Annotated in this window: 41 protein-coding genes (1 of these 41 cut by a window edge); 20 read left to right on the top strand and 21 right to left on the bottom strand. The window is 40.8% G+C overall.

Annotation, left to right across the window (positions count from 1 at the left end; genetic code table 11):
* The 3 genes from ACED29_RS09165 to ACED29_RS09155 form a co-directional block, all read right to left on the bottom strand.
* Positions 1 to 472, bottom strand: a 472-nt coding sequence (locus tag ACED29_RS09165; protein ID WP_371697511.1) for a lipase family protein, incomplete at its 3' end; no start/stop codon positions are given.
* 165 nt (positions 473 to 637) lie between these two features.
* The gene (locus ACED29_RS09160) at positions 638 to 1,075 is read right to left on the bottom strand and encodes a DUF6795 domain-containing protein (RefSeq protein ID WP_182755126.1); all 438 of its coding nucleotides are present in this window, start codon (positions 1,073 to 1,075) and stop codon (positions 638 to 640) included.
* 336 nt (positions 1,076 to 1,411) lie between these two features.
* On the bottom strand, positions 1,412 to 2,605 hold the full coding sequence (locus ACED29_RS09155) for a serine hydrolase domain-containing protein (protein WP_371697510.1): 1,194 nt from the start codon (positions 2,603 to 2,605) through the stop codon (positions 1,412 to 1,414).
* 629 nt (positions 2,606 to 3,234) lie between these two features.
* Between ACED29_RS09155 and ACED29_RS09150 the strand changes: the two genes are divergently transcribed.
* Positions 3,235 to 3,984: a putative porin gene (locus ACED29_RS09150; protein WP_182697555.1), complete on the top strand. Its 750-nt coding sequence runs from the start codon at positions 3,235 to 3,237 to the stop codon at positions 3,982 to 3,984.
* Between the two features lie 496 nt (positions 3,985 to 4,480).
* On the opposite strand, the gene ACED29_RS09145 is transcribed toward ACED29_RS09150, so the two are convergent.
* Complete coding sequence (locus ACED29_RS09145; RefSeq protein WP_371697509.1) at positions 4,481 to 4,669, bottom strand: hypothetical protein; 189 nt, start codon at positions 4,667 to 4,669, stop codon at positions 4,481 to 4,483.
* A 415-nt stretch (positions 4,670 to 5,084) separates the two neighbouring features.
* Between ACED29_RS09145 and ACED29_RS09140 the strand changes: the two genes are divergently transcribed.
* Together ACED29_RS09140 and ACED29_RS09135 are read left to right on the top strand one after the other, a co-directional pair.
* Complete coding sequence (locus ACED29_RS09140) at positions 5,085 to 5,483, top strand: hypothetical protein (protein ID WP_371697508.1); 399 nt, start codon at positions 5,085 to 5,087, stop codon at positions 5,481 to 5,483.
* 488 nt (positions 5,484 to 5,971) lie between these two features.
* Positions 5,972 to 6,583, top strand: a complete 612-nt coding sequence (locus ACED29_RS09135; RefSeq protein WP_371697507.1) for a hypothetical protein — start codon at positions 5,972 to 5,974, stop codon at positions 6,581 to 6,583.
* A gap of 87 nt (positions 6,584 to 6,670) precedes the next feature.
* On the opposite strand, the gene ACED29_RS09130 is transcribed toward ACED29_RS09135, so the two are convergent.
* From ACED29_RS09130 to ACED29_RS09120, 3 genes are read right to left on the bottom strand one after another with little or no spacing between them, the layout of a single operon-like run.
* Positions 6,671 to 7,198, bottom strand: coding sequence for a GDYXXLXY domain-containing protein (locus ACED29_RS09130; protein WP_371697506.1), 528 nt, complete (start codon positions 7,196 to 7,198; stop codon positions 6,671 to 6,673).
* Positions 7,198 to 8,391, bottom strand: a complete 1,194-nt coding sequence (locus ACED29_RS09125; RefSeq protein WP_371697505.1) for a DUF4401 domain-containing protein — start codon at positions 8,389 to 8,391, stop codon at positions 7,198 to 7,200. The genes ACED29_RS09130 and ACED29_RS09125 overlap by 1 nt, the downstream gene beginning before the upstream one ends.
* A complete protein-coding gene (locus tag ACED29_RS09120; RefSeq protein WP_371697504.1) occupies positions 8,384 to 9,511 on the bottom strand; it encodes a DUF2157 domain-containing protein in 1,128 nt (375 codons plus the stop codon). The genes ACED29_RS09125 and ACED29_RS09120 overlap by 8 nt, the downstream gene beginning before the upstream one ends.
* A gap of 557 nt (positions 9,512 to 10,068) precedes the next feature.
* Here ACED29_RS09120 and ACED29_RS09115 point away from each other — a divergent pair.
* The gene (locus ACED29_RS09115; protein ID WP_124015478.1) at positions 10,069 to 10,317 is read left to right on the top strand and encodes a DUF3297 family protein; all 249 of its coding nucleotides are present in this window, start codon (positions 10,069 to 10,071) and stop codon (positions 10,315 to 10,317) included.
* A 208-nt stretch (positions 10,318 to 10,525) separates the two neighbouring features.
* Here ACED29_RS09115 and ACED29_RS09110 read toward each other — a convergent pair whose 3' ends face one another.
* Positions 10,526 to 12,517 carry a methyl-accepting chemotaxis protein gene (locus ACED29_RS09110; RefSeq protein WP_124015479.1) on the bottom strand — a complete coding sequence of 664 codons (1,992 nt, stop codon included), beginning with the start codon at positions 12,515 to 12,517 and terminating at the stop codon, positions 10,526 to 10,528.
* Positions 12,518 to 13,236: 719 nt separating this feature from the next.
* Here ACED29_RS09110 and ACED29_RS09105 point away from each other — a divergent pair.
* Positions 13,237 to 13,881, top strand: a complete 645-nt coding sequence (locus tag ACED29_RS09105; protein WP_124015480.1) for a LysE family translocator — start codon at positions 13,237 to 13,239, stop codon at positions 13,879 to 13,881.
* A 114-nt stretch (positions 13,882 to 13,995) separates the two neighbouring features.
* Here ACED29_RS09105 and ACED29_RS09100 read toward each other — a convergent pair whose 3' ends face one another.
* Together ACED29_RS09100 and trmH are read right to left on the bottom strand one after the other, a co-directional pair.
* A complete protein-coding gene (locus ACED29_RS09100) occupies positions 13,996 to 14,622 on the bottom strand; it encodes a protein-disulfide isomerase (RefSeq protein WP_124015481.1) in 627 nt (208 codons plus the stop codon).
* A gap of 191 nt (positions 14,623 to 14,813) precedes the next feature.
* On the bottom strand, positions 14,814 to 15,515 hold the full coding sequence (trmH, locus tag ACED29_RS09095) for a tRNA (guanosine(18)-2'-O)-methyltransferase TrmH (protein ID WP_124015482.1): 702 nt from the start codon (positions 15,513 to 15,515) through the stop codon (positions 14,814 to 14,816).
* Between the two features lie 311 nt (positions 15,516 to 15,826).
* On the opposite strand from trmH, the gene ACED29_RS09090 reads away from it, so the two are divergent.
* Positions 15,827 to 16,213 (top strand): ribosome recycling factor family protein, encoded by a 387-nt coding sequence (locus tag ACED29_RS09090; protein WP_371697503.1) that lies wholly within the window; start codon positions 15,827 to 15,829, stop codon positions 16,211 to 16,213.
* A gap of 338 nt (positions 16,214 to 16,551) precedes the next feature.
* On the opposite strand, the gene ACED29_RS09085 is transcribed toward ACED29_RS09090, so the two are convergent.
* Positions 16,552 to 17,127 (bottom strand): porin family protein, encoded by a 576-nt coding sequence (locus ACED29_RS09085; protein WP_182697547.1) that lies wholly within the window; start codon positions 17,125 to 17,127, stop codon positions 16,552 to 16,554.
* A gap of 946 nt (positions 17,128 to 18,073) precedes the next feature.
* Here ACED29_RS09085 and ACED29_RS09080 point away from each other — a divergent pair.
* From ACED29_RS09080 to ACED29_RS09060, 5 genes are all read left to right on the top strand, one after another.
* The gene (locus ACED29_RS09080; protein ID WP_011636218.1) at positions 18,074 to 18,286 is read left to right on the top strand and encodes a cold-shock protein; all 213 of its coding nucleotides are present in this window, start codon (positions 18,074 to 18,076) and stop codon (positions 18,284 to 18,286) included.
* Positions 18,287 to 18,744: 458 nt separating this feature from the next.
* Positions 18,745 to 19,542 (top strand): retropepsin-like aspartic protease, encoded by a 798-nt coding sequence (locus tag ACED29_RS09075; RefSeq protein ID WP_371697502.1) that lies wholly within the window; start codon positions 18,745 to 18,747, stop codon positions 19,540 to 19,542.
* A gap of 269 nt (positions 19,543 to 19,811) precedes the next feature.
* The gene (locus tag ACED29_RS09070; protein ID WP_124015486.1) at positions 19,812 to 21,998 is read left to right on the top strand and encodes an OsmC domain/YcaO domain-containing protein; all 2,187 of its coding nucleotides are present in this window, start codon (positions 19,812 to 19,814) and stop codon (positions 21,996 to 21,998) included.
* A 122-nt stretch (positions 21,999 to 22,120) separates the two neighbouring features.
* Positions 22,121 to 22,591, top strand: a complete 471-nt coding sequence (locus ACED29_RS09065; protein WP_371697501.1) for a hypothetical protein — start codon at positions 22,121 to 22,123, stop codon at positions 22,589 to 22,591.
* A gap of 117 nt (positions 22,592 to 22,708) precedes the next feature.
* Positions 22,709 to 22,957, top strand: coding sequence for a hypothetical protein (locus ACED29_RS09060; protein ID WP_124015488.1), 249 nt, complete (start codon positions 22,709 to 22,711; stop codon positions 22,955 to 22,957).
* Between the two features lie 78 nt (positions 22,958 to 23,035).
* Here the strand turns inward: ACED29_RS09060 and ACED29_RS09055 are convergent, their stop codons facing one another.
* A complete protein-coding gene (locus tag ACED29_RS09055; RefSeq protein WP_371697500.1) occupies positions 23,036 to 24,238 on the bottom strand; it encodes an ammonium transporter in 1,203 nt (400 codons plus the stop codon).
* A 476-nt stretch (positions 24,239 to 24,714) separates the two neighbouring features.
* On the opposite strand from ACED29_RS09055, the gene ACED29_RS09050 reads away from it, so the two are divergent.
* Positions 24,715 to 25,884, top strand: coding sequence for a lipid-transfer protein (locus tag ACED29_RS09050; RefSeq protein WP_182697541.1), 1,170 nt, complete (start codon positions 24,715 to 24,717; stop codon positions 25,882 to 25,884).
* A 78-nt stretch (positions 25,885 to 25,962) separates the two neighbouring features.
* Here ACED29_RS09050 and ACED29_RS09045 read toward each other — a convergent pair whose 3' ends face one another.
* The 3 genes from ACED29_RS09045 to fdhD all read right to left on the bottom strand — a co-directional run bounded on the left by ACED29_RS09045 (position 25,963) and on the right by fdhD (position 30,614).
* The gene (locus ACED29_RS09045; RefSeq protein WP_371697499.1) at positions 25,963 to 27,045 is read right to left on the bottom strand and encodes a PepSY-associated TM helix domain-containing protein; all 1,083 of its coding nucleotides are present in this window, start codon (positions 27,043 to 27,045) and stop codon (positions 25,963 to 25,965) included.
* A gap of 418 nt (positions 27,046 to 27,463) precedes the next feature.
* A complete protein-coding gene (locus ACED29_RS09040) occupies positions 27,464 to 29,806 on the bottom strand; it encodes an FdhF/YdeP family oxidoreductase (RefSeq protein WP_371697498.1) in 2,343 nt (780 codons plus the stop codon).
* Entirely contained in the window at positions 29,799 to 30,614 is an 816-nt protein-coding gene (gene fdhD / locus ACED29_RS09035) for a formate dehydrogenase accessory sulfurtransferase FdhD (RefSeq protein WP_124015494.1), read from the bottom strand. Before fdhD ends, ACED29_RS09040 begins: the two co-directional genes overlap by 8 nt.
* 135 nt (positions 30,615 to 30,749) lie before the next feature.
* Here fdhD and ACED29_RS09030 point away from each other — a divergent pair, with 135 nt between their 5' ends.
* From ACED29_RS09030 to ACED29_RS09005, 6 genes are all read left to right on the top strand, one after another.
* Positions 30,750 to 31,646 carry a LysR family transcriptional regulator gene (locus tag ACED29_RS09030; protein ID WP_371697497.1) on the top strand — a complete coding sequence of 299 codons (897 nt, stop codon included), beginning with the start codon at positions 30,750 to 30,752 and terminating at the stop codon, positions 31,644 to 31,646.
* A gap of 292 nt (positions 31,647 to 31,938) precedes the next feature.
* Positions 31,939 to 32,223, top strand: coding sequence for a J domain-containing protein (locus ACED29_RS09025; protein WP_124015496.1), 285 nt, complete (start codon positions 31,939 to 31,941; stop codon positions 32,221 to 32,223).
* A gap of 7 nt (positions 32,224 to 32,230) precedes the next feature.
* Entirely contained in the window at positions 32,231 to 32,761 is a 531-nt protein-coding gene (locus ACED29_RS09020; RefSeq protein ID WP_182722656.1) for a hypothetical protein, read from the top strand.
* Entirely contained in the window at positions 32,758 to 33,513 is a 756-nt protein-coding gene (locus ACED29_RS09015; RefSeq protein WP_124015498.1) for a hypothetical protein, read from the top strand. The genes ACED29_RS09020 and ACED29_RS09015 overlap by 4 nt, the downstream gene beginning before the upstream one ends.
* 11 nt (positions 33,514 to 33,524) lie before the next feature.
* Positions 33,525 to 34,418: a hypothetical protein gene (locus ACED29_RS09010; protein ID WP_371697496.1), complete on the top strand. Its 894-nt coding sequence runs from the start codon at positions 33,525 to 33,527 to the stop codon at positions 34,416 to 34,418.
* 245 nt (positions 34,419 to 34,663) lie between these two features.
* Entirely contained in the window at positions 34,664 to 35,911 is a 1,248-nt protein-coding gene (locus tag ACED29_RS09005) for a dicarboxylate/amino acid:cation symporter (RefSeq protein ID WP_371697495.1), read from the top strand.
* A 52-nt stretch (positions 35,912 to 35,963) separates the two neighbouring features.
* Here the strand turns inward: ACED29_RS09005 and ACED29_RS09000 are convergent, their stop codons facing one another.
* Positions 35,964 to 37,130 carry a diguanylate cyclase gene (locus tag ACED29_RS09000; RefSeq protein WP_220492651.1) on the bottom strand — a complete coding sequence of 389 codons (1,167 nt, stop codon included), beginning with the start codon at positions 37,128 to 37,130 and terminating at the stop codon, positions 35,964 to 35,966.
* 534 nt (positions 37,131 to 37,664) lie between these two features.
* Between ACED29_RS09000 and ACED29_RS08995 the strand changes: the two genes are divergently transcribed.
* Positions 37,665 to 38,195 (top strand): NUDIX hydrolase, encoded by a 531-nt coding sequence (locus tag ACED29_RS08995; protein ID WP_371697494.1) that lies wholly within the window; start codon positions 37,665 to 37,667, stop codon positions 38,193 to 38,195.
* Positions 38,196 to 38,312: 117 nt separating this feature from the next.
* On the opposite strand, the gene proC is transcribed toward ACED29_RS08995, so the two are convergent.
* The 5 genes from proC to ACED29_RS08970 form a co-directional block, all read right to left on the bottom strand.
* Entirely contained in the window at positions 38,313 to 39,152 is an 840-nt protein-coding gene (gene proC, locus ACED29_RS08990) for a pyrroline-5-carboxylate reductase (protein ID WP_182755256.1), read from the bottom strand.
* Between the two features lie 75 nt (positions 39,153 to 39,227).
* Positions 39,228 to 40,475: a glutamate-5-semialdehyde dehydrogenase gene (locus ACED29_RS08985; protein ID WP_182697533.1), complete on the bottom strand. Its 1,248-nt coding sequence runs from the start codon at positions 40,473 to 40,475 to the stop codon at positions 39,228 to 39,230.
* Entirely contained in the window at positions 40,472 to 41,578 is a 1,107-nt protein-coding gene (proB, locus tag ACED29_RS08980; protein ID WP_124015505.1) for a glutamate 5-kinase, read from the bottom strand. The genes ACED29_RS08985 and proB overlap by 4 nt, the downstream gene beginning before the upstream one ends.
* Before the next feature lie 14 nt (positions 41,579 to 41,592).
* Positions 41,593 to 43,089, bottom strand: a complete 1,497-nt coding sequence (putP, locus tag ACED29_RS08975) for a sodium/proline symporter PutP (protein WP_124015506.1) — start codon at positions 43,087 to 43,089, stop codon at positions 41,593 to 41,595.
* A 3-nt stretch (positions 43,090 to 43,092) separates the two neighbouring features.
* Positions 43,093 to 43,269 (bottom strand): hypothetical protein, encoded by a 177-nt coding sequence (locus tag ACED29_RS08970; protein WP_165870053.1) that lies wholly within the window; start codon positions 43,267 to 43,269, stop codon positions 43,093 to 43,095.
* Between the two features lie 1,061 nt (positions 43,270 to 44,330).
* On the opposite strand from ACED29_RS08970, the gene ACED29_RS08965 reads away from it, so the two are divergent.
* Positions 44,331 to 44,670, top strand: partial view of a TetR/AcrR family transcriptional regulator gene (locus ACED29_RS08965; protein ID WP_273059372.1) — the 5' portion only. The gene runs 302 nt beyond the window's last position; only the first 340 of its 642 coding nucleotides appear in the window; it begins with the start codon at positions 44,331 to 44,333; the stop codon falls past the right edge of the window.

The raw sequence follows: 44,670 nt of genomic DNA, 5'->3' as shown, positions 1-44,670 counted from the left end.
GGACAGGATCGCAACCCTTGGTACAACGAAATATATTTTCCTGCCCCAGAGAATTAGTGTGCTTAAGCGCAAAATCGGCAAAGCCAACTTTAGGCGCACCAATGCTATATAGTTTAACATTAAGAATTTTTTGCTTTGCCCAGTCAGCAATCAATGCCGCTATAGCTCCGCCTAAACTGTGACCAACACAATGAAGTGTTGCATTTGCTGGAAGCATGTTTATATATGGCAATAGCTCTTTTTTCATTGACTCAAAAACGGAATTAAAACCTGCATGTACTAAAGCACCACGTTCAGTAGAACTTGTGGAAGCGCGAGCATCGGTTGATAAATCATTTAAACTGGCAAAATTAGTCCCGCGAACCGCAATGACAATATCATCCTTATATTGTTCGCTTTGCCCTTGTCCTATTAGGGCGAACCCAGTTTGTTGATTTTTTGCTTTGGCTACAAAGCCACCAGAGGTGCCCATGACAGGCTTTGAAAACGAATTAAAATTGAAGTGATTTGCTAAATTTTTACTTACATCGAAATCGAATCTCTTTGTTTTTTTGTGTTTTTTGCACTGCATATGCGACAGTAGAAAGTTCTACTACCATATTCGGTGATAAGGTTCCCATAATTTCATCCTTAAAATTTAAAGTGAACAAATAGATCTAACAATTAGGGGGTATTCAGGTGCCTCCACATTGACTAATTCAAACACCTCTTCGTCATTGCATATATCTGGATTTAGATTACTTAAGTGTGACTTGCAAACATCAGGACAGGTAATGTTATGTTGATTTGTGGCCCAGATATAAGTTTCGCTATCATTGCCATCCAACGTAAACTCTAAAACTTGCCTAACAACAGGTTCATGTAAAATATTACCAGGTAAGCGTGATTTGATAGCTTTTGCTGTAAAACTAAATTCACCTTCAGCGTTAGTCATACAGTTATCTGAATATTCTTCATCTGCATAGGTTAGGCTACGTTCTATGAGTAGCTCTTTAATAGGGATGCCATTGTTTGTTATTTTTCCTGAAACTTCTGGGCATAATTCAACAGTATGTTTCTTAAGCATTCCTAGCATATTTCTGCTCCTTGCAAATAAAGATAATGATAATAATACCCATATTTAAGAAGTAAACTATTTGCGGGTAAAGAATAAACAATAGATTTAAAACTCCTTTATTTATATGCACTTAATGATTTTTTTGGTTTCTGAATAGTTAGTTTTGGCGTATTTAACATGTCAGGTGATTGCTGAAGCTAGTAGAGGTTGAGCAGACGTTCTCTCACTGACGGCCTAGCAAATTTAAATCACTGTAAAACAAAAAGCGACCGAATGGTCGCTTTTTTGTTGGTTGAAAAATGCAGCTTTAGCCTTAACCACTTAAATGAACCGTGGGTAAGTCAGTGACCATGTTTATTGCAATGACGCTACAATTTCACGGAAAAACGCGATGGTTTCTTGTTTTGAATTCAACTCATCAAGAAAGCCCAAATCGGCGCTGTTTTTAACGATCACTACATCGTGTTTTTGGTTTACATAAATATATTGCCCGTATACGCCGACACAGAAAAATTCACCTTGTTCGGCTTCTGGCGGTAGCCAGATTTGATAGCCATAACCTAATTTGCCGACTTGAGGTTGTAGGTAATCAGCTTGTGGTGTGGTGGCGGCTTTAATCCAGGCTGCTGACACGATTTGCTTACCATTAAATGCGCCATTGTTCAGTAATAAGCGGCCAAAGCGGGCGTAGTCGCGGGTAGTAACATTTAAGCCGCCTAAGGCAAAGGCTGTGCCCTGGGAGTCGGTAAGCCAATAGGCATCGCTTTCCATGCCAATGGTGTTCCAAATATTTTGCTGTAAAAGCTCGACTAATGATTTACCGCTCACTCGCCTGAGTATCATGCCAATAACGTGGGTATCCATGCTTACATAATGAAATGCTTTGCCTGGAGCTGACTCATTAACCAGTTCGCTGGTCATTTGATCTAACGAGCCGCCAATCGCCAGTACCCGGCCCATTTTATTAATGTCAGAGTAGAAGTCTAGGTAGTCTTCGTTCCACTTAACTCCAGATGACATTTGCAGTACGTGTTTCACTTTGACATTACCATAACCAGATGTGGCAAGCTCGGGCAGATAAAAGCCGACGGTTTTTTCGATATCAATCTTGCCAGCATCAACCTGCATACCGAACAATATCGATACAAATGATTTGGCCATTGACCACGAGATGCGTTTGTCATCACTTTTCGTGCCGAGAAAATATTGCTCAAAGGTTATGTTGTCGTCTTTAAGTACCAGTAATGCTGTTGTTGCCCTACGAGTGAGAAAATCATCAGTGTTAGTGACGTGACCTCTATAACGAAATGATTCAGGTAAGGCGGCTAAGTCGACGTCGAACACATAGGGAACGCCTTGTTTGACGATTTTTTTGTTAAAAAAGACATTCTTCATATTGGAAAAATTATCTACCACGAGTGCCTCATCAAATAAGCTGACTACGCTGTATAAGCGAGTAACGCTTTGCCAATTAAACGCGACAAGGATGATGACAATAATAAAAATGCTTAATAAGACAGCTTTGATGAACTTAAACACAGTCGACATTGACGTTTCCAGATAGATAAAATTGATGTAATGACAATAACCTATAGCGATCATCGAAATAAATCAAATACTTAACAAGCAGGCCGTTGTCGCCCTTGAACGTGATGTGAACCATGCAATAGATCGTAATGTTAATCCCCAGAATCTGTAGAAATAATATCCTCACCGAGTTGCAGCAATTTAAATTGCTGCTGTCTATTTCTATTTAGACACAGCTGTTCAATTTGCTCCGTAATTACAGCGCTTGGTTGCAGAGCTAAAATCGCGGTTGTGTCCAAGTTTTGTTTGATTATCCTAGTGGTTATTGATGATATTATTTACTGTGTGTTTTAAATTAACGTTCGGTTGACGATTTTGTTACGTTTTTCTCTATTGCTAAAGTAGGTGTTGGCAGCGCGTAATACATTATGTGTGATGTATTTTGTTGAAAAATATCAATAACTTCATTTTGTTTGTTTATTTTAGCCCTTCATTACTTTAGAGTATGCGCCGCTAGGAAAGCAGGTTAGCCCGACGGTAAGGTTAGGCTACATTTGAGTTAATGGATAACCCCCACTTTTGATGATTTATCCATGCTTTATATCTGCTTGAACCTCCTAGCGTAAAATAATCAAATAAAGGAATGATTGATGAAAAACGTTACTGCATTAGCACTAGTATTAGGTTTTGTGGCTTTACCAGCTATGGCTGCACAAGATGCACCATTTCACCACGAAGCGGGTTTAGGATATTCTGCTAATACTGAAGAATTCGGTGATGGTCTATGGGACCTTAACTACCGTTTCTATCTTGACTCTGTATCACAAGAAAAAGGTCCATATGCATTAAATGGCTTTTTAGCACAATCTACCAATGTTGGTGCTAGCTATAAAATGCAAGATGATATCGACCTTGATATTTTCTCTGTTGATGGCACTTATGTTTTCGATTCAAAGTGGTTTGTTGGCGCTAAAATCGAACGTTATGATGTTGGTAGTTTTGATACTGACACTTATCAACTTGATCTTGGTTACTACTTCAACGACAGCTCAAAAGTTGCTGCATTCTATGTTGATGGTAGTGATATTGATTCAATCTACGGTCTTGAAGTTCGAAGCTTTATCGATCTAAAAAACACTACTGGTGTTGATTTAGGTGCTAAGTGGACTCATACCGATGCTGACGATATTTTCAACGTTAATGCAGATTGGTATGTAACTAAATCATGGTCTGTTGGTTTAGGTTATGACGATAACGGTTCAGACGATAACTTTACCGCCAAAACAGCTTATTGGTTACGTATGTCAGATGCTTTTTCAGCTACATTTGAGCTAGGAAAAGTACTTGATTCTGACGTAGACGGTTTGTTTGTTGGTGTGGGTGTTGTTGGTCGTTTCTAAGCGCTAGTTAGAAATGATTGATATGTAATTGTTGATATACATTGATGATTAATATAAAAATTAAGGAGCCTTTTAGGCTCCTTTTTTATTGTTTGGTTATTTTTTTTTCATCCGTATGCAAAGCATTAAGCATTAAGCATTAAGCATTAAGCATTAAGTCATTTGGGCCACGTTTAGGATTACGCATCCCGGCAATGCTTACATCCTTGTCATTCTGCTAATACTTACATCCTTGTCATTCCGGTAATGCATTTGAGCCGGAATCCAGGTTTTGACTTTGTTTAAGGTGTCCAGTGTGCTTGTGAACACTGCGTGGTTTAGCCCTTTGTAGTTAAATCAAGTACGCGTAATCCACCAACTAAAACGGTCATTTCTGGCACCGTTATGTCAAGTTGGTCTGCTTTATTAACTAACATATCAACAGGCGACTTATAGCTTTACTCTGCGTCAAATTGGTTCCTAAAACGCTAAAGTAAACTAAAGGTATTTACATCTGTCATCGCTTATATGGCATTACCACACTGGCATTAAATGGCACAGATATAGTAAAACCAACATCTTTAGCGGCATTTTTTATTGTAGCGGTATCCTCTAGAACAGTTAAGTAGGCCTGTGATACTTTGTTTTTACGAATGAAGCTGTCTTTGTAGTCTTCTTGAATCGCTTTTAGTGTTGAATCATTCATGCTATCTAACTATCGACTTGATGTACCCGAAGATTAGAATCTGGGGCTAAATGACTAAGCGAAACTAGGGTATAGGAAAGTATCTAAATGGTTCGTCTCACAAAAAGTTCACAACGACTCGTGCCGTCGAAATTCTAATTAAAGTGTGTTTCCTTATGATTCAGCTCACTTATTCTACAAAAAATAGCTAAAGAACATACCCAATATAATATAAAATGTTCAATTTATTTAAGTTTAACTAATTACTTATAAGGTTATGTTGTTGTTTTAAAAGGATTTGATTTTTACATAGAAGTTGGTTACTCTCTATTGATGAATTTTTAGAACATGGAAAGTTAAAAGTGGACTATTTACAGATCGTAATTATAAGCTTGAAGATGCTGCACATGAACCTGTTATTTACTTAGCTAAGTTAATGGAACTTGATCAATATTCAACTTATATTCGAAGTAATAGCGAAAAAATACTTCCGATATTAATTGGAGTATTACTCTATCGTCAATTAAGTAGACCTGAAAAAAATAAAATTTTACCGATGGCAAATAGCCTAAATAATCCTCAGTTCCTCAATTCGATTCAGGCTTTACTGTCTCAAAATATAGCTAATCCGAACTGGAACAAGTGGTGTGCATCTAACTCTGAATTAAGAGATTACTTCCAACGTAATAAAACTGTAAGTGATTTTATTGGTACTTGGTTCTTCACAGTTGAACCTAAACTAGAGGTGAGTTTTTTAGCTAGTAGTATTTTTTCAGTGGCAGGCATTAGGGATAAGTGGTTTTGCTCTAGAGGCTTCTGGAGGTGCTGTCAGTGAATCGATGGTATCTTCGTTATCAAAAAAAACAGGTTTAAATATTACAAAAAGTTCTGTAAGAGCTTTAGGTAGGAGCACAATCATTGTAATGATTCTAGCAAGCACAATGAAGATACTGAGTGATAGTGATATGACGTTAGCTAAAAAAGAGCTCTTACGTAGAGGCTTATTGAATGTTGAGGATCTTTAATTGATATTTTGGATAATAGCTTATTTATTTTCTTTATTCTTAGTCTGTGTTCATTCCGTTTCTATAATAAAGAAATTAAAACTAAAACAGAAAATTAATTTTTTTGATAAATCTATTTTCTGCTTCACTTTGTGTTTGAATCTTTTCTCCATTTCAGTATTTTCAATAATATCTTTAGATTTTCTCAATGTTAGTTCTATATTCAAAGTTGCAATAGTCACTTTGAGTGGAATACCTCTATTTATGGTAGTGTTGTTTTCTATGTCGCTCTCAGAAAAGTCGTAAGGGATGGGTTCTGGTGCATAATGTTTTGAAATATAAATTTATTTTATTTATGGGCTTGTTTTTTTCGGCTAACGCTTATACTAGTGCTCTATCTACGATGACTTGTAAGATATTAGTCATTGCAGACACAGATATTGTCAGCAATCAATCAGAGTATGATCATGATATTAAGTATAATTTCCAATTTGAACATAAAAATCAGATTATAAGCGCTACGGTTGGTGTGATTAGACCCGAACATAAGTCCATATTGCTAAATAAACCTGCAAAAGAAATCTCCAGATTTGAAGTTATGGAAAATGCTTATATCGAATACGGAAGAATATTGGAAGAAGAGCTTTTCTATGATGTCAGATTAATATATACACAGAATGGTTCTTGGATCCAACATAATACCAAATTAACCTTTTGGGCGGCAGAATTCCCAAGCGTGCTCAATAGTCAGACATTATTCGGTTTTTGGTCAATGGCGACCGATGAAGAATTATTTACTATTACATTACTTATATCACCGCAGGCACCAACTTCTGATGAATATGACCTATTAGCCACTGATATAGCAATCGATATCGTCAATCAAATAATAGATCAATGTCAGATCCAATTACTTAGTGATGCAGTTTAATCTATGGCGCTCCGAGAGGGGCAGAGTTAAAGTATCAATTTTTAGCATACCTTATATTAATATATTTCATCAGCAACTCGCTATCGCTTAAATCCGCTTAAAATCCTTATCGAGCAGATTACTGACGAGCAATTGTCCTGCTTGATTGACTCTACATTCGCTATATTTTGCTTGTGCAAATTCCTCTGCTCGGCCTTCTTCAAAGAAAAATGCGTTACCGGCAAGTTTTACTCTGCCGTCACGAATGCGGTACTGAACCAGTCGCTGGGCGGGTGTTAATACCGCGCCACGATAAATGCTGTCGAATTGGGCAATGCGATTGTGGTCGAGAGTGACAATCATAAAGCCATCATGGTTATCGGAGTCTTGCTCGACTGACCAGCTGATCGCAGTCGCAATATCATAATTTAGCTCCATATAGTCGCCTTGCATTAGGGAGCGTGGATCGACGGGGGCCAGTTTGAACAGGATTATTTCGCCATTAGCTAACAGCTGTTCTTGTTGATAGATTTTGTAGTTAATCAGGGCAAGTATCACCACTGCTGCAATAATAGCCCAAAGTGACCGCTTACTCAGCTGACGTGGATTGAGCGCCCCCATGTTATTCGAGGTCATTATGCTTGCTCCTTATTAAGTGGTCTGTTCACTTGACCGCTTTCAACCATAGCGCTCATTTCAGCCCCATTTTCAGTGATATTATTAGGCTTATTTTTACGCTTACCGCTAGCATTTTTACTTATGGCAAATCTGAGGATTAGTAATACTATGCCGCTGGCCATTAACCACAGAGATTTATCAAACAAGTCGATATGGAGTGAGTAATAATACATGCCGATAAAGGCGAGTAGGGCACATACCGAAATGATGACTAATTTTCGTTCGTTGTAAAAATAGCCCAGCAGGAGCATCAATACTGCGGCGCTTAATCCGCTCATGACGATGGAAAGTAGGCCGATTAATATTGTCGCGAGGATCACCATCAACTTGTTGCGAGGACGCACAGTAACAACTCGATTGGTATAGCTATCGGTAGTGGAATGGAGCAGGTTAACAATGTGATTAATCAGCCATAGCATAGATAGCAAGCTTATTGCGATGGCCAAATAGTCACTGATGCTGGAGTTAAATGCCATTAATACGCTGGGTCTTTCTATGATATCGCCCATATCAGATAACATGAAATTGGCGAGGAGCAAATTAATAGCAATAGCATAACCTAACATTCTAAGACGCTGATAATACTGCGGCCATCGATAAACGTGCGACCAGATAAGCACTAAACTCAGCAGCAATAATGGCAATATTAATAGCGTGACCTGGTTAATCACTAAGATAGCCAAAAAGCTAGGCACCATGGCTAATGCAGCCACAAATTGGTTGGTTTTATGAGGAATGATAATCCAGTGAATCATAAATGTGACCAGGTAAATAAGTGCAATCAGGGTCTCATGACTAGATTCTAGCCATTCGTAAATCCCCAAAAGCCACATTATTTGTCCGCTTAAGCTAAATGCAAATACCATCTGCAGAATAAACTCTTGCCGATTGGCGCGCAGACGGTAATAAACTAAACAGCTTAGACTTAGTGCGGCACCAAGGCCGATAAACGATTGGTCGATATCGCCAATGATGGATCCACTGACTAGCACACAGGCCAATAAAAACAGCGCCGCAACCCAGCCGCCAATAATTTGCATGGCAATAATGTACCAAGGGCTGGCGAGTGTGGTTTCTGGTGTTGTATTAGTGTTTACCAGTTGGTGATTAACCAGCGTTTGCCATAATGCCCTAGCGTTGAGGTTACTCATCGGCGGCTACCTCACTTTTAACATCACTATTGCTCGCGTCTTTATGCTCAAGACTTGCCATTTCGCTGAACTGTTTCTGCCATTTTTTTAGCCAATATAAGCTGCCGCTGGTTACACCTACGACTACCATAGCAATCAGAAAAAAACTCGCTATTGAGTCGTTAGATTCTAATAGTGCTCTTGAAAGTAGTGACACAATAGCAGCGCTGATGCTGGTTAATACCAGGGCAAGTGGATATAAGGCGGGGGCGCGATAACGGTACCATATAAATAAGCTAGTCAGGGTGAGTAGGTAAAGTAGCGCATAATAAACAGCATGTTCACTGGCTTCATACTGATAGTTTAAGTCAAAAATGACCCAAATGATTAGCCAGGTAAATGCACTTACGCTAGCAAGTAAACTGCTTTTTTCAACCATTGGGCAGTTAAAGCGTAATTGGCCAGGCCATTTACAGCGTTTAGCTATGGTAAATGCTAGGTGGATGACTAAGTTCGTTACGCCAAAAATAGCGATTTGTTGGATGTCTTCCTGTAAAAAACTAAACACAGAAGCAAAGGATTGAAAATATAGTCCTTGGCTTATATTGATTAAGACCACCAGCAGTAACCACAACAGATCAAAGCCTGCGATGTAGGCAAAGGGTAAAATTAACACTGCCCAAATAGCAAATAGTTGCCAAGGATCTGCGCCAGTTTGGTATGTTTGTCCCACTAGGGCTAGTAATGCCCCAAGCATGATGCTGGCACCGAGTAACATGGCATTGGGCAAGCTCCAGCCATAAACATTTTGGCTCTGTTGTTTAAGAGGGTTTTGCGGTGAATGCTGCTTTTTTTGCATGCGGTTAATCAGATAAAACCCACTAATAAACAGAGCAAATAACCCTTCGACTATGGCAAATTTACTCAGGTGAGCTAGTGCGTCCCAATTGAACGCCATGAAAAATATCATCCCAGCGCTAAGTAGCAATACCCCAAGATAGAGTAATATATTGGCAATTAATTGCTGCCAATTTTCTGTGTTTGGGTGTGGATAAGCTACTAACATTGCAGCTTTAAGGTTTGTGGGCTCGATTTTGTTGTCTAAAAACCATTGCCATATGTGTGAACGTTTTTCAATCATCCTTGTTCGTTATCCTTTTTCTGAATCAATAGCCGTCCAAGTTTGCTCGTACTAACTCTAATTCAAGCTCACGTTATTGATATGCAATTTAAAGCTATGGAAAAATCAAACAGCGTTTTAAACATAGCTCATCTGCTGAGTACTTTTCATTAATATTAGCCCTTATCATGAGAGCTTAAACTGGGACTCTTGCCTGACAGATGGCATCGCGAGTGTTGTGTAGACAGTAACCGATATTGATTGCGGCTATCAACGACTATTTTCCGATACGATACTGATTTTGCTATTAATATCATCACAGCTGCCAGCGCTTGGTCTCTGGAGTAGGCAACAAAATGGCAGTAATAGCTTTTATACCTGATATGCGTTACCTGCCGTGATGTAACACTGCGCTGATGTGCATGAGGTTACTGATTAAATCCGTTTTTAAGCCATTGATGAGACATCATTTATATTAGTATCTTTTAGTGGCGACTCACATTTATAGCAGTCGCTATTGAGCATCAGGCTGGTATTGCCTACAATAGCGCACGTTTTATTAACTACAGCACAAGACAATGAACGACACTACAGCTAAACCTGCTTTACCTGATCGCCTTAGCGTTAATCCACGTAGCCCACATCATGTGGAAGCCGTTTTCGAACACGAGATTGGTATTTTACTTAATGGCAAAGAGCGTAATGATGTTGAAGAATATTGCATCAGCGAAGGTTGGGTAAAAGTTGCCTCGCACAAAGCATTAGATCGTCGCGGCCAACCGCTTACGATGACAGTAAAAGGCAAGGTTGAAGCGTTCTATAAGTAGAACTGAGCATTATCTCTGAGCCTATTTATTCACTGTGTAAAAAAGCGAACCTGACAAGGTTCGCTTTTTTGTTAGGCGCCGTAGCTATGTTTTACCGCGGCGATGGCTTCTATTCCATAGCTTGGTGCTGTGTTAAAGCCCATTACCTGAGTATATGTTGACTCGTTTACTCATGCTCAAAAACACAGTTGCTTAACACTCTTTATGGCTAAGCATAACCTTTACTCAAGTCATATAAACGATTTGATAACTCTGAAGACGAACTACTGACATTCGCTAATTCAAGCGCATCTTTAGCATTTAAGTCATTACTGACTCTAATGTTTTCGGCTAGTTGGTTAATTTCGCCCGATACGCTTGATTGTTCACTGGCGGCCATCGCGATATGCGAGGTACTGCTACTGATGTCACTAAATACTTCAATAATTTCGTTAAACCCTGCAATTACTTTTTCTGATCGAGCTAAAGATTCTACGGATAAGGACTGTGAACTGACGATGATGTTCACGCCCTGACTAGCCGATGTTTGCAGCTGCGCGATCATCGCTTCAATCTTACTGGCTGACTCTTGAGAGCGGCCTGCGAGGGTTCTTACTTCATCGGCAACCACCGCAAATCCGCGCCCTTGTTCACCCGCTCTAGCGGCTTCAATAGCTGCATTCAATGCTAACAAATTGGTTTGCTCTGAAATACTCTTAATCACATCTAACATGGTTCCCATTTGCTGGGAGTCAGAAGCAAGGCGATTAATAATATCGGCTGTTTTTTGGAGTACTTGTGACAGCTCTTGGTTAGCTTTGCTGTTTTCTTCGACATCAACCATGCGCCGTTGAATAAGCCCTTGGGATTCGTCGACGGTTTCTGATGTTGATTTTGTGTTTCGTGCCACTTCGGCAGCGCTGGCAGACATTTCAGTGATGGCCGCTGCAAGCATGTGGTTTTCTGTGAGTTGTGATTCAGCCCGTTGTTTTAGCATAGAAGACATTTCATTGAGCTGTTTGGCTCTATCTTTGGCTTCTACCGCTTCGTTTGCTATTTGTCCAAGCAAGCCTTTGAGATGTTCACTATATTGATTAACCGCTTGTTTTAATTTACCTATTTCATCATAGCGATCTATCTTGAGAGTTGCAGCAGAACCGCCACTGATTAACATGCGAATTTGCGCAGTGGTCTCATTGACCCATTGCATCACTTTGTTAGCATTAAAAATTAGAATACCAACAAAGAACAGCAGCATGGGAATGAGCGTCGCATATAAACTAAAGCTTAAGTCGCTGATAGGTTTTTGGATAATGGGATCAGGCAAAACAATACCAATTTTCATGCCTTCTTCGGCCATGTCCATTATTGCCAACATAGAACCACTGTCTTCCACTACGCCCTCTGGTAAGTGGATAATGGTCTGGCCGCTGTTGATTGCGCTCAACAGCGGTTGAAGGCTGCTATCTTGGGCGGCGACCTCACTGAATTTTTTCATATCAAGTGATGATGAGCGAATACTTGGAAAGCTGATTATTTGATTGTTTTGGCCCAATACAAAATTAAAACCGCCTGATTCTTGGTTTTGGCGCTTAAATAATTTATCTAAACCCGCTAGCATTAAATCAACGGTTGCGACGCCCCAAAACTTACCTGCTCGATTGATCGCGACAGTACAGGTCACCATAGCAGTGCCACTGACAGGGTCTTCATAAGCTTCAGACCAACCACACTGTCCGGTTTTAAGTGAACGCCCAGCGATATACCAAGCTTCATTGTGATAGCCTGGACCGTCAGGCTTATTGTAATCATCAATTTTGTCTAATTGCCCTGAAGCATTGCGTGCCCAAAAAAAGGACTTTAATGCCACACCAGAGCTAAACGCATTAGGTTCTGGCCAAATACCACCACCAGCGATATTGCCATTGCCAAATTGGTCAATAATTTTGGGAAATAACGCGCTAAATTGCTGCTCGTCTAAGGGTAAGGTTTCTGCTAATGAGGCTAAGCTTTGGGTTAGCACCGAACCTTTGCTTAGTTCAATTCTAACCTCGTTGACACTGGCTGAAATACGCAGTAATTCTTTCTTTTCAACTTCTTTTTGAATTACCGGTAATGCTAAGGTCTGCATTACGATATAAATAAGCATAATCACTGTGACTAATAAGCCCACACTAAGATACTTTGCTTTTTGTGCAATTAATAACGTTTGCTTTTCCATAAAAGGGTTACCCTGCGCGAGCTCGCTGAACCGAATGTTACTTTAACTTTAGTCTAGGTTGTTGGTTTTATGTTAATACTTTAGTTACTATTTTTTACATTTATTGTTATATCGTCATCGACAACTGCCACGCTTGAGTCAACCTTGCCAAGGGTGTGTTGCTTTTAGTGCATATTTAGCCGTTGTGGTTGCCTTAGCGTTAAGCCACTAAGCCGCATCATGTGGCTGTAATTTTTGAATTTGAGATTTGAGATGGGGATGGTGTTTAATGGCAAAGAGCGGACAGATGTTGTAGCAGATTGCAGTAGTAAAGGTTGAGTAAACGTCGCCTCGAAAGCATTAGATCGTCGGTGCCAACCGCTTAAGATGACACCGACTTTAAGTAAGGCTTATTCCATCTTCACTAAGTGCTGAAAACAACAGGCTAGCCGTCATGACTGAACTGATATTTATTCCCGGAATATTTTTTAACTTTATATACATGAAATATAATAGTTTATTGCTATTTTGTTATTATAACTAATTAGTCTGTTGTAACAGAAATAGCGAGTTCAAAGGTAGTGTTTGTCCATCATGTATTTCATTACTTTATCTGTAAACAATCTCTGCCAACCATTACAGTGCTTAAACACTGGATGTTGCCCATCATGACTTTCATTCATGTTGAATAGCTGTAGAATCCGCGCCTTGTTTTACCGCTAACCAATATTTGTGTATTTATGATGATAGATCTGGCTTTGCTGCCTTTATATTTAACCACTGTGGTCGCGTTATTGTTAATCCCTGGGCCTGACATGTTGTTGATCGCCAGTTCGAGTTTGAGCTATGGTCGCAAAGTGGGTGTGTATGCCAGCTTTGGTAATGCGACTTCTGGTTTAATTTTAACCTTGCTTGCAGCTATGGGCGTTTCTGCTCTTGTGGCGATGAATCCAATTGCGTTAGAGCTGTTAAGGGTATTGGGCGGAGCGTATTTATTGAAAATGGGCTGGGATTGCATGCGCAGTGGTGCCAGCGATGCGCCCGAGTTTAGCCAGCAAGGTAATGTCGCTAAACTACTTTATCGTCGTGCGGTGCTGAGCAATTTACTTAATCCTAAAGCACTGATCTTTTTTGTGTTGTTTCTGCCCCAGTTTGTTTCTACCCAACTCACTGCCAGTTCAGGTGAACAGATGCTGGCACTCGGTTTACTGCTGAACGTAATGGGCTTGACGTTCAATTTGCTGTTGGTGGCATTAGTGGGCAGTTTGGGCAAACCATTGCTGAAAAATGAAAAGTTTCGTGCTTATCAAAATAAGTTTATGGGGATAATATTTTTTGCTTTAGCCATTTGGTTACTGGCATCGCAAGTGCAGAGTATTGCTTAACCTTTACGGTTGAAAGAGGCCATTAACTAAAACCACGGTCATTAACCGTGGTTTTTTGATCTTATTGCTGGCGCATTCACATCGATAATGCATTTGGCGAGCGAAGGTTTATCGTTATGATTCACTTTTAGCGAGTTTAATCGCCGCTATCTCTTTTTCAACCGCGGCTACCACGGCATGAGGGCTGCTCAGGTATTGTGAGTGGTCGATAAAAATGGCGTTATCATTAACTGTCATCACCAATACGGGAAAACCAGTGGTACCAATGATTTGTTGAATTTCTTCTATGCCTTCCAGTACGTATTCTGCATCCATACTGAGCTCATCTTTAAACACTTTATTTGATGGTGATAGCTTAAATTTTTCGACGATGTCATTAAAGTCGTGTTTATTACTAAGCGGGTTACCTTCAATGAAATGAGCTCTTTGTAGCGCATTGAGCACAGCTAATTGCTTGTCAGCTTGTTTGCCCTCTAACCAGGCCATAAAGTTTGCGGTTTTGATTGAGCTTTTAGGGCTGTTTGCGTAGCGAATATGGTCGCGACCAAATTTAAGTCCACTTATTTTTGCCGCTGCTTGCATTTGTTCTTCGCCAGCACTGTCTTTGCCGATGTAATGCGCACTATGTAATAAGTGAATATTCATTTCTGGATAGGCTTGTTGCAATGCGTTCACCAAAGGTGTGGCGGCATAGCTCCAAGGGCAATGTGAGTCGTAGATAAAATAAAGCTCAGTGGTCATTAAATGAATTCTTGTTTGTGATCAGATGAACTGATCCTAAATAGTTTATCGCTATTATTCAATCAATCCTTGCAGTAATGACGACAACCGATATTGACAGACTGTCGTAGAGTGCTCGATGAGGTTAATACTCATGTACCTGCAATATATTAATAAGTAAGAAACCCAGCAATATCGGCGGTATTTCTGGGTTATACCACCAATGCTTGCGGATCAGGGGCGCGCATGCGATCCCACCATTCTTTGTTGGCAACAATTTGGCCTTGATCATCAATGGCTGGGTAGGGAATTTGCTTGCGTCGACAGGCTTTGGCGTAAACTGGATGACCTTGTTCAAACAACATAGTTTGGCAATAAGCGTGATCAAGTTTGCGGCTGCCGTACATATCGGCTTGCTCACGTTGGCGCTGGGCTTCATACATAACTAATGCTGCCGCTACAGACACATTAAGCGACTGCACCATGCCTCGCATGGGGATGATGATGTGTTGATCGGCCGCTGCAATCGCTTCTGCGCTCACACCATCACGTTCGTTACCCATCACGATAGCGGTAGGTTTGGTGTAATCAATTTCACGAAAATCCACGGCCGTGTTTGAAAAGGTCGTCGTAAGTACCTGCATTTTTTGTGCTTTAAAAACCTGATGAGCTTCTGCAAACGTGTAATGTTTAACCGTATTAACCCACTGTTGGCTACCTGAAGCGGTATTACCTGATACTCGCATATCGATATCTGGCCATACGGCATGAATTTCATGAATACCGACACAATCAGCAGAGCGAAGAACCGCAGCAATATTATTGGTCATATGCACTTTATCAAGGCAAATCGTTAAGTCGACTTGGCGATTATCCAGCATCTGGTTTATTCGGGCAAAACGTTCTGGGCTCATGGGGTAACTCTAGTTGATTTTTCACTCTATTTATATTTAACCTTTGCTTGCCGCACAAAATGCGTTCAATGCAACGAATAAATGAGTAATATTGACAGTAAGATGATTATTTCGGCTGGTATTATAGCGCTAAAATGCCAGTCCTAAAAAGTCATTCATCGCGGTAACACCAAGACTCGCCGATTAATGTAGGCAATAATCACAAGATCGCTTTTTTAATGTATGGTGATAAGTAATAGGTAAAGAACTGTTTTTAGCTAACTAAACGCATTTAAGCTAATGATAATAACAAGTAGATTTTACAGCAGGCCATGACTGAAGATATTACCATCCAATTGCCTTCACTTATTCATCGAATCGGCGGTGAAAAAGCTAAGCAAGCCAGAGATATTGCGTTGCAATATCAGTGTGATGTTAAGCGTGTGCGTCGTTCTCGAAATTGGGCCATTACAGGCGAGGCTATAAGTATTCAATCGTTTATAGAGCGATTAAAAACTGACAATGATGCTGGCTTTGGTTATCTAATTCAAAAAATTGCTACAGCATTACTGGGTCATGCCGACAAGTTAGAGCCATTAGACGTAAAGCTTAGGCGTTTAATTCGTGATAATCCTAACTTGACTTTAGGCGAGCTAATCCAGCTTACCCAGTGCACGTTAGCTGAGGCGAGAGTGGCTCGTTTTCACGTTGACTGTTGATTATTTCAACCGTGTGCTTTCACTTTTTATGCTGAAGGAATGCAATCGTTTTTGATGGTAAACATTGCTGTGGTTTGGGGCTGGAATCGCACGTATTAGTATATTTTCGCTATAAGTTAATCAGATTATCCTGGTATTGCAGTGGGTATAGTTGAGGCATAGATAATATCGCAGAAACAAGACCTTTGTGTTTATTCATATGCCCTTGGATAGAAAATTTACAGTATTAATGTGAGCTTTAAATGGTAAACATAAATAAAAGGTGTAACGCAATTTGCATTACACCTTGATGACTATTATTTTTTAAGTCGCTGACGTTTTAAGCTGTCTAGTTATGCTTAAAAACGATATTCAACCCCGATACTCGCTTGCTTGAAATCTGTTTCTGTATCGGAACCGTTAGTAACATTATCTAGGTTAATTTCTGCGTCATACCAAGTGTACTCGGCATTAATTAAAAAACGGTCTGTTACTTTAAACCCGACACCAGCACCGGCAAATACACCTTCATCATCTTTATTGCCAGACAACCCGACCACGTCATAGTCAGTGGAATACCATAATTGGCCGCCTTTGGCATACAATTCTACTCGATCAGTAATTGGCAGTGTGACTTTTAGGCCTGCGGTATAACCATCTGTTTCAGCTCGAGATAAATTGTTGCCGTAATGACCAAAATCAATATAGCTACCTTCTAGAGCTAAGTATTTATTGAAGCGATAACCTACTAAGCCCTGGAGCACATCATTGTCGTCGTCAAACTCATCATCTCCATCGACTTTTAGGTAACCATAATTAGCGCCGACATAAATACCATTTTCTGCCACGTCATTTTTTAAGTCATCAGCTTGAGAATAAGCACTAAAAGATGCTAATGAAATTAGTCCAGCTAAAGTAACAATAGTATTTCTCATAAGGTACTCCTAGTTAATTACGTAAATACATCTAGTACACTACAAAACGGATGCCAACTTTATAAAAACAATGGGGTAGGGAGATTGCTGTTATCAAATTTTTAATTGAATATCATATGGTTATGCTTTGAGATTTTTTTAGTAAATGAAGTGGAACTGGCTATGCTATAAATAAGGTTGCTTAAATTTTATCTGTTAAACGAGGCGGAAATAGTGCGTAACGGTATATTTTTCTGATTGAATTGTAATTTTTTCATATTAAAAACATAATGTTACGAGGATGTTGTTGGTTTGGTGTGTTATCGTCACTTGTATGATTTGCTGCTGAGTATTTTATAATATGGTTACTTTTCTATAACTGAGCAAATCGAAGTCGTTAATTGGATATGTTGATTTCGCTGTTTAAAGTACAGGTTTGCACAATAGTGCCCAAGTGTGACAATTGAAGAACATGATCGACAACGACAACGACAACGACAACGACTACAGCTGCAGCTACAACGATCACTACAAGTGGGATAGCGGAACCATTAACACAATAGGATTGTATTAAGTTCTTATAAAGATAGTAGAAGTGATTTTATGTGGTTTTTTGTTAGCGATTAAGACAGGCCTGAGGTTAATGCTGAATATCAGGTTTGCTGGGGCAATACTGTTATCGTGAATGAGTGCTTTTGATGATGCTAATTAAGTGGTTCGTCTGTGTTGATGAAATTTACTCAATTAAGACCTTTACAAGCTTAGATATTGATGTATTATACAGTCTGCTCTGACATTCAGAGTTATTAATGAACATTAAGTAAAAGAAAAGCCTTAGAATCTCTTCGTTATCGTTGTTATCCTCTGTGTTTCCCTTAGCTTCATCGTGACATTCAATAATTCAAGCTTGAGCGCATCGCATTATCGCGACAGATTGATTAATTTTAAATATATAAGGGACAACAAAATGTCTAATAAAACAACTGGTTTAGTAAAATGGTTTAACGAAGATAAAGGTTTTGGTTTTATCACTCCTGATAACGGCGGCGCTGACGTGTTCGTTCATTTCCGTTCAATCACTTCAGAAGGTTTCAAAACTTTAGCTGAAGGCCAAAAAGTTTCTTTTGATGTTGAGCAAGGCCAAAAAGGCCCACAAGCTGCTAACGTAGTAGCTGTGTAACTCGACGTTATAAAGATAACGCAAACGGTTTAACGACTGTTTGCGTTTTTTTATGTCTAAATTTTAGTATTTTTATTAACTGTTACCTGCGTTAAGCAAATTTTCAACCTATCTCCCCGATTGTTTTATCCACTGTTATCCCATGCTGTACATTATCTCCTGGTCACTTACTTCTTGTGTCGAGCGTGAGGCAATCTTTGTTATTGCGAGTTGAGGTTATGTCGAGTCATATAGCTGATGATGAATTTATCGGCCATTTATAAGTAAAGTTTTTATTATTTTTTACTGTTAGCTGTTAATATAACAACGTTTTTTAGGCATACATATTAAGGATAATAGATGCAATCAATTCGAGTTAAACTGCTAGCATTTTTTCTGCTCTACTTATTTCATTTCCGACTTTCGCGGTAACCAATTGGGTTAATTTTGACATTATCAATGGCCATATTAATCTTCCTGTGACCATTAATGGTATTGAAGGTCGGGCCATTTTAGACAGTGGTTCTCAGCTCAATGCGATTAATTTAAGCTTTATCAATAAATATAATCTTGAGTTTGATAAAGGCAGTAAAATCGATGTCAAAGGCATTTATAGTACTGAATCCTCTCAACTTTATAACAATGTCACGGCAAACTTGTTTGGTGCCAATATTGAACTTGATCAATTGGCAGGTTTGCGTTTAGGTCACTATGATGTGGAGCTTTTATTAGGCGCAGGTCTACTGGAGAAATTTATTTTCCAGATAGATTATCCCAATAGTCGTTTGAGATTATTTGGAAGAGATTCCATTGATTTAGCCAAACTTGAAAACATTGACATGCAAATGGATCGTGGCACTGGTCAACCGATTGTGAGAGTCGAGCTTAATGGGGAAAAGAATGCTTGGTTGATCCTCGATACTGGTAATAGTGGTGGCTTGTTTTTAAAACGCACTCTTGCCACTGACTCAGATTGGTTAACGCATTACGGTGCGCAAGCTACAAACTCATTTGGTGTCAATAATGCAGGCACAACGGAGAGTTTCCGATTGCCAAAAGTTAAGTTCGGTCCTTTTACGATTGAAAATGTACAAACGAGCGTGCCAAGCGAAGGGCAGATTGAGGTGATTACAGGGCAAGATGATCGCAACAGCATATCCCATATTAAAGGTAAAAATATTAAAGGTCTTCTTGGCTTTGATATTCTTAAGCACTTTGTGTTGACCATAGATTATAAATCTGGACATATGCACGTAGGCTTACCTGAAGACTCTTAATCCAACTCAGATTTAATTGAGTGTGCTTGACGACATTGTAATGTCATTAATCTTGCATCATCCCGTGTGATAGAGACGTTATTTTTGTCACACGGTTATTCAATGTAATCAGCTTCATCCATGTCTTTTGTGTGTTTTTTCACCTCAACAAATCAGTATCTTGCCAACTTTTGGTTAATTAACCCAAGACTATTGGGTCAAAAACACCGATAATTCACCTCAATTAGATTAGTAGGCCGTTTGGCTGCGTTAGACTGTGGACATATTCAATGGAAATCAAAGTAAACTTTCTCGACAATTTGAAACTCGAAGCCAAATTTGACGACTTTACCGTTACGGCAGACCAACCTATTCGTTATAAAGGTGATGGCTCAGCTCCAAGTCCTTTTGATTATTTCTTAGCTTCGTCTGCGCTTTGTGCTGCCTACTTTATTAAGGTTTATTGTAAAGCCCGTGATATTTCTACTGAAAATATCAAGCTTTCGCAAAACAATATTGTTGACCCAGAAGATCGCTACAACCAAATTTTTCAAATTCAGGTTGAGTTACCAGACGATATTTCTGACAAAGATCGTCAAGGTATTTTACGTTCAATCGATCGTTGTACTGTTAAAAAAGTGGTTCAAACTGGCCCAGAATTTAAAATTGAAACCGTTGAAAACCTTGATGCTGACGCCAATGCCATGCTGATGGGACAACCGGCTGGCGACACGAGTACCTTTATTTTGGGCAAAGACTTGCCACTCGAGCAAACCATTCAAAACATGACCCGTTTATTGGCTGATTTGGGCATGAAGATCGAAATATCTTCATGGCGCAACATAGTGCCTAACGTATGGTCGTTACACATTCGTGATGCCGCCTCACCTATGTGTTTTACTAATGGTAAAGGCGCCACAAAAGAAAGCGCACTATGCTCGGCTCTAGGTGAGTTTATTGAGCGTCTTAATAATAACTTTTTCTATAATGATCAGTTCTTTGGTGAAGAAATCGCCAATAGCGAGTTTGTGCATTATCCCAATGAAAAATGGTTTGCACTGGAAGAGGATGATGCACTTCCATCAGGTTTGTTAGATGAATACTGCTTAGATATTTACAATCCAGATGAAGAGTTATGTGGCTCGCACCTAATTGATACCAACTCAGGTAATACTGACCGAGGTATTTGCGCGATTCCATATACCCGTCAATCTGATGGTGAAACGGTATATTTTCCGTCTAACTTAATTGAAAACTTATTTCTAAGTAACGGCATGAGCGCGGGTAATAATCTGCAAGAAGCGCATGTACAGTGTTTATCTGAAATTTTTGAGCGTGCTGTAAAACGTCAAATCATTGAGCAAGAAATTGTACTGCCAGATGTTCCTATGACAGTACTTGAGAAATTCCCTAGCATATTAGCGGGTATTAAAGGCCTTGAAGAACAGGGTTTCCCTGTCGTGGTGAAAGATGCTTCGTTAGGTGGTCAGTTCCCAGTGATGTGCGTCACTTTAATGAACCCTAGAACCGGCGGTGTATTTGCCTCGTTTGGTGCGCATCCAAGCTTTGAAGTGGCGTTGGAGCGTAGTTTAACTGAACTATTACAAGGCCGCAGTTTTGAAGGCTTAAATGATGTGCCAAAGCCGACATTCAATAGTATGGCCGTCACCGAGCCTGAAAACTTTGTTGAGCACTTTATTGACTCAACAGGGGTTATCTCTTGGCGCTTCTTCAGTAGTAAGTTTGACTATGAGTTCTGTGAGTGGGACTTTAGCGGCACCAGTGAAGAAGAAGCCGCAGGCTTATTTGGTATTTTAAAAGCCATGGGTAAAGAAGTGTATATTGCTGAATTTACTGATTTAGGTGCATCAGCTTGCCGCATTTTAGTGCCTGAATATTCAGAAGTGTATCCTGTTGATGATTTGATTTGGGACAATACCAATAAAGCGCTTCATTACCGTAAAGACATCTTGAACCTGCACTCACTAAGCACTAAAGCGTTATCTAAGTTAGTAAATCGCTTAGAAGAGAGTCAATTAGATAATCAGACCGATATCCGTACTTTAATCGGTATTGTGTTTGATGAGAATACGGTTTGGGGCCAGTTAACCATTATTGAATTAAAAATTCTGATTTACCTCGCATTGGGTTCTCATGAAGATGCGATTGAGTTAGTTGGTGAGTTCTTGCAGTTTAACGACAATACAGTACAACGTGGCTTGTTTTACCAAGCTGTCAATGCTGTGCTTGAAGTGACCCTAGATGACGACTTAGAGCTTGAGCATTTTATGGGTAACTTTAACCGCATGTTTGGTCAAGAAGTGATGGACAATGTGGTTGGTTCGGTTAATGGCACAGTGCGCTTTTATGGCCTAACAAAAACTAGCATCAAGCTAGAAGGTATTGAGCCACATTTACGCTTGATTGAAAGTTACAAAAAGCTGCATCAAGCGCGGAAAGCTAAAGCGGGTATATAGTGCTTAGTTAAGTATTAGACCGTGATAAATCTGATCGTGAAAAAGCGAACCTAACGAGGTTCGCTTTTTTGTTGTGGCAGTTACCTTATTTTTATTGCTGATGTAAATCGCTGTCTGTTGTCGTGGCTCGACTTAACCGTTTTGCCATTATGCCCTTAGTCGATGCAAGTCATAAGCCTGAAGTGAACTTTGCCAATTTTGATAATATTGATATTGCAAAGATTATCGCACTGGATCATAAGCAGACTTATACCTTGCAGCCGCAGCAGCTGGTGAATCAAATTCAGCTTAATGAAAATGGACCTAAGGCAATAGTAAACAGCAATGTGTTACTTGGGTTTAATGAGCAAGGTACGATCAATAGTCTTAAGGTGACCGAGTCAATGTTTGAACCGCAAGACATCGACGAGTTTAAAAAAGTATTAGCGACTTATCAAATCCCTACCACCAAAACGGCCTTCTTGGCGCGTTATCCTGATGCCGAAGATAACTTTGATAATGTCATGATCACTAAAGGGACAATATTAATGTCGGTTAACTTTGATTCCTATGACGATGATGCTGAGTTAATTGATTTAAGCATCGTTTTTTAATATTCATATTATCCTGGAAGGTATATCGAACGCCGATGCTCAGGGCATCGGCGGTACCTTATTTATTCTCAATGCGCTAAAATATGTGGTAAACGAGTTAAGCCAATTGGATAATAAATGAATATTGAAAATGATGTGATCGACAATTTAGCTGAATTAGAACGCTTTTTACTGTCGGTGGAAAAGGGCGGTTTAGGTTTAGAAGGCGTTGCCGGTGTCGGTATGGCAACCAGTAATGCCGATGGTCGTCATTTTGTTGCGGTATTTGGTGATAACCACAAGCTATTACTCGGTCGCTGGGTGACACCTGAGGTTTTCGAAAACGGTCAAGACATAGTTAAAAATGGGGTTAAATCGAAGCACTGATTGTTGACTCTATTTTATTTTAAAAAGGGGGCAGAAATTCATTTCTGCCCCCTTTTTATGATTTACTACTTAGGATAATTACTTATCTGAATTGGTTGAGCCAATTTTATGAATGGCTAAGTCTGCACCAATAAATTCATCTTCTTGACTCAAGCGTAAACTCGATAGTTTATTCACTAAGCCATAGACGATAATACCGCCAACTAATGCGACAACGACCCCGGCAATAGTGCCAACAAGTTGCGAAGTAAAGCTCACTCCGCCAAGGCCACCTAAGGCTTGCTGACCAAAAATGCCTGCAGCAATACCACCCCAGACACCACATAAACCATGTAAAGGCCATACACCTAAAACATCATCTATTTTACTGCTGCGTTGTAATTTGGTGTACACCAATACAAATAACCCGCCAGCCACACCGCCAACCACAAATGCGCCAACCGGATGCATTAAATCAGAACCTGCACACACAGCCACTAAGCCTGCTAGTGGTCCGTTATGAATAAAACCAGGGTCATTTTTGCCAATAATAAGCGCCACAATAGTGCCACCCACCATGGCCATTAAACTGTTTACTGCCACTAAACCGCTGATCCCGCCAAGCGTCTGTGCTGACATGACGTTAAAACCAAACCAGCCGACAATCAGCACCCATGAGCCTAAGGCTAGAAACGGAATGTTCGATGGCGCAAAGGCAATGCCGGGTTTACGGCCGCGGCGGGCGCCAAGCAAATAAATAGCGACTAGTGCTAACCATCCGCCCATGGCATGGACGACGACAGAGCCAGCAAAATCATGAAATTGAGCACCAAATTGGCTGTCTAACCAGGCCTGAAAACCAAAGTTACCGTTCCATATAATCCCTTCAAACAGGGGATACACAAAGGCAACAATCAATGCTGAAGCCAATAAGAAAGGCCGAAATCTCCCGCGTTCAGCAATCCCCCCAGATACAATTGCTGGAATGGCTGCTGCAAAGGTTAATAAGAAGAAGAATTTAACCAGTTGATAACCGTTATCTGTGCTTAATGCTTCTGCGCTGACAAAGAAGTGGTTACCGTAAGCAATTTGATAGCCAATGACAAAATAAGCGAGGGCTGAAAAAGCAAAGTCGGTTAAAATTTTTACCAAGGCATTAACTTGGTTTTTGTGTCTTACAGTACCCATTTCTAAAAATGCAAAGCCAGCGTGCATGGCTAATACCATAATTGCACCAAGTAAGATAAACAAGGTGTCCGCGCTTTGTGCAATTACGCCAATAGCATCACTAATATTATTCATTTTAGTTTCCACAAAACAATTCTCTATTGAAATTCATGCGTTTATAGAGCAAAAATCATTCCTAAATCACAGGCCACCTATCATTTAGTTGATCTCTCGTGGTGCAAACGTATGAAAATATTGCTTAAATAATCTATAAAATGTTCAATGTGAGTGCATTTTTTGGGCAGGTGAATGCTGAAAAGTAACACCTATGACTGATAATTATGCTGTTAATGCTTTAGTTTGGTGCATTGCCGCTTGCATTTGGTGCGTTGCATAATCAGCCGATTAACTTTATGTTAACAATGTTGTTTAAGATAAATCGTTTAAGTAATCAGTCGACAATCAGACGTTTTATGACTGTTCGAATTCACGCTTTTGGTTTCTAGTTCTTAATGTTAGGTTCTTAATTCCAATCGTTAGAAATCTTAATGCTTTATCAGTACTAACAAGTCACTAGCATGCCCAATAATAACTAAAATGGCGGGAGTAATATGACAGCAGTAAGAGTGGCAGGCGTGGGGATGATCCCCTTTTGCAAACCGGGCCATCATCAACCGTACCGAGTTATGGCGGCTAAAGCGATTAGGTTAGCATTAACCGATGCCAACCTTGATGCTAAATTGATCGAGCAGGCTTATGGTGCATATATTTATGGCGATAGTACCTGCGCTCAGCATGCATTTTACGATGTCATTCAAAGCGGTATTGCGATCATTAACGTCAACAATAATTGCTCTAGTGGTTCGACAGCGTTATTTTTAGCGCGCCAGGCGGTATTGTCAGGCCAAGTGGATTGCGCATTAGCATTTGGCTTTGAAGAAATGCAACCTGGAGCATTGGGCTCTCACTGGACAGACAGAGAAAGTCCGTTCGAGCGTCTTGACCCCGTGTTACAACAATTCAATGCCCCACAAGGCCCAATCGCACTTCGCGCCTTTGGTGCTGCCGGGCGTCACTATATGGACCAGTATCATGTAGGCGCTGATATTTTTGCTAAGGTAGCTGAAAAGTCGCGGCGTCATGCATTACAGAATCCGTACTCTATGTTTTCAACGCCATTAACTTACCAGCAAGTGCTTGATGATAAAGTTATCTATGATAGTTACTTAACTCGGCTTATGGCATGTCCACCAACCTGCGGTGCTGCTGCAACCATAGTGTGCAGCGAGCAATTTGCTCGCAAACACGGGATTACATCCAAGGTAAATATTATTGCGCAGGCAATGGCGACGGATACCGAGCTGTCGTGGCAAGATCCAATGTATGCCGTTGGTAAAGGCATGACACAACGGGCAGCTGAGCAGGTTTACCACCAGGCCGGTATTGGTCCTGCTGATATCGATGTGATTGAGTTACATGACTGTTTTACCCCTAATGAAGTGATCACGTACGAAGCATTAGGTTTATGTGCTGAAGGCGGCGCTGCAGAATTGATTGCCAACGGTGACAATACCTATGGTGGCCAATACGTTATTGGTCCGTCTGGGGGCTTGATGTCTAAGGGGCACCCTATTGGTGCGACTGGGCTAGCACAATGTACTGAATTAACGTGGCATTTACGCGGCCAAGCCGGAAATAGGCAAGTGGATAATGCCAAATTTGCCCTACAACACAATGTTGGCTTAGGTGGTGCGGTGGTGGTGACCTTATATGGCGTTTAACTAACGGTTTTATTGCATGCTGCGCTACATTGCCGTCGATATATGAGGGAAATGAAGCGCAACACTGTGGGCCGTTCGTTAACTGGCTTTTTTACGACTAAAAGTACGGCGGGAAAAGGTCACCACACTGAATGAAAGAATCAAGGTGCCAATAAGCGATACCAAGGTGATCAGCATGACATAACTGGCAGGCATATTAAGTCCATCATGTAATGGTCTAACAAAGCTAGCCACTTTACCTGCAAATGATCTGTCACTGTGTTTGAGTACCGATTCAATTGTGCCTTGTTGGTAATTGATGCTGATACGGTCGGCTTCTCGTAACCAAACACCCTGATGTTGATCAAATTGGATGCTATATATCAGCTGTTGTGGCGTGTCGCTATCAGGCTGTGGGCCTTTATTCGGTGTTGAGCGAGGCTTACTTACAGAGATCAGTTCTGCCTCAGGCCAAATTTGCTGTGCGCTAGTGAGCTGACTTAACCAATCGTTTGCTTGGCTAACAGGATAAGCAACTTGCTCGAGTGCGGCTTTTGGTTTGAGAGCACCAGTCCATAAACTGTTATAAGTAATTAAAAAACCACTGACACACAATATAAATAACGGTACTGAAATAAACAGTCCTAATTGAATATGGCTTTTAAGCAAACTGCTTGAGCGAGTATTTTTAGGCAAGCTCTGCTTTAGTCGAAATCCCTTACGAACTCGCCACCACAGATAAATACCAATTAAGGTGACAATACCGCCAGCCAGCGAAGCCCAAGCATTGATGTATTTGCCGCCATTATCGATCAGAAAATTACGATGTAACCAGAAAGCCGTTTCATAGAAAGGTAAGTCAAATGAAGAGCTACTGCTGAGTTCATTGAGTTGATTGTCTAGGGCTATGGCTTTACCCCGAGTGCTAGCTTGAATATATGGGGTATACTCGGTCGGAAAACGAATAGTACTCATGCTAGGGTAGCGCTCGAATAAACGGCTTACCGTATCGGCTTTTTGTTCAAGGGTGAGCGGCACAAATGCCTGACCTTTGTTGTCTGTGCGTTTAAGTAAATCAACGCTCCCTAAATAAACGCCTGTCGTTAATACAATTAGCATTGTGATACTAATGAAAAAACCTACCCAGTTATGAAACCATTTTAACGCCGAAACCATGCTCATTTTGTTTACTCTATTACACACTGTCGAATTGCAGCTGGTTATAAACCAGCTGATTTTTATTGTGTTTTCAATTTAATCATCAAACCACAATCTGGGGAATGATAATTAATCTCATTTAATTATTCAATTAAAGAAGTGTAAAGATGGCGTGATTGAGTAGGTTTCAAGCTTTACTGTAATTCGTCGTGCGGCTATTTAACCCAAGCTAAGGTTAATTGATTTACTGACCACTGTGGTTAAGGTGTTTACTGACAAATCATCACTCTTTGTAGGCTGGCGCATTATAACTCGCTAACATGGACACTTAATATGACCCCTGATATGACCGCTAATACCAATGCCAGTGTTTACACAAATGGCATTGGTATTATTTACGCTTGGTCATAGATTTTTTGTGAAAGAGTGTCTGTCGACACTCTTATACTAGTGCCACATTAATCACTTGTTTACTTGATGGCGTAATGATCACCGGGATCGATTTTGATGTTGGGGTAGATGAACCGACTCCGACACTGTTAATGGAGACTAGCGGATTTGTTTCAGGGTAATAGGCGGCAATGTTACCGCGCGGGATATCATAAAAAACCACACTGAAGCCTGATACTTTGCGAACGATGTTGTCGTTGGCGATAGACTGTATATCAATAAGTTGGTCTTCAACGAGATTAAGCTGAACGGCATCTTGTTGGTTCATGAACAATACATTCCGCTTGCCTTTAATCCCGCGATATCGGTCGTCCATGCCGTAAATAGTGGTGTTGTACTGGTCGTGAGACCGCAGGCTTTGCAGTAACAAAATAGGGTGTTGTTCGGCGGATGACTGAGTTGTTTGTGCGTTGCTTGAACAATCTGCGATGACAGAATCGGGCAACTCACTCGGATTAAATTGAGCTAATTGATTACTGGTATTCCAAACCAGCTCAGCTGCGCTATTGCCGAGATAAAATCCGGCTGGTTGTTCGATTCGTTGATTAAAATCGCTAAATCCAGTAATCGTGTTTTCAATAAGATTGCGAATAAGGCTATAGTCGTCGCGCAGAGCTAGCCAGTTGAGCTTATTGCCTGCATGACTTTGATTGGTATGGCTGTGATTGAGATGACTGAAGGTAGCATGAGCCATTTGGGCGACAATATCGATTTCAGATAAACACTGTTCTGAGACGGGGTCGGTCATACCTGTTGACGCATGAACCATGCTGAAGGTGTCTTCAACGGTGATTTTTTGAATACCGCTAACTTGCTGGTCTAATTCAGTGCGACCTAGGCAAGGAAAAATTAATGCATCGTGAGTCACTTGTAGGTGGCTGCGATTAAGTTTGGTGCTAATTTGCACATTGAGTTCAGCATTGCGCATTGCTTGGTAAGTAAAGTCGGTATCAGGTGCCGCCGCTGCAAGATTACCGCCTAAGCATATTAACACTTTACTCTGTTTACTGTGCAGCGCTTTCAGTGCTTCGACCACATTGTGGCCCGATAGGCGCGGTAAGGTGGTAGCAAAGTAATTATCCAATTTATCGATAAAATCGGCAGATGGCTTTTCATTAATGCCCATAGTGCGGTTACCTTGCACATTACTGTGGCCACGGACAGGGCATAATCCAGCGCCTTTTTTACCTATTTGACCACACAGAAGGTGCAGGTTAATCACTTCACTTATGATGTCGACCGAATGCTTGTGCTGAGTTAACCCCATGGCCCAGCAGCTGATCACGGTTTTACTGTTACTGAACAGCGTGGCCGCTTGAATAATCTGTGCTTTTGTTAGCCCAGATTGTTGTTCAATTTTATCCCAGCTCGTGTGCTTAACTTTGTGTTGATAGTCTTCAAAAAACGCACTGTGCTGTTGAATAAAGTCATGGTCAATTTTGTCTGGACGTTGTTCAATAATAAATTTAGCCATACCGCGTGCTGCTGCCATATCGCCGCCCAACTTAGGGGTTAAATACAAGTGACTAATGGTGGTGGCTGCTGGAGTGAGCAATTCTATGGGATTTTGTGGACTGGCGAATTTTTCTAAGGCGACTTCTTTAAGATTATTAAAGGTCACAATTTTACAGCCTTGCTTGGCAGCCTTACGCAGAGTATTCATCATTCTGGGGTGGTTGGTACCAGGGTTTTGGCCAAACACAAAAATGGCTTCCGCGGCGTCAAAGTCTTCAAGTACCACGGTACCTTTACCAATGCCGATTGATTTAGTTAGTGCAACCCCGCTGGCTTCATGGCACATATTAGAGCAATCGGGAAAATTATTGGTGCCATACAGCCGCCCAAATAATTGGTAAAGATAAGAGGCTTCGTTACTGGCGCGGCCAGAAGTGTAAAACTCAACTTGATCTGGGCGACTTAAGCTGTTGAGCTTGGTGGCGATGATCGAAAAAGCTTCAGACCAGGTAACCGGTTCATAGTGATCGGTGACAGCATTAAAGCGCATCGGTTCGGTTAAACGGCCCTGATACTCTAGCCAATAGTCAGTTTGTTTTGCCAGTTGGCGCACTGAATATTGGCTGAAAAACTCGCGTCCAACTCCTTTACCGGTCGACTCCCATGCCACTGCTTTAGCACCATTTTCGCAAAACTGAAATGCACCTTGTTTGTTATCACCCCATGCACAACCTGGGCAATCAAAACCATCGGTTTGGTTAACGCGAAGTAAGTTTTTGAGATTTTGCTTGGTCTGTTGGCTACGCAGTACATGAGTAAACGTCGCTTGCAGTGAAGGAAAACCACCGGCTTTGGTTGGTTTTTGATAATGACTAGACATTGATTTCTCCGATAGGGCTCAGCGATAAACGGTTAACATCGAAATGAGCATCGTAATTTGAATAATAAATAGGCGCTGAATACTTGGGGATGTGAATAATATTAAGGTTATATTGTAGTGCCAGTTTAACTGCGAGTTGGCTGGGCGAGGCAAGACTAATAAGGTTATTAGCGCCAAAAAGAACCGCTTTATGGATTAACTCACTACTGCAACGACTGGTAATTAATAAGGTATTACATGATGTTTCTTGAGTCGTGGTTGTTTGCCTTAGTAACATGCCGATAAGTTTATCGAGGGCATTATGGCGGCCGATGTCTTCACGACAGGCAACAATATCGCCTTGTGCGGTTAAGCCCAGGGCTGCGTGTATTGCGCCACTTTGCTGCGCTTTTATTTGGCTGTCAGTTATACGCTGTTTCAGGCTTTCAACATCAGTAATGTCAATGGGACGGGTGATGGGCAATATGGATAATTGTGGCAGTGCATGTTCTATTGCTTCAACCCCGCAAATCCCGCAACCGGTAGCCCCAACGAGTCGACGTTTTTTACTGTTTAAGGCGTATAGACAACGATTAGAAATGGTTACTTCAATAATAAAGCCGTTATCAGATGGCGTTATTTGAATATCATGCACGTCATGATCGTGTTGAATAATCGCTTCTGAAAACAAAAAACCAATGGCAAAATCTTCAATGTTATCTGGCGTTACCATCATCACGGCATAGTTAATGCCGTTAATGCTAATGGCAGCCGCCGCTTCCTCTACCAGATGTTCTATGGGGGGTAACCATTTGTATGCAGCATTCATGGGCGTAGACTCAAAACGGGATCTTAATCACAGTTTAGTGGCCGCTAATACACAAAGCCAATCAAACAAATTTATACGGTGATAGCTTTTATCTATTAATATGTTGAAATTGATAGCTAGTATTAAGGGCGAGGGATGAATCTTAGACAGTTACATTATTTTTATGAGCTAGCAAAGTTTAAGCATTTTGCTAAAGCAGCCAAGGCTTGCCATATTACTCAGCCTACCTTATCGGCCAGTATCACGGCTTTAGAAAAAAGTTTTGGTACTGAGCTGGTGGTGCGTGGCAGTCAGTTTGTCGCGTTAACCGATGCTGGGCAGATTGTGTTGCGCTATGCTGAAAAAATGCTCTTGGATCAAGTGGCGTTAAAGCAAGAACTCAGTGTATTTAGTGGGCCGTTAATTGGTTCTCTTCGGATTGGTATTGTGCCGCAGTCGAGTGTGGATATTATGCTGATCATTAAACAATTTAATGAGCTGCATCCTAATATTACAATTACCTTGTTGGTGACCACTAATGAAAAGCTCATCGAGCAACTGACCTTACATCAAATCGACATAGGTTTGGGGTTTGATGACAATCTTACTGAGGCGAATCGGCGCACATTTTATTTTTATCCTCAAATGGATAACGATATGGCCGTACTAGCAAGTCAAACATTAGTGTCGCAACTTGATACCCCACTGAGCGATGGGGCATTAGCCCTTAAGGATTTGCAGCAAAAGCCATTGGTATTGTTAAGCCAAAATATGCAGTTTAGGCAATATATTGATAATGCGCTGGCACAATCTCAGTTACGTTTTAATGTGGTGTTAGAAACTGATTCGCTATTTCATTTAGTCAGTGCGGTAAAGCACGATATTGGTTATGCCATTGTCAGTAGTGGTATTGCCAAGTCAGCTGAGAAATTATTTAATTTACATTATTGGCCATTGCAACACATTCAATCAGGTAACACAGTGTTTATTACCCGTAAATACAGTGTGTCGCCAGCAATGAACGAGTTTGTGAGTTTGATTAATATGGGCTAATTTCTGCCTTTGTTTACCATTTGAGCGCCATGCTAGTCAATCTATGGCGGTGAATATGATGCATCACACTTGATTAAGCTTGGCTGGTGACATCTTAACGGCAGCAAACATCAACCCCACTTAAGACAACAGGATTTTTGATAGGTTATTGGCGCTTTAAATGATTAGCAGTTAACTGTGGTTTATGTTTGCTGCTAGCCTGTGAATGTTGATATAATAGCGGGCTAAAAAATTATCTATTCACAGACTTTTTTATCTCGCAATCACTGCCACATCGCCTGCAGGAATAACTATGATTAACCACTTTAGTGTACTGGGCGTTAGACCCAATGCCAAAGAAGATGACATAAAAAAAGCCTATAAACGTTTATCGAACAAGTACCATCCTGACAAGTTACTTGGGGCGTCTGATGATGAGAAACAACAAGCATCGGTTCAGCTCCAACGAGTCAAAAAAGCTTACGAAGTGTTATCAGATAAAAAGCAGCGAAATGCGTTTATCAATGATTTTAACAACGTAATTGTCACTGATCCCACTGCCGCAATGCGGGAGTTGTGGGACGAATATTATTCCTGAGTATCCCATGGCTAAACATCTTAATATTTCACGCATTAATGAGCTAAAAAATAATGCCCATGACAATATCGAATCTTATAACGATCCTGATACGCCCAATGCACTGGCAAAGTTTACCAGCCAAATCAGAGCGATATTGTTGGCCGATCCTGGGATGCTCGATTCTGTCCCTGAATATTTACCGGTAGCGCTTTATGATAGAGTCAAGTTCTCTCCTGAATCAAAGCGTCAATGGGCACATTGGATTAGCTTGAATATTCATCCTAGCTGGGATGAGTTTAAAACCACGATTGCATTTAACAATGCAGATCTACCTCTAGCACTTGCGGTACGCAAATACAGCGAAGATCTGCTCATTGAAAGTTGTGCTGTGGTGTATTTGTTGGAGACGCAGGGAGAATCAGCGCCCAAGCAAATCGCTGATGAGGATGATTCTGATGGTCTTCATGAGCATGAGCGTGACGAGAACGATGACGACAATGACTATGATAGCGATGAAGAAGGTTATTATGACCAATATGATGAGGATATCGAATGAACAGTCTCATTGAAATAACCGCCGCTGAAATACAAGAGCTGGCGAATGTTGAGCCTAAACAGGCAAGCAAGAGATTTGAGTTAATTGCGTCGTCAATGTCTGATGATCAGTTGGTTGAAGTTATAGAAAAAATGGACATAGTTACGCTGACGCAAATTAACAGTCAGCATGATATTTCGTGTCCATCGATCATGTCTGAGCTTATGTCGCCAGAACAGATCCGTGACATCGTCTGCCAGCAACCGCTTTACTGGGAAGAAAAAATCAAGAGTAATGCTGAAGAGTTAATGCATCATACGTTTGATTTTATGACTTACCTTATCCGTATCCAGGACAGCGAAGAAAAACAAACAGCTATTTTAGAATGTTTGGCTGAAGACCCAGCGGCACTATTTTATCTATCGATCCCATTTATTGAGCTTATATTAGGTGGTAGCAGTGATGATGAAGATGAGATTAACGATACTTTTGATGATGAAGCGGATGAGGAAACCGTGGGGTATTCTGATTGGCAAGCCGATGAAGAAGCTCATAGTCTGAGCATTGATGATCCGCGAAGTTTGCTGGCGCTGATCCGCGATAGAGCACCTAATGTCGAGAAGTCGATCAAGAACATGCTGCGTAATACTGGCTCTGACTGGCAGTTAATTATCAGCCAATTTGCTAGCGAATTAGTGATTCAGGCGAAAGAAAAGAACCAAGTCACTGACGAATATGCTGAAGTTGATGACATGTTTAGCTTTCTTGATTAAGGGTTCTGCAAATGCAATTGGTATTACGTGACGAAAATCAGGGTCCCTATTTGAGTCGGGTGTTGGCTTATGGCCGAACCGAAGATGTGCTTAGTAATGAGCAATTGGGACAGATCAAAGCGAAAGCCATTTTGATGAGCCTTAAGTTCGCAGATAAGTTTTATAACAAGTATAAAATGCATTTGCTTGAAGAAGCGGCGCAAGATGTGATTGGTATTGTGAGTATTGGTTTGATGGCGTTGTCGGACCAAAATCAAGATAATGCTATTGCGTTGCTGCTCAATGATGACGGCGTGGTTAAGTCGTTTCAGAAAGGCTGGGGTATGCTAACTAAAGTGAGCCAGTACAGGCTTCATGGTAAATCGGTTTATGGCGATGTGGATAAAATCTTGCTTGATCAAGTGTCGAGTCCACCGGATTGTGATGAGTGGCAAGGTTGGGTTTATTATCAAGAAGCCTTAACCGAGCATAATCGCCAGCAATCTATTAATGCATTGTTAGCTCAGTTTTATATTGCTGGCACCTTTGACCCTATGGATTATATCAATCTGGAAAGTACCTTGGCAGAAGCTGTGCTTTATCGGATATTTTTCGACGGTAAAAAAGTGCGCCCAGATCTTAAACGGCGTATGACGAGTGTAGAACTCCAGCCGCAGTGGTTTGGCCTGGAATTTATCGAGCAACAAACTAAGCTCGCCCTGGCTGAGTTACCTAAGGAGCTTGAAGCTGCTATCCGTTTGGATTTAGGTAAAAACTTTAACTCTGCACTGCTACGCACATTAAATTTCTCTCGAAGTTATCAAGAGTTGGCTGCTCAAAATGCCTCTCCTGAGCGATTAGAGCGATTTGAATACAAGGAAGGTTTAGTCGGTCTTCTTGGTTGGCCCATCTATATCGTCATGTAATGTCACTTTAGGAAGCTTACTTGTGTGTAAGCTTCCTCTATTCGCTTGGTATCTTATTGGTTTTGTGCCATATTTTAGTTCTAGCCATCATCTTGTCGTCACATGTTTTCGTGAGAAATACCGCTCAACTGAGTGATAAGTGACTGTATTTAAAAGTTAACTTATTACTAGCTTGTACGTTAAGTGTTCCTTAGGCCGTGTTTGCTGGCCATTTTTGTGTTGATTAACTGTCTTTAGGAGCCATTATGTTCAGTAGCCTACGTGCTTATCGTTCGTCAATCGTATTGCTGGGTGCTTTATTGCTTGGTGGGCTATTCGGTGGCTTAGTGCCTGAACTCGCCATAAAGCTCAAGCCGATAGGGCAAATCTTCCTTAATCTATTGTTTATGATCATCGTACCTCTGGTGGCTGTGAGCGTGATGTCATCTATCGCGCACATGACGGATTTAAAGAAATTAGGCGCGATACTGGTGTCGATTATGCTGGTATCAATTGTGATGGCAATTATTCCCGCTGTCGGTGTCGTATTGCTGGCGTTAGCGTACGATCCTGCCCAAGGCGTGACACTTGATTTAGCCAATACGGTTGATGCTGCATCAGGCGGTATGGATTTTGTTAGCTTGTTAACCACCAATGATTTTGTCGGTTTATTGTCTAAATCAAACATTTTAGCTTTGATCATTATGTCGGTGATTGGCGGTGTGGCCATTGGTCAATCAGGTGAAGATGGCCAGAGAGTTGGACGCATGCTAGACAGTTTAAATACTGTGATCATGAAAGTTATTTCGCTATTAATGTATGTTGCGCCTATTGGGCTTGGAGCTTATTTTGCTGCGACCATGGCTAGCCAAGATACTGAGTTAATGGGCACGTTTGCTCGAGCTGTTGGATTATTTTTTGTCGCAATGGCGTTATATATTACCTTAGGTTCAACCCTATACGCATGGATTGGTGGCGGAGTAAAAGGGGTTAAGCAGTTTTGGCAACATATGCTTGAACCCGCAGTGACGGCATTAGGCACTAGTTCATCATTAGCGACATTACCTGTGACCATTCGCAGCGCCGCTAAAATGGGCTTAAACGAGCAAATTGCAGAGATTAGTTTGCCATTGTTAGTGAATCTTAATAAAGGTGGTGCAGCAGCGATCACTGCGCTAAAAATCGTGTTTATCTATTCGCTATTAGGTCTCGATTTTACTCCAGATGTGTTTATGCTGACGATTTTGATTTCGGTATTGTCTGCATTTATCATTGGCGGAGTCCCGGGAGGAGCATTTTTAGGCGAAATTTTTATTGTGACTACCTTAGGTTTACCGATGGAAGTTATCCCTATTTTAGTGGTCATTGGTGCAATCACCGATGCCGCATCGACAGTGATTAATGTGGTACATGATTTAACCGCGACCCAAATTATTCAGCGTATTAATGGCAAACATTATGTGCCTAAAATACTCGATAGCGAGCTGAGTGAGGCAATTAATAAAGCCAATTAAAAAGCTTACTATGCTATGTCACTGCTTGATATTGATTATGCAGCGGCATTTATTAAGCCACTGCCACGCAATTGCGCCCTTGTGATTTAGCTTTGTATAAGGCTTTGTCTGCACGCTCTAATATGCTGTCAGCAGAGTCTTGTGAATTGTATTGTGCAACGCCTAAGCTTATTGTGAGTGCCATACCTTGAATATTTTGCTTGGCGACATATTGGCGTAATCTTTCGGTTAGCTCTATGGTGTCATTTAAGGTTGTATTGAGTAATACCATCACAAACTCTTCACCTCCCCAACGTACTAATAAATCATCATTGCGCATTTGGCTTTGGAGTAAATGCGCCAGTTCACATAAGACTTTATCACCTACCAGATGACCGTGATTATCATTGATGCGTTTAAAATGATCGATGTCGATCATCACTACCGAAATAGGCGATTGAAAACGAGATATCAGCTTAAGTAACCTTGGTTCGGTGGGGGTTTTATCATCTACGCCTATATCAATCGATGGCGATTTATTATCTCGGCTGTCAGAATCAGGCATTACGTCGTTATTCACGGCTTTAATGGTCAGCAGTTGTTCTAGAACCTTATCGAGTTTGTCGCGGTTATACAGCCCGGTGAGTTTATCTGTTTCAGCCATTTTTTGGATTTCTAAATTGCGAAGTGCGAGCTTCTGATAGCCGGAAAAACGAGTTTTTTCGTAAAACCTAATCAGTAAAACTTGTGCTATACACACTTCGATAATATTAAATAAGGCTTGAGTTCTAATCGTTACAGGCTCAGGGTCTTGAGTTTGCTGGTACACCAAAAAAGCACATACGGCGAAGGTGAGGCATGAAATTAGTGTTCCCCATTTCCGTCCTATAAGAAAAAATGAAATCAGTGGGACGAGCGTTGACCAAAATAATGAGTAGGATTGACCCTTAGCTGAAATGGCAAATAGCATGATTAAGCTGCTTACCATTATGGTGGTCGCCCAAGAGGCTATTTTAACACGTCCTGTTTTGCGGAAATGGTAGAAAATAACAAATGAAATACATAACCCAACACTATCGAGTAAGGTGTATTCCAAGCTGTTAAAATACAAAAGATTAATCAGGGCAAGAATGAAAAAGTAGCTCATTGTAATCAGCAATGTATAGCCGATTAATTGGACTCGCCAGTAATCGGGATGATCTGGTGGATATTGGGCGAATTGTTTTAACCAAAATTTCATCGTAAGCAAATTCCAAAGTAAAATTCTATCAATGCTAACCGTTAAGCCTGGTAATAATAGGGGCTATATTTCAGATTATGCGAGCACCAGCAATAATGATTATGAGAGAAAATATAATAATAACGGCCACCTAGTCAGTTGTTTTATGTGCTGTGGTATCGAAAAAAACCTATTATTGTATGACTCGGTTAAAACAGACTTAACTTGATGATAATTAGCGTAGAGCCCCGAGATAAGCTGTTTATTGTATGGCTGATGGATATTTCTTTTGATTGTCTTTAGTTCAGCGGCAAACCCAACAGCCCCTAATGCTCAATAATTTGTCTGTATGAGTATAGGCTATTTTAGCTATGCCATTGTCTATATTGATAATCACTAAGGTGACATTAGTTAGCTTCACTTTTTGAGTGAGTATATTTTGCAATAAACGGGTGTTAACTTGTTTGTAAGCAGCTATTAATGAGTGTATACGCACACTTGAAGCCTGAGCTCTGGCACAGTATCATGCGCTTTTTATTGCGATGAGCCCGTATAATGCGCTATTTAACCACTCGTTATCATACTGATACTCCTGCAGAATTTATTGATGCCAATCAAAAAACTATGCTGACTCGTATTGCTGCCCGTGCAATTGTCATTCGTGATAATCAAATATTGATGCTTTATACCCAACGTTATCATGACTATTCATTACCAGGTGGTGGAGTCGATGCGGGCGAGGAGATAGAGCAAGGGCTCATTCGGGAGTTACAAGAGGAAACCGGCGCGCAAGAGATCCGCAATATTAAGGAATTTGGCTTATATGAAGAATACCGCCCATGGCAGCGAGAGGGTTATACATCGGTGAACATGCTGTCTTATTGCTTCACTTGTGAGATAGACAATCAGCTGGGTGAGACTCAATTTGAAGCCCATGAAATCAATAATGGCATGGTGCCGGTGTGGATTGATATTGATGAGGCTATAGCGCATAACTTAGATACGATTGCCAATAGCAGTAAAAAAGGCTTATCGATTGAACGAGAAACCTTTCTACTGAAGCTGATCAAACAAGAGTTATTGTGAGCGAGGCGTAAGCTACTCGTGAGCCTGTCATCAGTGAGTGCGGACGATAATCAAGTCATTCTCAGCCAGAACAGTGCCATTGGGCCAATGGTATTAACATCAGCCTAGTTCATCGAGCTAACCAATAGATAACTCTTTTGCTCTTGATGTTGCACACGCCATTGCATTGGCGACAAGCTCATCGAGATCGCCATCTTGAAATGCCAATATTGCCTGTTCTGTTGTGCCCTTAGGGGAGGTCACTTGGTGGCGCAGGTTAGCCAAATTATGCTGACTTTTCATCGCCATAGATATTGCTCCCATTGCACTTTGAAGCACTGCTTTAGTGGCAGTTTCTTGTGGCAGCCCTTGTTCGACAGCCGCTTTTTCCATTGCTTCTAAAAATAAGAATAAATACGCTGGAGAGCTACCCGCCGCCGCCACTATGGTCGACATTTGGCTTTCTTCTGTTAACCATACCGTTTCACCAACAGCCCGCATGAGTTTTTCTGCTTGGGCAATATCATGTTTGTGAGTGTCGGGACTTGCGTATAATCCTGTTAATCCTTCACCAATGGCGGTCGGTAAGTTTGGCATGGCGCAAATGACTTTGGGTGAAAAATGTAATTTCTGGCGCAGTGTGGCATGTTTGACTCCTGCGGCAATTGAGATAACTAATTTACGGTTATCGTGCTGCATCACTTCACTCAATTGCTCACACACTACCGGTACAACAAAAGGTTTAACGGCAATAATGATGACATCTGCAAACGCAACTGCGGCGGTATTGTCTTGATGTACTTTTACATTGAATGTATCGATTAAGTCGTGTCGGGTGGTTTGACTTGGGGCGCATACTAGAATATTGGCACTGTTGTGACCTTGTTTCAGTAGGCCGCTGATAATAGCTCTGGCCATGTTGCCACCACCGATAAAGGCGATACAGGTATTGGGATCTAATGACTGATGTTGAACGATGGGAACCTCCGAAAGTGTCGCTAAAAAGAAAAGGCCATGCTTTCGCTTGGCCTTTTATCTGTGGTGCCTATTGGATTATGCGCGAACTTGACCTTCACCACTGACTAAGTATTTCTCAGTCGTGAGTGACTCAAGGCCCATTGGGCCGTAGGCATGTAATTTACTGGTCGCAATACCAATTTCTGCACCTAGACCGAGTTCGCTACCATCAGAAAAACGTGATGATGCATTTACCATCACGACTGAGGCATCCACTGTGCGTTGAAAACGCGTAGCCGTTAACTCATTTTGAGTACAAATCACTTCTGTGTGATGGCTACCAAAGCGACGAATATGATTAATCGCATGGTCAAAGTCAGTCACTTGGCGAATAGCAATTTCTAAATCTAAATACTCTTGGCCAAAATCATCATCGCTAATAACATTGGCATGCTCAAAGTATTGTTGGGCATTCTTGCTGACATTAATACGTACTTTATGAGCGGCAAGCTCGGCTGCTACTTTCGGTAAAAATGTGGCTGCTACGTCTTGATGTACCAGTAATCCCTCTAGGGCATTACATACGCCAGTGCGTTGGGTTTTACCATTCAGTAATAAAGACATTGCGATATCGAGGTCTGCGTCTTTATCGACATATAAGTGACAAACACCTTTAAAGTGTTGAATAACAGGGATTTTACTGTTATCTGTCACAAAGTTGATCAAACCTTCTCCACCGCGTGGAATAATCACGTCAATAAAGTCACGTTGCTGCATCAGCTCCAGCATTAAAGCGCGATCTGGGTCGGGTACAACCGTGATCAGTGCGGTAGGTAACTGATATACTTGCAACACATTTTGTAAGATAGAAGCAATGATTTTACTTGAATTAAGCGCTTCTTTACCACCACGCAATATCACAGCATTACCTGATTTAAAGCATAACGCACCGGCATCAGCGGTAACATTAGGGCGTGCTTCATAAATCATGCACACAACCCCTAAAGGCACGCGCATTTTTTGAATGTTAAGCCCATTAGGTCGCTGGCATATTTCGCGCACCATACCGACAGGATCGGGTAATGATGCAACGGTTTCGATGCCTGCCGCCATGGATTCAATACGATCAGGTGTCAGTGTCAATCTGTCTATCATCGCCGCGCCTAAGTCAGCTTTTTCGGCGTGTTCAAGATCTAATAAATTCGCTTTAATGATATCGTCGCTGTGTGCCCTAAGCGCACGAGCCATATCAAGTAAGATGGTGTTTTTAACTTTTTCATCTAATAGGGCTAGAGTTTGTGCAGCTGTTGCTGCGGCTTGCGATAAATCTTTAATTAAACTCATATATGCTCCAAAATGGCGATGTTTTTGTCAGAGATCAGTGGGCCCGTTTTTTGTTGGGCGTTATTGGCAAATTCACGATCTTCCTGGTCTGCAATAAAATGTAATAAACAACTACTGTAGTTTGATTTGGCTTTTGCCAATTTAGTGCCATCGCCTTTGCGCACTAAAACAGTATCGCCGACGGAAAAGTTGCCTCTTACGGCCACTACATCGTCAGTGGTTAGTTGGGTATCATGTTCTTCAAGGTCCGCGCTAAAGTCATTGTCGACAATTAACTCACCTTGAATTTGTGAGGTATGCATCATCCAATGCAAGTGTTCTTGCATAGGTACATCATACGGGGTAAATAACGTACCCGGATTCTGACCTTTTAAAAGTTGATTAAAGGTATCTGCGTCGAATCCATCGACAATCATGGTTTCAATTCCGTGAGAAATCGCTTTCTCTGCCGCTTCGATTTTAGTTTGCATCCCGCCAGTACCTACGCTACTAGTCGCTCCGCCAGCCATTGCGTAGATTTCAGCATTAATCTCACTTACTTGCTTAATTAGTGTGGCATCTTCATGTAAATTAGGGTTTTTGTTATAAAGCCCTTTTACGTCAGAGCAAATAATTAACGCATCAGCATCTGCTGCAGCTGCAACCATAGCTGATAAATTATCATTATCACCCACACGTAATTTGGCTGCTGTGACAGCATCATTTTCGTTAATAATGGGCAGCAAGCCATTGTCTAACAGAGTAAAAATTGTATTTTTAATGCTGATATAACGGTCACGGTCGCGTAAATCACCATGGGTCAGTAATAGCTGCGCTGAAGGGAAGTCAAATAACTTATCCCAGGTCGCCATCATATCTGCCTGGCCTGCTGCAGCCATGGCTTTTTTAAGTGAAATACTTGGCTCTGCAGTTTCAGCAAATCGATGTTTACCAGCGGCAACTGAACCCGAAGACACCAAAACTACTTGGCACCCTTGAGCACGACAGGTCGCGATAAATTGGGCTATACCTAACAAATAATGGCTGCTACAACCTTGTTGATGGGGCGCAATTAATGCGCTTCCCACTTTAACCACAATCCGTTTCCAATGTGAAGTTGACATAGTATTGTTCTCCATTACTGTTGCTCGGTTAAAACACGATTCGCTTCATGGAAGGTATCGACTGTTTTATTACAAGGATCCGAGTCAAGAGCACTGGTAATCCAAATCACTACGCTACTAACAATAAAACCTGGGATCATTTCATAAATCACGCTGGTTAATGCTTTTCCGTCGCCAAGTACAGGAGCATATATCCAAAAGAGGACGGTAGCTGCACCCGAGACAATACCCGCAACAGCGGCTTTATGAGTAAGGTTTTGTTTATAAAGACTGAATAATACTAATGGACCGAACGCTGCACCAAATCCAGCCCAAGCATTACTCACTAACGATAAAATACTGTTAGAACGATCAAGTGCTAACAAACTCGCCACAATGGCAACGCCTGCTACACCATAACGGCCCATTTTGACCATTTCTTGTTCAGTTGATTCTTTCTTTGATACCACTCGATAGATATCTTCAGTTAGTGAGCTTGATGATACTAATAACTGTGAAGATATCGTGCTCATAATTGCGGCTAAAATAGCTGCCAATAAGAAACCACTGATTAGAGGGTTAAACAATAATTCTGAAAATATAATAAAGATGGTTTCAGGATCACTGACTTTCATATCAAATTTATTGGCATAAGCAATACCAACAAGACCTGTCGCCAGCGCACCAACGATAGTGACTGTCATCCAGCTCATGCCAATTCTGCGGGCAATTTTGATATCAGACACTGAACGGATAGCCATAAAACGCACAATAATATGCGGTTGGCCAAAATAACCTAATCCCCAAGAAAGACTAGAAATTAACCCGAGTATGGTGACATTTTGCATAGCATCAGAAAAGTGCGGAATCGACTGGTAAGCGTAGTCCAACATTTTGTCTGCACTACTGAACTCTTGGTAGGCAACAATAGGTACCAAAACCAAGGCAACAAACATAATACAGCCTTGAACAAAGTCAGTCATACTCACGGCTAAAAAACCACCTAGTAGGGTGTAAGAAACCACAACACCTAAGGTAACTATCAGACCAAGTTCATAATTTAAATCAAATGCCGAAACAAATAACTTTCCGCCAGCAACTAATCCTGCAGAGGTATATAAGGTAAAGAAGATGACAATGATAACCGCTGCGATAATCCGTATATGACTATTAGGTGCATGAAAGCGTTTTGCAAAAAACTCTGGGATGGTCAACGAGTTGTCCGCTACTTCGGTATAAACCCTCAGTTTTGGCGCGACAATTAAATAATTAACCAGAGCACCAAGTAATAGGCCTATTGCAATATAGATGGTTTCAAAACCCACTAAGAACATTGCACCAGGCAAGCCCATAAGCATCCAACCACTCATATCCGATGCGCCAGCTGATAGTGCGGTAACTTGTGGGCTGACTTTTCGGCCACCCAAAATATAGCCAGATACATCGCTTGTTGATTGTTTATAAGCAAACAATCCAATGCCTAGCATTACCATGAAATAAATTGCTAATGAGACATAGGTTAGGTAATGCATGAATTATTTGCCTCCCAACGCTTTGTGATTTTGAATCCCTTCAGGTTTCAACATAACAAAGAGATAGGTGCTTAAAAGAGCGCACAAACATAATAATTGCGAAGCTTCTTTCAGCTTTAACGTCACTGTGTTCCACATATTCGTAATGAGATTTTCTTCGCTTAAAGTGCCTGTTGACATAATGTCCTCCTGGGTTAGAGCTAATCGGTTTATTGTTTAAGGATTTAAATTTAACAATAAAAAACCACCAAGATAGTTAGTGGTCTAATCATAATAGCATGATTAGACGTCAAATTTCCAATTGATTATCGGATAAGGCTACTTTAGAGGGTTTTATCTCGACTGTGCATGCTGTTATTGGCCATGCTATTTGAGCTGACAGGGCCATACTTGATGAGCTGGAGAGGGCTTTTTTACGATTGTTATTATTCAATCATGTAGCTGAATACTCTCATGAGAATATAAATTGTTGTAAATTATATTTTTTATTTATATGTAGGATCAGTTTTGTTGTTTTAGGGCCATTTGATTGGCATATCAGAGTCTTTGATAGGGTGTTTAATCATCGAAATATTAATCGAATAATTATTTTTATATTTTATTTCAGCATCTTATGTTTTTTTTTGATGGTTGATGTGTAACAAGTAAATAGACTTTTCATTATGTTTTATTGATTTACACACTTTTTATTGATGCATATAGAGGGTTAGGATAAATGGTAAAGCCATAACACTATTGTTATTGCTGACTATGATTTTTCATCTCAGTTAAAGTGACTCGTTGTGTTATGGCGCGATTATCTAATCCATTACTCGATTCAATATGCACGTTCGCGCAGCGGATGTATCGATTAGTTCACCTTGCTAATAATTACAGCTCAAATGGTTTTTGTTCAAATTATTTTTGTGATTGACAGTTTGTATCGCAAAGCCACTTTTAGCGTTAACGGCTCGGTTTGCAATTGGGGTTGAGTTGATTATGTAAAGTAGTGGATACATTTTATCGAGGTTACTAGTGCCTGATTTTGCCAGTATCACCTTGTTAAACAATCTAAAATTCTTATTCAGTTTAGTCAGGCTTAGGCATTTATCTGATGTATTATTAACATAAGTTGCCCCAGTGATAGCGTTGATATTTGAAGAATGTGAGATCCAGGTTGCGCTTAAACACAATAATATTGTATTTAATTAGACGTTCGGTCTAATATGATTATTATGAACAATTTAAGCTTAGATATAATAATGAGTGCAGATATAAGTCCAAGCCAGAAACCACGTCGTGGAAGGCCTCCTAAAGTGTCGCGTGATAATCCAGATACACGGGCTGAGCTTATTCGAAGTGGTCTCGAACAACTGACAGAACAAGGCTTTGCCTCATCGGGTATTGAACCGATTTTAAAAAAAGTGGGCGTCCCCAAAGGCTCCTTCTATCATTATTTTGCTAGTAAAGAAGCATTTGGTCAGGCGGTATTGAAAAATTATGCCGACTATTTTTTATATAAGCTGGAAATTCATTTACTGGACGAATCATTTTTGCCATTAAGGCGAATTAGGAATTTTGTCGACAATGCCAAAGCAGGCA

The organism is Shewanella sp. 5S214 (genome assembly GCF_041439795.1).
GTDB lineage: Bacteria > Pseudomonadota > Gammaproteobacteria > Enterobacterales > Shewanellaceae > Shewanella > Shewanella vesiculosa.
The sequence above is the reverse complement of the archived record's forward strand: the minus strand, read 5'-3'. Positions and strand labels throughout refer to the sequence as shown.

What these genes read in the sequence shown, in the direction of transcription:
- ACED29_RS09020 (WP_182722656.1), top strand. Translation starts at nt 32,231, where the DNA reads ATGGCTAAACATCTTAATATTTCACGCATTAATGAGCTAAAAAATAAT.
- ACED29_RS09030 (WP_371697497.1), top strand. Translation starts at nt 30,750, where the DNA reads ATGAATCTTAGACAGTTACATTATTTTTATGAGCTAGCAAAGTTTAAG.
- putP (WP_124015506.1), bottom strand. Translation starts at nt 43,089, where the DNA reads ATGCATTACCTAACCTATGTCTCATTAGCAATTTATTTCATGGTAATG.
- ACED29_RS09105 (WP_124015480.1), top strand. Translation starts at nt 13,237, where the DNA reads ATGATGATAGATCTGGCTTTGCTGCCTTTATATTTAACCACTGTGGTC.
- ACED29_RS09000 (WP_220492651.1), bottom strand. Translation starts at nt 37,130, where the DNA reads ATGAAATTTTGGTTAAAACAATTCGCCCAATATCCACCAGATCATCCC.
- proB (WP_124015505.1), bottom strand. Translation starts at nt 41,578, where the DNA reads ATGTCAACTTCACATTGGAAACGGATTGTGGTTAAAGTGGGAAGCGCA.
- ACED29_RS09120 (WP_371697504.1), bottom strand. Translation starts at nt 9,511, where the DNA reads ATGATTGAAAAACGTTCACACATATGGCAATGGTTTTTAGACAACAAA.
- ACED29_RS09125 (WP_371697505.1), bottom strand. Translation starts at nt 8,391, where the DNA reads ATGAGTAACCTCAACGCTAGGGCATTATGGCAAACGCTGGTTAATCAC.
- ACED29_RS09045 (WP_371697499.1), bottom strand. Translation starts at nt 27,045, where the DNA reads ATGAGCATGGTTTCGGCGTTAAAATGGTTTCATAACTGGGTAGGTTTT.
- ACED29_RS09055 (WP_371697500.1), bottom strand. Translation starts at nt 24,238, where the DNA reads ATGAATAATATTAGTGATGCTATTGGCGTAATTGCACAAAGCGCGGAC.
- ACED29_RS09100 (WP_124015481.1), bottom strand. Translation starts at nt 14,622, where the DNA reads ATGACCACTGAGCTTTATTTTATCTACGACTCACATTGCCCTTGGAGC.
- ACED29_RS09005 (WP_371697495.1), top strand. Translation starts at nt 34,664, where the DNA reads ATGTTCAGTAGCCTACGTGCTTATCGTTCGTCAATCGTATTGCTGGGT.
- ACED29_RS09085 (WP_182697547.1), bottom strand. Translation starts at nt 17,127, where the DNA reads ATGAGAAATACTATTGTTACTTTAGCTGGACTAATTTCATTAGCATCT.
- ACED29_RS09070 (WP_124015486.1), top strand. Translation starts at nt 19,812, where the DNA reads ATGGAAATCAAAGTAAACTTTCTCGACAATTTGAAACTCGAAGCCAAA.
- ACED29_RS09140 (WP_371697508.1), top strand. Translation starts at nt 5,085, where the DNA reads ATGGAACTTGATCAATATTCAACTTATATTCGAAGTAATAGCGAAAAA.
- ACED29_RS09150 (WP_182697555.1), top strand. Translation starts at nt 3,235, where the DNA reads ATGAAAAACGTTACTGCATTAGCACTAGTATTAGGTTTTGTGGCTTTA.
- ACED29_RS09090 (WP_371697503.1), top strand. Translation starts at nt 15,827, where the DNA reads ATGACTGAAGATATTACCATCCAATTGCCTTCACTTATTCATCGAATC.
- ACED29_RS09130 (WP_371697506.1), bottom strand. Translation starts at nt 7,198, where the DNA reads ATGACCTCGAATAACATGGGGGCGCTCAATCCACGTCAGCTGAGTAAG.
- ACED29_RS09025 (WP_124015496.1), top strand. Translation starts at nt 31,939, where the DNA reads ATGATTAACCACTTTAGTGTACTGGGCGTTAGACCCAATGCCAAAGAA.
- fdhD (WP_124015494.1), bottom strand. Translation starts at nt 30,614, where the DNA reads ATGAATGCTGCATACAAATGGTTACCCCCCATAGAACATCTGGTAGAG.
- ACED29_RS09050 (WP_182697541.1), top strand. Translation starts at nt 24,715, where the DNA reads ATGACAGCAGTAAGAGTGGCAGGCGTGGGGATGATCCCCTTTTGCAAA.
- ACED29_RS08970 (WP_165870053.1), bottom strand. Translation starts at nt 43,269, where the DNA reads ATGTCAACAGGCACTTTAAGCGAAGAAAATCTCATTACGAATATGTGG.
- ACED29_RS09060 (WP_124015488.1), top strand. Translation starts at nt 22,709, where the DNA reads ATGAATATTGAAAATGATGTGATCGACAATTTAGCTGAATTAGAACGC.
- ACED29_RS08995 (WP_371697494.1), top strand. Translation starts at nt 37,665, where the DNA reads ATGCGCTATTTAACCACTCGTTATCATACTGATACTCCTGCAGAATTT.
- ACED29_RS09110 (WP_124015479.1), bottom strand. Translation starts at nt 12,517, where the DNA reads ATGGAAAAGCAAACGTTATTAATTGCACAAAAAGCAAAGTATCTTAGT.
- ACED29_RS09145 (WP_371697509.1), bottom strand. Translation starts at nt 4,669, where the DNA reads ATGAATGATTCAACACTAAAAGCGATTCAAGAAGACTACAAAGACAGC.
- ACED29_RS09015 (WP_124015498.1), top strand. Translation starts at nt 32,758, where the DNA reads ATGAACAGTCTCATTGAAATAACCGCCGCTGAAATACAAGAGCTGGCG.
- trmH (WP_124015482.1), bottom strand. Translation starts at nt 15,515, where the DNA reads ATGAGCCCAGAACGTTTTGCCCGAATAAACCAGATGCTGGATAATCGC.
- ACED29_RS09040 (WP_371697498.1), bottom strand. Translation starts at nt 29,806, where the DNA reads ATGTCTAGTCATTATCAAAAACCAACCAAAGCCGGTGGTTTTCCTTCA.
- ACED29_RS09155 (WP_371697510.1), bottom strand. Translation starts at nt 2,605, where the DNA reads ATGTCGACTGTGTTTAAGTTCATCAAAGCTGTCTTATTAAGCATTTTT.
- ACED29_RS08985 (WP_182697533.1), bottom strand. Translation starts at nt 40,475, where the DNA reads ATGAGTTTAATTAAAGATTTATCGCAAGCCGCAGCAACAGCTGCACAA.
- ACED29_RS09160 (WP_182755126.1), bottom strand. Translation starts at nt 1,075, where the DNA reads ATGCTAGGAATGCTTAAGAAACATACTGTTGAATTATGCCCAGAAGTT.
- ACED29_RS09010 (WP_371697496.1), top strand. Translation starts at nt 33,525, where the DNA reads ATGCAATTGGTATTACGTGACGAAAATCAGGGTCCCTATTTGAGTCGG.
- ACED29_RS09115 (WP_124015478.1), top strand. Translation starts at nt 10,069, where the DNA reads ATGAACGACACTACAGCTAAACCTGCTTTACCTGATCGCCTTAGCGTT.
- ACED29_RS09080 (WP_011636218.1), top strand. Translation starts at nt 18,074, where the DNA reads ATGTCTAATAAAACAACTGGTTTAGTAAAATGGTTTAACGAAGATAAA.